Below are 48,640 nucleotides of genomic sequence, written 5' to 3' on the forward strand. Positions count from 1 at the left end.
GAAGACCTGATGGTGTACGTCGGGTGCGCCGGTGACAGAGACGGTTGTCTCGCCGAGCACCAGCTCGGGCAGGAAGCCCAGGGAGCGGGCCAACGAGCGGGCGAGCAGGCGCGCGCCGGCGAGGTCGTCGGCGTGCAGGGTCAAATGGACGACGAAACGTGGTCTTTCGTCGAGGCCGGTCACGGTCATGCCCGTACGCCCGGGGTGAACCGGGACTGCCAGTCGCGCAGCGCCCGCTTGATCCGGATGTTCTCGTCCCGGGTGCTCCTCAGCTCGGTCTGCAGCGCGGACAGGTCCGCTGCGACCCGATAGAGGAAGAGTTCCACCTCGGAGGCGTCGAGTCCCCGCCGGACCTGCGGGAACTGCTGCTGGCGTACCTGCTCGGGGGTCAACGGCCAGCGTGTCGCCGACCGGTGGTGCCCGCCCGCGTTGCCGGCGTACGACCGGTGGCGGTCCGCATCGCTGTCGGTGCCGGTGGGACGGCCTACGTTCGCACCGATCAGCGAGTCGGTGCGAGTAGTGGGGTGGCTCGGGGCGGGGCGGCCTCGCCAGTGACGGAAACGTCGGAACGGGTTACGCACGTCAACCACCTCTCCGGATCGGACGGGTCGGGGTGAGCCGTGCCCAGCCCACCCCGACCGGGGGGATCGGCCTACTCGTTGCCACGCGAGGAGGACCTGTCGTTCAACTTATACAAGGAAGGCAAGGTGCACAAGGAACACCTCAAACTTGTCGTACTTGTCTTTCTCGTGATCGAATCGGAGGTGCCACGCGAGGAGTGACATGCCAGCGACACCGGACTACATCCGGATCTCCGATGAGATCATTGATGACATCAGGTCGGGCCGATACAAAGCGGGGGACAAGCTGCCCTCGATAGCTCAGCTCTGCGAGCGGTACCGCGTAAGCCCGTCCACGATCCAGCTCGTCAACGTGCGACTGGAGGCGCTGGAGGTGATCAACCGCCACCAGGGCAAGGGCGTCTTCGTGACCGATCCGAAGACGTGGCTCCGTAAACCCTGAACCGCACCACCCGGCGCCGGACGCGGCACGCGGCCATCGACCACATGGTCTGGCTGCCGACTGGTCGGTGTCACCGACGTGGTCGGCCGCCCGTGGGACTCATGTCGCGAGACGATGACAAATCGAACGTAAATTTGAACATTGTGGACTGTTCGGCCCAGTGTGATCGTTCACCATATTCATCATCTGGTATTGATTTAGCCTCGGTCCGGGTTCTAGGATTTCGCCGACTTCGGTGTTCTCCCGTAGCTTCTGGTTGGCTGGTTGTTGGTCGCCGGCCAACCGGTGGCACAAGGAAGGGGGGCGACTATTGTTCGCCTATGCCGTTCGAGCCCCTTTCCACTATGGAGTCGGCCCTCTGGGGGCTGTTAGGTAGCTTCATTGTGGAAGCACTCGAACTCGGCGCTGCGTTGCGCCGCGCGAAAACTCTGCCCTGGAAACGACCCGACGAGCCGGGACTCCCCGCATACCTGGCCTCGGTCGTGCTCCGGCTTGCCGCTGGTGCGGGACTCGCCGCGCTCATCGGAGCCGACGGGCAACTAGCGAGCCCCTTCGCCGCCGGGCTCCTCGGCATCACCGCACCGCTATTGATCGAAAAAATTCTGCGCCAGGTTGATCTGACGCCGACCGAAGCCACCGCACCGCACCGCCACTCGACGTTACCCCTCCGTCGTTCCCTACCACCGCCGCTAGTAAAGGACCAGACGCTGGCCCCGGGAGATGCGGATTCCCCCGATGTCGACTGACTCCTTCCGCCGCCAACTCGTGCTCGCGCTCGGCCGTTCCACCCCCGCTTTTCACGCACCACGAGGAGCCCGACCTGGCCGTTTAAGAAACCTCATAGCAGCTCTGACCCGACGTACCCCAGCCTTCACCGGCCAACAACCCGGTAGCCTGCCCAGCGCCGATCTCCGCCAGGACGACCCGCGCATCGCCGATTTCGGCAAGAACGACCTGGCTGGCGCGGAGGTCAACAACAGGGATCTTCGCGAGGCCGATCTCGTCGGAGTCAACCTCGCCCGCGCCAACTTCGCCGGAGTCGATCTCACCGGTGCCAACCTCGCCGGTGTTGACCTCCGTGGCGCGGACCTCACCGACGTCGACCTCACTGGCGCGAACCTCGCCGGTGTTGACCTCCGTGGCGCGGACCTCACCGACGTCAACCTCACCGGCGCGCTCCTCATCGGTGCCAACCTCGCCGGTGCCAACCTCGCTGGCGTCGACCTGACCGCCGCCAACCTCCGTGGTGTTGACCTAGCCGGCGTCGACCTCGCTGGTGTCGAGCTGACCGCCGCCAACCTGACGGCAGCCGACCTCACGCGGGCCGATCTCACCGGCGCGTTTCTCATCGGTGCCGACCTCACTGGTGTTGACCTTGTCGGCGTCAATCTTGCCGGTGTTGACCTTCGCGGAGTCAATCTCACCGGCGTCAACCTCACCAGCGCCGATCTCCGTGAGGCCAACCTCGACCGCGCCAACCTCACCGGCGTGAACCTCTGCGAGGCCAACCTGTACGGTGCCGTTCTCACCAGCACCACACTTGCGGGGGCGCGGTGGGATTGGGCCACCATCTGGCCGCCCGAGCGGGCGGCGGAGATCTGGTTCCGGTCGGCGGAACGACCGGATCAACCGGGCGTCTACGTCGTGCTACCAGAAGCCGGCGGCCGAGACCGGCGAGCTGTTGTCGTGTGACCGGACGGGACCGGCTGTCAGTCCCCTGCCGCAGCCGGGGGGTTGTCGACGAACCCGGCGCCGAACTCGGCCAGTGCGATTCGGTTGGGGAGCCCAGTCTTGGTCATCAACCCATGCACGTGCCGCTCCACGGTTCGGGGAGACAGGTGCAGGCGCGTGGCGATCTCACGGTTCCCCAGGCGCTTCACCACCAGGCCCAGCACCTCGTACTCCCGCGCTGTCACGCCAGCGGACCGGAGCTCATTCGGAATGCCCGCGGTACCGTCCCGGCGTTGCCGCACCGTTGCCCCGGCCCTGCGGAGTAGGGCACGGCACGCCCCGGCCACGGCGTTCACGCCCGTACGGTGAAAGTGGTCCTCCGCACTCCGTAGCCAGGTCACCGGCTCGCCCCAGCCGTCGGCGAGCGCTGCCTCGCTGACCAGGCGGAGACCCAGGTATCGGCTCGTCGCATACGGTTCACCCGCCGCCAGCGCCTCGGTCACAGCCCGGCTGGCGCGGCCGCGGTTACCCGAACGGCCCTCCAGGACGGCGCGCGCGAAGAACGTGAACTGGCGGTCCCAGCGCAGCGTACTCGCCGGGTTGACGGTCACCGCCTCGAGATCGGGCCACTCCGCCTGGCCGGCGAGCGCCCGCAGCAACACGTGTAGCCCACGCCGGCCGGACAGGAAGTACACACTCGACCCGTTTTCCTCGGCCGCGACCGCTCGTGCCAGATCGCTCCGCGCCCTCGGCAGATCCTCCTCCAGGAGGGCGCAGAACGCCGCCGCCAGTCCGTGCGCCCGCGGCGCGTGTAACGTCAGGTCCCCACCCCACTGTGTGAACCGCGCCAGCTCCGTCTCCATCTGGTTGCGGTCGCCTCGGTGCCCGGCGAGCACCGCGCGGGTCAGCAGCACGTACTGGGTCGTCTCCAGTAATTTCAGCCGGCTGGTCGCCGCGAGGACCTGGTCGGTGAGCGACGCGGCCGCGGTGAAGTCGCCGTGCAGGACGGTGTGCAGCGCGATGCTCGCCTCCGCCTGGTATTGGGCGGTCACCGCACCCATCCGGGCCGCCTGCGCGCTGGCGCGCTGGAGCCGGGCGAGGTCGCCGACCAGCAACGCGTCGTCGTTGCCCAGCCGGATCAACGCGTGGATCTCACAGATGGGCAGGTCGTGGCGGACGGCCAGGGTGCGTGCCCGTTCCAGCACGGAGGTCGCCTCCTGCGGGTCCCGATGGCGGGCGAGGCCGCCAACGAGTTGCCAGGCCTGGCATGCCACCACCGGCAGCGGCACCGATTCGGCTACCGTCGCGGCCTGCCGGGCGAGGTTCTCGGCGGCGGCGAGTTGGTCCGGGCCGCCAGCGTCCAACAGCAGGTGCGCGGCGACCATGTCGATCGGTGCCAGATCCTCGGCCGAGCCCTCCGAGCCCAGCAGTGCCCGGGCGGTCTCCACCTGCGCCAGGCCGTCCCCGGTGCGCCCAGCGACCGTTGCGGCCCAGGCCAGCCGGGCGTGCAGGGCGGCCCGCCGGCTCGGGGTGAGCCAGCCGGCCTGGTCCAACTCGCTGACCGACTCGAGCGCCCGCTCGACCAGCCCTGCCTCGGCCAGCGCCTGCAGCAACAACTCCAACGTGCCGGTGCGGGTCGTCACGTCGTCGTGCGGGATGTATTCCAGTGCCCGGTCCAGCACCGCGACGGCCGAGTTGGCTGCGCCGAGTGCCAGCGCCCGCCGCCCCACCTCCGTGAAGAGTGTCCCGGCGGCGGTCGGGTCCCCGGCATCCGCCCGTAGTCGGGCGGCGACCTCGCACCACTCCCGCGGAAGTCCTGGGTGGATCGCCTCGACCGCCGTCGCCAACATGCCCGCGAGTCCCGCATGGGCGTCCTGGTCAAGCTGGGCGAGCACCGCCTCCCGGCTGAGCTGATGGTGGAAGGCGTACCAGTCGGCGGTCTGCTCGTCGGGGGCGACAAAGCGCCCAGCGACATCGTTCTGCAGCAGACCGAGCAGGTCCCGGTCGGCCAGCCCGGTGACGTGCTGAATGACCCGGAGCGGGAACTGCTGTCCGAACACCGCGGCGACCGACAGCAGCTCGCGGACGCGGGTCCCGAGCTGGGCGACGCGGCGGGCAAGCGGGCGGGCGAGACCTGCGTACACGGGTGCCTCGGGGCGACTGTTGATCTGCCAGCCCTGCGCATCGCCCACCAGGATGCCGTCATCCACCATTGTGCTGAGGAGTTCCTTGGCGACCAACGGGTTCCCGGAGCTTCCCGCCCACAGCAGGTCGACTGCCGAGCTGGGGACCAGGTTGGGCTCGACGTCCAGGCACGCTCCGGCCAACTGTGCGAGTTCCGCCCGGGACAGCCGGTCCAAGTCGATGAGTTGACAGGCGCCGCGTCGGGCGGCGGCGCGGACCAGCGACAGCACCGGTCCCTCATCGCGAAGGGCGCCCAGCAGCAGCATCGGCTGCAACTCGACATTGTCAATCAGGTACTCGAGTACGGCCAGGGTCTCCGGATCGGCTTCGTGCAGGTCGTCGAGGTTGAGCAGGCAGCCCCGGTCTCGCCCGACAAGCCCGATCAACCTCAGCACGGCTTCGGCCAGCACCACCAGTGACTCGCTGTCGTGGCTGTTCTCCGGGGCGCTCCACTCCGGCACCAGTCGGCCGAGGATCGGCCCGTACGGCCCGAGTTTTGCCGGGTCGACGGGCTCGATGCGAAGGTGCGACAGGATCGCCTCGGTGAGCGGTCGAAACGGCGGGGTGGGACCGACGGCGCTCGCCCGTCCGCGCATCAGGCTCATGCCCGAGGTGAAGGCGAGCTCGGTGACGGCCGCGGTCAGCCGGGACTTGCCGATGCCGCTCTCGCCGGTCACAAAAACCGCGTTACCGCGGCCGTTTCTGGCGGCGGTCAACCCGGCCGTCAGCGCGTGCAGCACCTTGTCCCGGCCTACCAAACTTGCCGAGATGTGCCGCACAACAATGACATTATCATCGGCTACCTGCGATGGAGTCGCAGGCTTTGGGAGGCAGCGGCCAGGTCCGGGTTTCTCCGACCGGGCCGCTGCCCACCACGCTTCGGGTGGCTGTCGAATTGCTTAATTCGGACGATCTGGGCAGCACGTGGTGTTCATCGCCGTCGCCTCACCCGCACTGGCTCCCAGGGCCGGCGCGGCGATGCTCGCGGCCAGCATGGCGACCGGCAGACCGACGCGCGCCAGCGCTGCCGCACGGTCGGCGAACGTCACCGCGGTTGGCAGCAGACGTAGGCGGCCGGCCGGAGCGGTAGCAGTTTCTTCAGCCGTATTCGGGATCATTTCCGACATGGCGTGCATCTCCTTTTCTCGTGGGGCAGGAACGTTAGTGAGTAGCCGAGGAATGTTGTAACAGCAGCACCGAGGGCACCTGCTGTGGTGCGGCGTGCCGAAGTAGGCCGTAACCGATACCGGCCAGCCCGGTGAGTAGCCCCGGGGAACGGACCCCGCCGGGCACCCCGCTCAGCGAGCCGTGCCGACGCAGCACATCGAGGACCAGCCCAGTTCGGCGGCGCAGGGCCCGGGTCGCGACGGTACGTCGATCGGAACCGGCGAGCTGGGTCAACACCTCGGTCACCCCGAGCTCACCGTGACACAGACTCAGGTCCCGCCGTACGGGTGCGTCGGCCAGGGTCTCGACGCAGCCGGTCAGGTAGCGGGGGTCAGCGTCGGTCGACAGCGACGCACGGGCCAGTAGGGTTCCGGCGGTGCCGCGACACCACCCGGCCGCCGCCGGCTCACTCCGGTCGCCGAGCAGGGTGGCCACCCGACGGCCCGCGGCCCGATGGTGCTCGTCGGGCCCAGCGGTGGTCAACGCCCATCCGATCCCGGCCAGCCCTTCGGCGAACCCGCCCGATGCTGGCCCGGAGCCACCGGTCCGGTCCGGTGACGTCGACGCCCGGTGCCCGGACGGGTTGTCGGACCCGATCAGCGGTGCGATGAGGAGGTCGGCGCACCGGCGGGCAACATCACCCGCTTCGGGGAGGTTCAGGTCGGTCTGCACCGTGGTCAGTGCCGCCAGGCAACCGGCGAGTCCGGCGGACCAGCCCGCCGGCGCCTCGGGGGTCGCCGCCACCGCGGCGAGCCGAATACTGCGGGCAGCGGCATCGGTGAGGGCGTGATCGTCGAGTAGGGTCCCGATGCGGGTGAGGCCGTAGGCGATGCCGCCCAACCCATCCAGCCCGCCGCAACCGATGACCGCGATGAGATCGGGTCGCTTGTCCAGCGCAGCGACGAGCTGTGGCAGGTCGGCGGTGGCGGCGCGGGCTTGGTCGGCGTAGCGGCAGATTCCGGTGACCGCCGCGAGCTGGGCGAAGAACAGCGCCACCCCGAGGTATCCACTACCGAGGCTGGCGCCAAGCGGCAGCACCAGCCACCGCTGGTCCTCGACGGCCTCCAGCCCCAACCAGTTGACCCGCCCGCCCTCGGCCTTCGCTTCGGCGACCAACTGGTCGGCGACCGCGCACGCCGCCGCCAGGAGTTCGTCGGGGTGCGCCACCACGCCCTCGGGTTGGGCCGCGATCGGGACCGCCTCGGGGTGAGGGGCGACCCGGGGCCGGGACGCCAGGGTCGCGGAAATGATCCACTCCTGGCCGCGTCGGTTCACCTCGTCGAGCGAGGCGAGGGTGTCCAACGCTGCGGCGAGCCCGGTCTGTGGCAGCGGTTCGGTCAACTCGGTACCGGAGACGGCGCGGATTCGGCCGGTTCCGACCGAGGCGGTGAACATCGGTATGTCCCCCGCCCACAGGGTCGCGATCTCCGACCGTAACAGCTGTGCGAGCAGCGGCTGCTCGGTCCTGCCGTGGTAGAGCACGGAGAGTGCCCGGTCCCGGTCGACAGCGTCGCGGAGGACATCAGGGTGGGTGGTTTCGTCGAGCAGCGTCTTGTACATCCAGGTCGCCCTGACGATGACGCGGACCTCGAGATCGGCGCAGTCCCGCACAAGCGCGGTGAGCTTGTCGCGGTGGGCGATGAACGTGTCGTACGCCTGACGGAACCCACCGACGATGGCGCGATCATGCTCGTGTGGCTCGACCGGTCGACCGTTGAGGATCGGCCGGTTGGCCGCGCCAGCGACCTCGGCGGCCCGGCGCGTCAGGCGCATCTGGTCCGTACCCGCGTCCAGCCAGTCGACGACGGTCAACGGGGACGTCGAGACGTCGCCGCCAACGCCGGACAGGTCAGCGACGCCCTGCTCGCCGACGAAGACCAGCGGCAACAGGGCGGTGCGGTGCACGGATTCGGCCAGCGCGTCGGCGGCGGGGTCACCCAGACCACCGGGGGTGAGCTCCGGATGGAACAGAGTCTCGATGTCGACGAGAACTGGCTGGTCGCCGTGGGCGATGAGGTTTTCGTGGTGCACGTCGGTGGCACGGACGAGGTGCAACAGGGCGAGCAGCGCACCTTGGCGGCGGTAGAAGAGGTCCGCATCCTCCCAATTGAGCAGCGGCAGCGCGGCGATGTGCTCGGTCCAGCCGTAACCGGTTCGGGCGAGAACTCGCGGGGTGCTGGGGAACAACCCGGCGGCGGCCGAGGAGAGGTGGTCCAGAATCGCGGTCAGCTTGATGTACGGAGTCAGGTCACGTGGCTTGTAGACGACTCGCCGTCCGTCCGCGAAATCCACGAAGGACACGGAGCGTCCGCCGGCGTGACGGTCTCCCTGCGCCGCGAGCACCGAGGTGACCGGGCCCGGGTCGATACCGCCGAGCAGGGTGGCGATCAGCGCGTCGCGGTCGTGGCCGAACCGGTTGAGTAGCTCCACGGTCGCGTTGGCGGTGGTGGCAGTGTCCTGAGCGAGTAAACGGGCCAGGACCGGATAGCGGGCGAGGACCTCACCGAGCCCCGCGGGCGCGGTGAGCTGGCGGACGAAGTCATGAAAGCGTGCCGGGCCGTCCCCACCGGCCAAGCGGCCCTCGGCACGCCACCGGTGTAGCTCGGTGACCAGCGCTCGGGCCGCGATGTCGACCAGGCGCGGCCCGAGCGTGCCGCTGACCGCGGCGGTGATCCGGTCCAGGTCCACGTGTCGACTACCGTGCCGGCGGATCTGGGCCAACGCGGCGTTGACGAAGGGCGCGAGAACCCGGGCGAACGCCGCTCGCCAGTCGGCAACCGGCTGCGCGTCGGAGGCCAGCGGCCGGGCGGTGGCCAGGACGTCCTCCACCAGGACGGCCCAGGCAGGCCGACGGAGTTGAGTGGTGAGCGCGCCGAAGTGCGGATCGTGCGGCATCCCGAGGTCGGCGAGTCGTGCGGCGAAGCCCGGCTCGGTCTCGGCCTCGCCACCCGCGACCGGCAGGTCCCGCTCGTGCAGGGCGAGGCCAGCGGCCCACCACGCCGGGTCCGGTAAGGGGTTGGCCGCAGCCAAACTCGCTGAACTCACACCCCGAACGTAACCAGGGCCGGGCGTCAGGTCATGGGTGCTCGACCCCCACATTCATCCGAGCTCACTGATCAGCAGGTCAGGTAGGCCCGGAACCGACCTGGTGGACCTCCGCGGTCGGGAGCCCCCGCACCGGTGCCGAGCCGGTGGAGAAATGTGAGTGGCCGGGCCCGATGTGCCGAGAGACCCACCGGTGGAGGTTGGTCGTGAGGGGCCGCCGACCGTGAGTCGCGATAGGCCGACGACCGTGAGGAGTGCAGGTGGGTGAGCCAGTTCGGGTCAGCGTCGCGGCGCTGGACCTCATGCTCGAGGTGGGCGCCACAACCTCGCTACGAAGTTCCCCAGACGTTGAGGTGGTGTCGGGACCCGAACAGGCGCAGGTGGCCGTGATTGTCGTCGACACGGTCGACGAGTACGTCCTGGGCATCGTCCGGGAAACCCGGGCGAGCGCTACCTGCCCCGACGTGGTCCTGGTGGCGACGGACCTGGAGTCCTCCGCCGCCCTGCAGGCGATCGTCGCCGGGGCACGGGGTGTGATGCGGCGGCGGGAGGCAGACCCGGCCCGCCTGGCCCGCGTCGTGGTGGCTGCGGCCGATGGGGACTGCACCCTTCCGCTGGACATTCTCGACCAGTTGCCGGAGCGAGGTGCCCGCCCGTTGGCGGCGACATCCTCCACCGACTCGCCGCTGAGTGAGCGGGAGCGAGCGGTGCTGCGACTGGTCGCTGACGGCCACGAGACCGGTGAGATCGCCCGACAGCTCTGCTACTCGACTCGGACCGTGACCAGCGTCGTGCACGACATCACCCGCCGATTCCGGCTCCGGAACCGGGCCCACGCCGTGGCCTACACGCTCCGCGCAGGTCTGCTGTGAAGGTGCAGGTCGAGGCCGCGGATTCCACGCTCCGCGCCACCGTGGCGACGAAGCTGCGTCTGGTCGGGATCAAGATCGTGGAGCGGCCGTTCCAGGTGCCGGTCGTGGTGGCGGCGGCGGAGACGGTCGGACGGGCGCTCCGGTCGTGCCCGCAGCCGTATCTCACCGGCGACTACCGCCTGCTGGTCCTGGCCGACGACTTCGACCCGGCGGAGGTCAGATCCGCCCTGCGGGCGGGGGTACGAGCGATGCTGTCGACCACCTCGGCCCCGGAGAAGCTGGCCTCGGCGGTGTGGTCCACCAATCAGGGGGAGAGCAGGATTCCCCGCGAGATCCTGCTGAAGTTGTTGCGGGACAGGGCAGGGGGAGGTCCGGATTCGGCCCCGAACCCGTCCCCCCTGACCCCCCGGCAAACAGCGGTACTGGCTCTCATGGCGGAGGGCTACCCGAATGTGGCGATCGCGAAGAATCTGTCCTGCTCGGAGCACACGGTGAAGAACGTTATCTACGAGATGATGACGAGACTTCAGGTCAACAATCGGGCCCATGCGGTCGCCAGAGCGATCCGGGCCGGACACATCTGATCGGAGTGCCCGCGCCCTGGCCCCCAACACATCACGGACTGACCCCAGCGTTCATCCGGGCAGCGGGGGCGGACCGACAGGGCCTACGTCGTCGGGACGGGTTAGCGGGTGGGATATGCCCCTCGTCGCGCCGGCCCGGACCCGGCAGCCGATCGACGATCGGCCTGCCGTTCCGGAGGCTCAGGCCATCTGTTCGCGCAGACTGCGGGGCCGCATGTCCGTCCACACCTGCTGAATGCGCTCCAGGCACTCCTGCTTCGAGCCAGCTGTTCCTTCGGCACGCCATCCCAACGGAAGATCCCGGTCCGCCCACCAGATCGAGTACTGCTCCTCATCGTTGAGCACCACGCGGTACACACCCTCGTCGGTCATTGTTCCTCCCGCTGTCGACACGACCATGGCGAAGTCGAGCGTGTCGCAGCCACTCCGCCTGGGGAAGGGACGAACACGCAGCAAAATCTGCACCTGTGCCCTGCGGGTCCTTCCCTGTTCTCCGCACCCGCGAGCCGCGCATGCTCAACACCTCGGCATGAACACAGCCAGCGGAGGTGTACCCGTGGACAGCGTCGGAGAGGTGTCGTTCGCGCAGGAGCGGCTCTGGTTCCTCGATCAGCTGCGGCCCGGAACGCCGGACTACCTGCTGCCGCTCGCGCTGCGTATCCGTGGACCGCTTGACGTCACCGCCCTCACCACGGCACTACAGGCGATCGTGGATCGCCACGACGTGTTGCGCACCCGCTACGTTGCGGTCGACGGCCGGCCGGTGGCCCACGTCGACCCGTACGTCACGGTCACCATCGCGCACACGACGGATCACCGGGTCCTGGAGCGAGAGCTCGCCCGCCCCATCGACATCGCCCGGGATCTGCCGTTCCGGCTCTCGCTGGCCCGTCTCGGCGACGACCACCTTCTGGTCTTCGTCGTTCACCACATCGCCTTCGACGGCTGGTCCTGGGGGGTGCTCGCCCGTGAGCTGGCCGCCGGCTACGCCGGTCGAACCACCGAGGTCAGCGGCCTGCCCGCACAGTACGCCGACTTTGCCCGCCGGCAACGCGAGCGGTTCACCGACGAGCGCAGCCGCCGTCAGCTCGACTACTGGCGGGCTCAACTCGCCGGTGTGCCCGCCATCGAACTGCCCACCGACCGGCGGCGGCCCCGGACCTGGGACGGCGCCGGCGACGTCGTCCGTGTCAACCTGCCCGCGACCCTGCTGCGAGAGGTCGACGCGGTGGCCCGTAGCCGTCGGGTCACCCGCTTCATGGTCCTGCTCGCTGCCTTCCAGATCGTGCTCGCGCGTGCCAGCGGTCAAACCGACTTCGCCATCGGCACGCCGGTCGCCGGGCGGACCCGCGTCGCGGACGAGGACCTGATCGGTCTCTTCGCCAACTCGGTCGTGCTGCGCGCCGACCTGGCCGGCGCACCCACTTTCGAGGAGCTGCTGACCCGCGTCCGGGACAACGCGCTCGGCGCGTTCTCCCATGCCGACACCCCGTTCGAGCGCATTGTCACGGAGCTTGCTCCGGAGCGGGATCTGTCCCGCAACCCGATCTTCCAGGTGTCGTTCAGCCTGCTCGACGTGCGGGCTCCGATGTCGCTTCCCGGGCTGGACGTCGAAGTGGTGGAGCCGCCACTGACGGGTTCCCCGTTCGACCTCTTCCTCGACGTCAACGTGCGGCCGGACGGTACGGCGACAGCACGGCTGCAATACGCGACCGCGTTGTTCGACCACGCCCGGGTGGAACGGCTCGCCGGGGGTTTCGCCGACCTGCTGCGGGCCGTCGTCGCCGAGCCGGCAACCAGCGTCAGTGAACTGGCCGCGCGCCTGGAATTGGGCCCGCGCGGGGAGCGCGACCGTCTGCTGTACGGCTGGAACCGCACCGCCGCGGACTTTCCCGACCAGACAGTTGATCGGTTGGTTTCTGCGCAGGTGCGGGCCACGCCGGATGCCGTGGCGGTGTGGACGACCACCGAGGAGATCACCTACGCCGAACTGGACATGAGGGTCAACCGGCTCGCGCACCACCTGCGCGCGCTGGGCGTCCGGCCCGGCTCGCTCGTCGCCGTCCTGCTCGACCGCGGTCCCGACCTGCTCATCGCACTCCTCGCCGTGCTCCGGGCCGGAGGCGCCTACGTACCGGTCGATCCCGAATACCCGGACGCCCGGATCGCCTTCATCGTGGCCGACTCCGCCGCGGCGGTCGTGATCACCCGGTCCGCTTTCGTCGACCGGGTTGGTGACACCGGTGGACAGCACGTACTGGTGGACCGGGACCGGGCCGTGGTGGCAGCCCGGCCCTCTGCTGCCGTACCTGCCACGGCCACCGGCGAGCAACTGGCCTACCTGATCTACACGTCCGGCTCCACCGGGACCCCCAAGGGGGTCATGGTCCACCATCGGGCGCTGACCAACTTCGTCACCTCGATCGTGCGGCGGCCCGGGCTCACGGCCGACCAGTCAGTCGTCGCGCTCACCACGATCTCGTTCGATCCGTCGCTACTGGAGTTGTACGTACCGCTGCTCGTCGGGGCGACGGTCGTCCTCGCCAATACCGAACAGGCCCGCGACCCGCAGCGGCTCACCGATCTGGTGGCGCTCACCCGCCCCGCAGTGCTGCAGGCGACCCCGGCGATGCTGCGGGCGCTGCTCGAGGTTGGGTGGGTTCCCCCGGCCACGATCACCGTGCTGTCCGGGGGCGAGAAGCTGCCGACGGAGCTGGCCCGGCGGCTCGCCGCTGAAGGGGCTCCGGTGTGGGACCTGTACGGCCCGACGGAGACCACCGTATGGGTGACCTCGGCTCGCCTCGACCCAACCGGCGCGGTGGTGGACTGGTCGCCGCAGGCCAACTGCACGGTCCACCTGCTCGACCGGTACGCCGAGCCGGTGCCCATTGGCACGGTCGGTGAGCTGTACGTCGGTGGTAGTTGCGTCGCGCTCGGCTACCGGGGTCAGCCCGCGCTGACCGCCGAGCGGTACGTGCCCGACCCCTACTCCACCACGCCCGGCGGGCGCCTGTACCGAACCGGCGACCTGGCCCGCCGTAGCCAGGACGGCTCGGTGGAGATCCTCGGACGTGCCGATCGGCAGGTCAAGATTCGTGGCCATCGCATGGAACCCAGCGAGATCGAGGCGGCACTGCTCGGCCACGACGACATTCGTGCGGTCGCCGTCCACCCCACCGCCACCCCCGCCGGGGAACAGCAGCTGACCGCCTACCTCGTCGCCAGGGCGAACACCGCACCGCCGGTTGAGGAGCTGCGGGCGTTCCTGCTGCGGACCTTGCCCGACTACATGCTCCCAGCGGCGTACGTGCCGATGGAGGCTCTTCCGTTGACGCCGAACAGCAAGGTCGACTACGCGGCACTGCCGGAACCGGCGACTCGGGTCGCGGTAGCGCGAGTGGCCCCGCGTACCGCCGAGGAACGCATCGTGGCCGACATCTGGCGGGAGGTTCTGGGGACCGGCGCCACCATCGACAGGGACGACAACTTCTTCGAGATCGGCGGGCACTCGTTGCTCGCCACCCGGGTCGCGGTGCGCCTCCGCGCCCAGTTGGGTGTCGACGTTCCGGTGCGGGGCCTGTTCGACCACAGTACGGTCGCCAGCCTCGCCGCTGCGCTCCCTGATTATCCGCGAATCTCCCAGCGCACCACGATGCCCACGCTGACCCCCCGGCGTCGTCATAAGACGCGTTGAAAGGACCTGTCATGACAATCACCGTAGATTCGACAACCGTGCTGGAGGCGACCACGCCGTTCGCCGCCTTCGAAAGTCTGGAGTCAGAGGTACGGTCGTACTGCCGAAAATTCCCTGCGGTGTTCCATCGTGCTCGCGGCGCGGAGCTCTACAGCGAGGACGGCAAACGGTTCATTGACTTCTTCGCCGGTGCCGGCACTCTCAACTACGGCCACAACAACCCCTTTATCAAACGTCGCCTGCTCGACTATCTGAACAGCGACGGTGTCGTCCACGGCTTGGATATGTACACCGTGGCGAAGCGGGAGTTCCTCACCGCGTTCAACGAGACCGTGCTGCAGCCCCGGGGCCTCGACTTCAAGGTGCAGTTCTGCGGCCCGACCGGCACCGATGCGGTGGAGGCCGCGCTCAAGCTCGCGCGCAAGGCGACCGGCCGGAGCGGGGTGATCGCGTTCAGCGGCGCGTACCACGGCATGTCTCGGGGATCGTTGGCGGTCACCGGCAGTCGCCGTGCCCGACGTGCCGGTGGAATCGGCGGCGGAGATGTCACCTTCGTGCCCTATGAGGATGGACCGCAGGGTCCGTTCGACTCGATAGCACTCATCGAGCGCATGCTCGACGATCCATCTTCCGGTATGGAGATACCCGCCGCGGTGATCGTCGAGCCGATGCAGATGGAAGGCGGGGTCTACCCGGCCTCCGCGGACTGGCTGCGGCGGCTGCGCACCCTCACCGAGCAACACGGGATTCTGCTGGTCGTCGACGAGATCCAGGCTGGCTGCGGGCGCACCGGCACCTTCTTCTGTTTTGAGCAGTCCGGCGTCGTGCCGGACGTGGTCACGGTGTCCAAGTCCATCGGTGGCTACGGCCTACCCCTGTCGATGTCGCTCTTCCGGCGCGAGCTGGACGTGTGGGAGCCCGGGGAACACACCGGCACCTTCCGCGGCAACCAGCTCGCCTTCGTCGCCGCCACCGCCGCCTGTGAGCTCTGGGGTGATCCGAAGTTTCGCACCGACATCGCGGTTGCCTCCCGGCGGTTGGAGCGCTTCCGGGCCGAGCTGACCAGCGTTGACGCCGGACTGGTCGTGCGGGGCCGAGGCATGGCCCTCGGCATCGACCTCGGACGGGTCGGCGGCCCAGATCGCGCCGAACGCCTCCAGCGCTACGCCTTTGACCATGGCGTAATCGTCGAGCGGTGCGGGCGCCACGACGAGGTCATCAAGGTGCTGCCGCCGATAGCGATCGACATCGTCCGTCTCGACCGAGGGCTCGAGGTGCTCCGGGACGGGCTGCTCGCGGTCTGACCAGCAGCCGGAAGTCAGCCCGACCCCACCGGCCCGGACACGGAAGAGAGCCCGTCATGGCGAACCGACGCCATCTGATCTCCATCGATGACCTCACCGACACCGACCTGCGCGAGATCGTCCGGCGCGGCACCGAGTTCGCCGCCGGTGCCGCCGAGGACGCCCGATCCCTGGCCGACCTGGTCGTGGGCGTGTTGTTCCGGAAGACCTCCACCCGTACCCGGACCGCCTTCTCCGCCGGCTCGCTGCGCCTGGGTGCCCGATTGATCACCTACGGTCCGGGGGATCTACAGGAAAACACCGGCGAGACGGCCGAGGACACCGCCGCGGTGCTGTCCCGGATGATCGATGTGCTGGTCGCCCGGACCGCGGGGCCCGAGGAGGAACTGCGCGCCTACGCGAAGCAACACCGGATGGCGGTGGTCAACGCGATGAGCGCGGCCGAGCATCCCACCCAGGCCCTCGCCGACCTCACCACCCTGGCCCGGCACTTCGGCCAGGTCGAGGGTCTGCGCGTGCTGTATCTGGGCGAGGGCAACAACACCGCCGCCGCGCTGGCGCTCGCGCTCGCCCGCTACGCCGACACCCAGTTGCACCTCCGTACCCCGCCCGGTTACGGGGTGCACCCGAGCGTGCTCGAACGGGCGCAGGTCACCGCCAAACGCAGCGGGGCACTGGTCGAACAACGGCACGACCCCACCGACCTGCCGTCGGTGGACGTCGTCTATACCACCCGCTGGCAGACCACCGGTACCACCAAGCCAACCCCGGACTGGCGGCGGGAATTCACCCCGTACCAGGTGGACGAGGCCCTGATGGCGGCCTGCCCGGGCGCGGTCTTCATGCACGACCTGCCGGCACACCGGGGCGAGGAGGTCACCGCCGCGGTACTCGACGGTCCCACGAGCATCACCTTCGCCCAGGCCGAGAACAAGTATCACAGTGCGCGCGCCGTCCTGGAGTGGTGCACCGGGAACACGCCGAACTGGCGGATCGCGGGAGGTTGAGATGTCCGAGCACGTCGAGTTACCCGTCGGGGGGTGGCGGCTGTGGAGCCAGTTCGCGCTACGGGGGCCGGGATTTCCCGCTGCCGGAGTGCTGGCGTTGGCCCCCGCCGGCCTGGCTGAGCACGCCGACACGTTCGACGCCGGCACCGTCCCCTCCGGGGCGGAATGGGCGGCGTTCGAACGGGACTTCGACGAGGCGATGGTAGCGACCGCGCAGGAGCTACAGCGGATCGCCGCGCTGCCGATGTTCCGGGCGGCCCTGGCCTGGCAGAACCGGCAGTTGCTGGACTCCGGCATCACCCCCTTCCTCGCCTGGACGCCGAGCGCCGCGGGCCGGACCAGCATGCCGCGGCAGCGCGAGGAACTCGTCGCCCACTACTGGCAGCGGTTCTGCGTCAAGAACGACACCATCGGCTTCTTCGGCCCGGTGGGCTGGGGACGGTGGGATCTCTCGACCCGTGGAATCGTGGTTGAACCCGGCACCGGGCTCGTCGACGCTGCACGGGTCTACTTCTCCAGTTGGGCGATCGACCACGTAGCCCGCGCGATCGAGACAGACTCCGCCGTACGGCCGTGGGTCCCACCCCGCAGGCTGTCGTTCGTACGCCGCGTCGGTCACACCGTCACCATGCCAGGCCGCCCCCCTCAGCAGATCCTCCGCTTCCACGGTGACGTTCTGGACCGGTGTGACGGGGTGCGCACTGCCGCCGAGATCGCGGAGCTGTTGACCGTGCCGGTGTCGGCCATCGAGGAGGCACTGACCGAGCTGCTCCGGCGCCGCTGGATCGTACGGCGGCTCGAGGTGCCGACCAGCGCCCACCCGGAGCGATGGCTGCGCTCGGCGGTGGAGCGGGTCACCGACGACCCGGTTCGTGCCCGCGCCCTCGCGAAGCTCGCCGTCGTCGAACGCGCCCGGGACCGGGTACACGCGGCCGGAATGGACGCCGACGCGCTGGCTGGTGCGCTCGCCGATCTGGAGACCGATTTCGCCACGGTGACCGAGCAGGCCGCCACCAGGGCGAAGGGCGCCCGCGTCGCACCGTGCCGATCACTGCTGTACGGGGATGCCCGTCGTTCGGCGACCGCGACGATCGGCGCCGCGATCCGGGACGAGCTGACCCCGCTCGGGCTCTTCCTCACCGCTGCCCGTTGGATGACCAACCGGTTCGCCGACCGGGTCGGTGCCCGAATCCGCGCAGCCTACGAGCGGCTGCGTGACGAACACGGCAGTGTTGATCTCGGTGCGCTCTGGTTCGCCTGCCTGCCGGTGCCGCACCCGGAGTCCGCGGCCGACGTCGCGGCGGTGCAGGCCGAACTCCGTGCACGGTGGGCCGAGCTCGTCGACGCGCCGGCCGGGACCCGACGGGTGCAGCTTCGTTCCGCCGACATCGCCGGTCGGGTGTACGAGCTGTTCGCCGAGCCCGGAAATGGCTGGAACATCGCCCGCTATGTCAGCCCGGACCTGCTGGTGTGCGCCGAGGACCCGGAGGCGGTCGACCGCGGCGAGTTCGAACTGGTGCTGGGCGAGCTCCACGTCGCGATGAACACTGTCGGCGCCTCCCTGTTCGTCATGCAGCACCCGGACGTCGACTCGCTGTTGGCCGAAACCAGCCGGGACTTTCCCGGTCCGCGCCTGATGCCGATGCTGCCCAAGGAACAACCGCCGCGCTGGTCGGCCCGGAGCCGGCCGGCCCTGGTGCGGCCCGAGGACTACGTCGTGGCACTGGTGGACCACACGGGCGACCCGAGCCGTCCCCGCAACGTCCTGGCTGCGGACATCCGAGTCGAGGAGCACGCCGGTCGCCTGGTTCTGGTACTGCCCGACGGTGCGGAGTTCGACGTTCTCGACGTTTTCGGCAACGCGCTGACCAACCGGGTGATGGACCGGTTCACACTGCGTGGCGACTCCCCGCACGCGCCGCGGATCACCATCGATCGGACCGTCGTCGCCCGCGAGTCCTGGCGCGTTCCGGCCGCTGACGTGCGGTTCGCCCACGAAAAGAGTGAGGCCCGTAGATTTGTCCACGCTCGGGGGTGGCGGGCGGAGCTGGGGCTGCCCCGGTTCGTGTTTGTGGTGATGCCGACCGAGCCACGGCCGTTCTACGTTGACTTCGACAGCCCCGTGTACGTGAACATCCTCGCCAAGGCCATCCGTCGGCTTGGCCGCAAGGATCCCGAGGCCCGGTTCACCGTCACCGAGATGCTACCCACCCCCGAGCAGGCCTGGCTCACCGACGACGCCGGCGACCGCTACACCGCTGAGCTCCGGTTCGTCGCCGTCGACCAGACGGTGTCGGCGACCGAAACGACGCCGGCGACCGAAACGGTGTCGGCCACGGATGCGGTGGCCGCCACGGTCGGGGGTAGCCGGTGACCACGTTCCTCGACCAGCTGGTGGCCCAGGGCCGACACCGCCCCGCCGCACCCGCGATCGTCACCCCGGACACGGTCGTCACCTACGGCGAACTCGTCGCTCGTGTCGACCGGCTCGCCCGGGTGCTGGTCGCCCGGGGGGTCGGCCCGGAACAGGTGTGCGCGATCGCGGTCGACCGTGGACCGGAGGCCGTCATCGCCATGGCTGCCGCCCTGCGAGCTGGTGCGGCCTTCCTCACCCTCGACGTCGAGCTGCCCGGCCCCCGGCTGGCGACCATGATCCGCAGTGGGCAGGCTCGGTGCCTGGTCACCACGTCGGCGTTGGCCGGGCAGCTCGACCTGGCGTTCGGCGGCCTCCGGGTGCACACCGACGAACCGGACCCCGGTGCGGCGGTCCGCCTGCCGCCCATAGCCACGCGGTCGCTGGCCTATGTCAGCCACACCTCCGGGTCCACCGGTACGCCCAACGCGGTGCTGGTGGAGCACCGTGGGTTGGACAACTATCTGAGGTGCGTCGTACGCGACTACGACCTCGGTACGGAGACGGTCGTCCTGCAGCTCGCCCCGCTCGGTTACGACGCCTCGATCCGCGACACGTTCGCTCCGCTCATGGCCGGCAGTCAACTGGTGCTGGTCGCCCGCTCGGCGCTCCTGCGTGTCGACGAGTTCATCGCGACCGTACGGGACTTCGGAGTGGACACCATCCTCAGCGCCACGCCCACCTTTCTCACCTTCGGCTTCGGCCACGACGTGCCGTCGCTACGGCTGACCGTGTCGAGTGGTGAATCCCTACGGCCGTTCCTGACCGCCGGGGGCCGGGAGCGGTTGCGTGGCCGGTTGGTCAACCAGTACGGCCCGACCGAGGCCACGATGACCTCAACCCGTTTTGTGGTGCCCCCTGACCCGGACACCACGATGGACCTTGTCGGCACGCCGATCGAGGGAGTGACCGTCTATGTGCTCGACGATGATCTGAACCCGGTGCCGGCTGGTGCCGTTGGTCAGATGTGGGTTGGTGGGATCGGTGTCACCCGGGGCTACGGTGGCCGCCCGGATCTCACCGCCGAGAGGTTCGTGCCCGACCCGTTCAACGGTCCCGGCAACCGCATGTACCGCACCGGAGACCTGGCCCGTCTCCGTGGCGGCGTCCTCGAATATCTGGGCCGGGTGGACCGGCAGATCAAAATTCGCGGCTACCGGGTGGATCCGGCCGAGATCGAGGGTGCGCTGCTCAACCACCCCGCGGTCGATGGTGCGGCGGTAACGGCGGCCACCGATGACCGTGGCCGGGTGTTCCTGGTCGCCCACGTCGTCGGTGAACTGGCCGAGGTGACCGACGCGGCGCTCCGTGCGGGTCTGGCGGCGACGCTGCCGCCGTACATGCTGCCCCGCAGGTTCACCCGGATCGCACGCCTGCCGACCACGGCCAGTGGCAAGGTCGATCACCGCGCACTGACAGCGGGACCGTGATGACCACCATCGGGAGCGCCACGCGGTCCGGGTTGGGGATTGCCGACGTACGGGTGGCGGCGGAGCGGATTTCCGGGCTGGTGCGGCATACCCCGTTGCTGGCACTCGGTTCGAACCTGCTGGTCAAGGGCGAGCATCGCCAGCACGGTGGGTCGTTCAAGCTGCGTGGTGCGGCGAATGCGATGGTGGTGTTGCGGCCGGCCGCGGTGGTCACCGGATCGTCGGGCAATCACGGTATCGCCGTCGCCACGATCGGCGCTGCGTGCGATGTCCCGGTGACCGTGGTCATGGCCGCCGGCACCAGCGAGGCCAAGGCGCGGGCGATCCGTGCTCGAGGTGCCCGGGTGGTGCACATCGAGGGCGGCGTGGCGGAGCGGGAGCGGCGGGCGCGGTCGATCGCGGACCGGACCGGCGCGGTGTACCTGCCCTCATCTGATCATGAGCTTGTGGTGGCCGGAGCCGGCACCGTCGGCCTTGAGGTGGCCGAGGACGCCCCCGACGTCACCACGATCTTCGTCCCGACCGGCGGAGGTGGACTCCTGGCCGGGGTGTGTCTGGCCGTTGACGCGTTCGACCACCCGGTGCGGGTGGTCGGCGTGGAGCCGGTACACACCCGCCGCTACGCGATCTCCATCGCCGCGGGTGGACCGGTCGAGCTGCCGCCGTCGTCCACGATCGCCGATGGATTACGTGGCCAGCGGCCGGGGGCCGTGCCACTGCCGATCATTCGCCGTCGAGTAGACGAGTTGATTGGCGTGACCGACGACGCCATCGTCCATGCGCTGGGCGCGTTGCGGGCGGCCGGAGTCGCCGCTGAGCCGAGTGGGGCGGTCGCGCTGGCCGGAGCGATGCAGGCTGGGTGTGGTGGTCACGCGGTGGCGGTGGTGTCGGGCGGCAACACATCCGAGGTGCTGTCCGCGGCGCCGCGGACATTCGATGAGAGGAAGCACAATGACGATGACCATCGACGCGGCTGAACTTATCGTATCGATTTACCGGGAGACGCTGCATGACGAGACGCTTGACGCGAACAGTGACTTCTTCGAGGCCGGTGGTGATTCGTTGACCGCCTTCCAGATCACCGCGCGACTCCAGGCGACGCTGGACATCGAGGTTCCCGTCGCGCTCGTGTTCGCCTACCCGTCGCCGGCCGACCTCGCCGAGGTCGTCGCCGCTGACTTCTAGGAGCGACGACTGTGGACGACACATCGGTACCCCTCGGCGGGAACTGGCGGCTCTGGTCCCAGTTCGCGCTCCGTGGTCCGGGCTTCCCGGCCTCCGGCGTGTTACGCCTCGCACCGGCCGGGTTGGGGGAGGCCGCCGACACGTTCAGTGCGGACGAGGCGTTGTCCGGCGCGGCCTGGACGGCCTTCGAGGAGCTCTACGCGGACGCGGCGGTGGCCACCGCGTCCGAGCTGCAGCGAGTCGCGGCGCTGCCGGCGTTCCAAACCGCGGTGGCCTGGCAGAATCGGCCCCTGCTCCGCTCGGGCATCGCACCGTTCCTGGCCTGGACGCCGAGCGCGGCGGGCCGGACCAGCATGCCGCGGCAGCGCGAGGAACTCGTCGCCCACTACTGGCAGCGGTTCTGCGTCAAGAACGACACCATCGGCTTCTTCGGCCCGGTGGGCTGGGGACACTGGGACAAATCCACCTCGGGGATCGCCGTGACCTCGGGCGTGGGACTCGTCGAGTCGTCCGAGGTGTACTTCGCCAGCTGGGCGGTTGACGCGGTGGCCCGACTGGTCAACGCGGACCCCGAGCTGCGGCCGTGGATCGCCCCCCGGCTGGTGCCGTTCGTACGGGTCAACCACAACTCGGTGCTCGTGCCCGGGCGTCCGCCGCAGGTGCTGCCGCCGGAGCTGATCGAACTGCTGTCCCGCTGCGACGGGGTTCGACCGGCCCGTGAGGTCGGCCCGGCCGAGCAACTGGAGGAACTGGTACGCCGTCGCATCGTTCTGTGGCGACTGGACGTCCCGGCGGACGCGCGTCCCGAGAAGTGGATGCGGCACTGGCTGGAGTCGGTCGGCGCACCCGGTGGTCGGGCGGCGGAGCTGTTGGAGGTACTCGTACACGGGCGTTCCCGGGTAGCGGCCGCGGCCGGACCCGAGGAGCTGAAGGCGGCCCTGACCGACCTGGAGTCCCAGTTCGTGACGTTGACCGACGAGACCGCCGTCCGGGAGAAGAACGCCAAAACCGCGCCGTGCCGGACGCTGGTCTACTCCGACGCCCGGCGATCCGCGCGGGTGCGGCTCGGCGCTGACCTGCTCGACGCGTTGGCGCCGCTCAATCTCCTACTGACCGCGGGTCGGTGGCTCACGTCGACCGTCGCCGAGCGGGTGATGGCGCGGGTGCGGGAGGTGTTCGACGGCCCGACGGATCTGGCGACATTCTGGTTCGCGTGTATGCCGGTACTGCATGGTGAGGCCGCGGGAATCGCCGTCCAGGTCCAGGAGGAGTTCCGGCGTCGGTGGCGGTCGGTGCTGCCGCCGCTGACCGGTTCCCGGGTCCAGGTCGACGCCGCGGAGATCGCGGGAGCGGTACGAGAGGCCTTCGCCGCGGCGGACGGAGGCTGGACGGCTGCCCGGTATCTCAGCCCCGACGTGTTGGTGTCTCCCGGGGGAGAACTAGTCCTGGGCGAGCTACACGTGGCGACCAACACGCTGGGCGCCTCGCTGTTTGTCAACCAGCATCCGGAGCCGGAGTCGCTGCTGGCGCAGACCGCGCGGGACCACCCGGAACCGAGGCTGCTGCCGTTGTTGCCCAAGGAACACCGAGCGAGGTTGTCGGCGCGGATTCGACACACGCTGGTGCGGCCGGAGGACTACTACGTGGCGTTGGTCGACCAGACCGCGGATCCGGCGCGGCCCCGGACGGTACGGAGCGCGGACGTCACGGTGCGTGCGCAGGGCAACCGCCTGGTGGCGGTCCTGCCCGACGGCGCCGAGTTCGGCATTGTGGACGTCTTCTCCCACGTGCTGACGACGCTGGTGATGGATATGTTCCGCCTGATACCAGAGGCCGACCACACTCCCCGGGTGACGATGGACCGGATGGTGGTGGCACGGGAGTCCTGGCGCTTCCCGACGGCGGCGCTGCCGTTCATCGAGGAGAAGAGCGAGGCGAGACGGTTCGTACGGGCCCGACGGTGGCGCGAGCAGGCCGAGCTTCCCCGCTTCGTCTTCGTCGTGTCGCCGACGGAACCGCGGCCGTTCTTCGTCGACTTCGACTCTCCCGTGTACGTGAACATCCTGGCCAAGTCAGCACGACGGCTGCACCGCCAGGGCGACCCGGAGGCACGGCTGGTGATCACGGAGATGCTGCCGACACCAGAGCAAACCTGGTTGCTGGACGACCAGGGCGAGCGCTACACGGCCGAGCTGAGGTTCGTGGCGGTGGACAACTCCTGAGCCCACCGCCGCGTCCGCGGAGTTTTCCACCCGCACGGCTGAGTCTTCCGTCCGTGAAACAGGTCAGCGGTGGACCGGCCGACGGTCAGAGCGGGCCGCCACCCGCGACGACCAGCGTCGGTCCACGCCGGGGGTCGAGGTCCCGCCCGATGTCGTGGGTGACGGTGCCGAAGGTCTTCGCCAGCGCCCCGGCCGCGGCCTCCGCCCGGTGCTCCGGGCACATGACGCTGATGTCGGTCGACTCGACGGAGACGGCGGCCAGCGTTACGCCAGCCGCGACCACCGCTTGGCAGAACGTCGCCGCGACCGCGGAATCCGCGCGCAGACCGATGCCCCGAACGCCGACCCGCGCCACCGCGTTCGACAGCTGAACCGGAGTGCCCGCGGCGGCCAGGGAGGCGGCTACGGCCTGCCCCCGGGGCCGGGGGACCACCAACGTCACCCCGGCCCCGGAACCGGCGACCGTCGTCGGTTCGACACCCAGTCTCGCCACTGCCGCGAACACCCGCGCCAGTGCAGCGGAACAGGTCGACAGCCCGCCGACCGTCACCGTCGATTCCGTGTGGGAGGTGTACACCTCCCACACCACCGCCCGCTCCATCAGGCTCACCTCCGGTCGGTCAGGCGGCCGAGCAGCGCGCCCAGATCCGCGACGTGCGGCGGTTTCATCACGCCGAAGTGGTCGCCCGGTACCCGGTGCACGGTCACGCCCCCCTCCGTCAACTCGCGCCACCGTGCCACGTACCCGTCGAACGCCTGACCGGCCGCCACCTCGTGCTCGCCCCGCTCGAGTTCGTCGCTCACGATCAGGTGCAGCTGTCCCGAGTACGGGGTGTGACGGTAGGCGAGGTCGAGCTCCATCACCTCGCGCCAGATCCGGACCGACCTCGGCCAGACGTCGCCGACGCCCCGGGCCGGCAGGGTGATCCCGACCGCCGGATCCACGTCGTCGACCAGATGCTCAAGGAGGGCGAGGATCTCGGTGCGACGCTCGGCGGTGTCGGCCCGGGGGTCGGCCACGATCTGCTCGACCAGCGTCTCCAGCCGCCGAATGTAGTTCAGCTCCTGCCAGCCCTCGGCCCGAGTGTGGGCGTCGAGGCCGGGGTCGAGCAGCATAAACGTGACCGTCTCACCGGCCTCGGTCAAGCGCCGCGCCATCTCGGTGGCAATGCTGCTGCCGCCACACCAGCTGAACAACCGGTACGGACCCCGCGGCTGGGCGGCCCGCAGCTCGGCCAGGTAGCGCTCGGCCATCTGCTCCGCGGTCGGAACCTCGTTGTGCGTCGCCGGCCACTCGAAAGCCGCGACCGGGATGTCGGGCGTCAGGTGGGGTACCAGCCGTAGGTACCAGTGCGCGCTGCCGCCGCCGGGGTGCACGCAGAACAGCGGGGTGGCCGAGCCGCTCCGGCGCAGCCACATCATCGCCTTGCCAGCCGGCTCGTCCGTGACCGTCGTGGCGAGAGCGGCGATCGTACGGTGCGTGATGAACGACCGGAACGTCAGCTCGATGCCGTCGCGGGCCCGTAGCGTCGCGATCACCCGCATCATCGCCAGCGAATGGCCGCCCAGTTCGAAGAAGTCGTCGTGCACTCCGACCCGGTCCACCCCCAACGCCTCGCGCCACGCCGCGGCCAGCGCCCGCTCGGTCTCGTCCGACGGCGCGACGTACGCCGAGTCCAGCTCGGGCCGGGAGCCGTCCGGTCCGGGCAGTACTGCCCGATCCACCTTGCCGGCAGGGGTCAGGGCGAAGTCCTCGACCGCGATCCAGTGCGTGGGCAGGAGGTGACCGGGCAGGCAGGCACGCAGGTACTCCCGGAGCTCCGCCGGGGTCGGCGGTACGTCAACGGCACGGGTGTAGGCGACCAGGGCGGCGTCGGTGGTGCCGGAGCGGTGTACGGCGGCGACCGCCGACGCGACCGCCGGGTGCCCGCTCAATGCCGCTTCGATCTCGCCCAGCTCGATCCGGTGGCCGCGTACCTTCACCTGGTGGTCGGTTCGGCCGTGGTACTGGATCGTGCCGTCATGGTTACGGGACACCACGTCCCCGGTCCGGTACATGCGTGCGCCGACGGGTCCGTACGGGTTCGGCACGAACCGTTCGGCGGTCAGCCCGGGACGCCCCAGGTAGCCCCGGGCAAGTCCGGCTCCGCCGACGTACAGCTCGCCGCGGACGCCCACCGCCAGTGGACGCAGATCGGGGTCGAGCACGTAGGCGGAGACGCCACCGATCGTGCTGCCGATCGACGGCGGGGCGGTCACCGTCGGCGCCACCTCGGTCAGCGTCGCGCACACCGACGTTTCGGTCGGCCCGTAGGCGTTGATGAACCGGGTCCGCCCACTCCACCGTGCGGCCTGGTCGACGGGGCACGCCTCACCGGCTGACACCAGTACCCGGAGGTGGGGAAAGTCCTCCGGCGAGAGCCGTTCCAGCAGCGACGGCGGCAACGTCATGTGTGTCACCAGCCCTGCCTGCTGGCGTAGGTCACCAGGGTCGGTACCACGGGGTGGCAGCACCAGTTCGGCGCCGTTGGTCAGCGACATCAACAGCTCCCACACCGACGCGTCAAAGCTCGGTGAGGCGAACTGCAGCACCCGGTCACCGGGGCGAACGTCGAGGTGCTCCCGTTGGGCGTGCCGGAGGTTCAGCGCACCTCGGTGCGGCACCCCCACCCCCTTGGGACGGCCGGTCGATCCGGAGGTGTAGATAACGTACGCCAGATCTTCCAGGCTGGGCGCCACCGCCGGCCGGGCGGAGGGCAGGTCCGGATGGTCAGCGACGATCTCGACGGCGGCCGTGACCCCGGTCGGAAGCGGTAGGTCCGGCTCGGTGAGCAGCAGCCCGACCTCGGCGTCAGTGATCAGGTAGCGGAGTCGGTCGGCGGGGTAGGCGGGGTCCAGCGGTAGGAACGCCGCTCCCGCCCGGAGCGTGGCGAGCATGCCGACGACCAGATCCGGGCCGCGCGTGAGGAACAGGCCCACGAGCGTGCCGGGGCCGGCACCGAGTGCCCGCAGGCGGTGTGCGAGCCGGTTGGCGGTGGCGTCCAGCTCGGCGTAGGTGAGCGTGTGGTCGGCCTGGCGCACCGCGACCGCGTCGGGAGTGGCGGTTGCCTGGTGCTCGACGAGCTGGTGCACCAACTCCCCGGTGGGGTAGTCGCGGGTGCTGTCCCCGCCGAGGTGCAGGGCGTGGTCGTGGTCGACGGGGGCGAGCGTGACGTCGGTGCTGGCATCGGGATCGAGGGACATCGCCTCGAGCACCCGCCGGTAGGTTCTGCCGAGTAGTTCCAGGTTCTCGCGACCGATCCGGCTCGGCCGCCCGCCCAGGCGCAGCAGGCCGGGAAAGGTCCACACCTCCAGCGGCAGCTCGCTCGGGCTGAAGTCATCGATCATGCCGACCGTGTCGGCCTCCCAGTCCAGGACGTGGAAATCGAGGTATCCGAAGGCGACGTCGATCAGCGGACTGCCGGGACTCCACTCCCGGCGCATGGCGGGCATCGGGTAGCGGCGGTGCGGCCACAGTTCCGCCTCGCCGGCGAACACGTCGGCGACAAGGTCGCGCCAGGTCGCGGCGGTCACGTCGGCGGCGAAGGGCACCGTGTTCAGGTACATGCCGAAAACCTCGTCGCCGCGCAGCACCTCCGGACGACCGTTGCAGACCAGGCCCCCGAAGAACTGACGCCTGCCGGTGACGATGCTGATCGCTTTCAGGTGGGCGGCATGCAGCACGCTTTTCATCGACGCCCCGGCGGACGCGGCGAGTCGACGCAGGCCGGGCGCGAGGTCGGCCCACGGCACGTCGATGATCGTGGCTTTGTCGTCCCGTCGTTCGCTGGCCCAACCGTCCGGCAGTTCCAGCTTGTCGTAGCGGCCGATCGCCGTGGCCCAGAACCCGTGGTCGGCGCTGGTCGCCAGAGCACGTTTCTCGGCGGCGACGAAGTCGGCGAAGCGGACCTCCGGTGGAGGCGCGAGGTCGGGCTGGTGGCCGGTACGGAGCCTCCGGTAGATCGAGACGAGTTCGTTGACCACGGACGTGTGGCTCCATCCGTCGAGGATGGCGTGGCACTCGGTGTGGGTGAGCCACCACTCGTCCGCACTGATCTCGTGTACGTGGTAGCGCAGCAACGGCGGCTGGGCGATGTCGAACGGACGCCCCCGTTCGGCCACGAGCCACTCGTCGACCGCGGCGCGCTGAGCGTGCGAGGCGAGACCGGTGAGGTTGGTGTGGGCCACGGGCAACTCGGCCGTGGCGTGCACCAGTTGCATCGTCTCGGAGTAGGTGGAGAGGTCGAATGAGGTGCGCAGAATCTCGTGCCGGCCCACCAGGATCTCGGTCGCGGCGCGCAGGGTGTTCAGGTCGAACGGCAGTTCGTCGTGTACCCGGTAGCAGGAGACGTTGAGGTAGACGGTGCGGTCGGGGGCGGCCAACATCTCGTAGACCATGCCGGCCTGGGTCTCGGCGAGCGGATAGGCGTCAACCAGGCCGTCCGGCAGTAGCTGTCGGTCGGCCTCGGACAGTTGGGCGAACCGTTCGACGAGGGTGTCCTCCGGACTTGCCGCTCCGGCGAGTCCGGCGAGTCCGGCGACGGTCTGGTGGGTGAACAGGTCATGCACGGCCAGCTCGACGCCGGCCGCACGGAGGGCTCCGACCACCCGGATCGCCCGCATGGAGTCCCCGCCGATGGCGAAGAACCGGTCCTCGATACCGACGCTGTCGATGTTCAGCGCATCGGCGATCGCGCCGGCGATCATGTGTTCGAGCGGGGTACGTGGCGCGACGTACCCGCCAGTCGTGGTCCGGCTGCGGTCGGGAGCCGACAGGGCGTTGCGGTCGACTTTTCCGCTGGTGGTCAGCGGTAGCGCCGGGTACGTGAGCCAGTGTGTGGGGATCATGGCCTCGGGTAGTTGCGCCCGGAGGAAGTCGGGCAGCGTCGCCAGGTCGGCGTCGCTGACCAGGTGGGCGACGAGTTGCCCGTCGTCGACGGTGACGGCGGCGGCGCGGACGGCCGGGTTCTCGGTCAGGGCGTGCTCCACCTCCCCCAACTCCACCCGAATTCCGTTGATCTTCACTTGGTGGTCGAGTCGGCCCAGGTAGTCGATCTGGCCGTCGGGCCGGTGCCGGGCGAGGTCACCCGTGCGGTACAGCCTTCCTCCCGGGGTGAAGGGGTCCGGCACGAACCGGTCGGCGGTCAGGGCAGGCCGGTGCAGGTAGCCGCGGGCGAGCTGAACACCGGCCAGCATCAACTCGCCCGGGACGCCGACCGGAACGGGCTGCAGATCCTGGTCCAGGATGTAGGCGCGGGTGTTCGCGATGGGGGTGCCGATCGTGACCGGCTCACCAGGACGACACCGCGTTGCGGTGACGTCTACGGAGGCCTCGGTGGGCCCGTAGAGGTTGTGTAGCTCGCAGCCGATCCGGTCGTGCACGGCGGCGACGAGGTCGGAGGTGAGTGCCTCACCGCTGCAGATCACGCGGCGTAGCGACGGCAGCCCGGCGAAGGGTTCGGTAAGGAACGCGCGCAGCATCGAGGGAACGAAATGCAGGGTGGTGATGCGCTCGCTGTCGATCAAACGGGCCAGGTAGGCGGGGTCGCGGTGCCCGTCCGGCCGGGCGACGACCAGGGTGGCGCCCGTGATCAGCGGCCAGAAGAGCTCCCAGACGGAGACGTCGAAGCTGGCCGGAGTCTTCTGCAACACGCGGTCGGTCGCGGCAAGCCCGTAGGCGTGCTGCATCCAGCGCAGCCGGTTGACGATGCCCCGGTGTTCCACCACGACTCCCTTGGGGCGTCCGGTGGATCCGGAGGTGTAGATCACGTACGCCGGGTGTTCGGGGCGGACCGCTACCCCCGGGTCCACCGTCGGACAGCCGGCGAGAGCGGCGAACGTGTCGGTATCGATCATCGCGGTGGCGCCGGAGTCCTCCCGCAGATAGCGCAGGCGCTCCGCCGGGTGATCGGGGTCGAGCGGCAGGTAGGCCCCGCCGGCCTTCTGCACGGCCAGCAGCGCGACGACCAACTCCAGACTCCGGGGCAGGCAGACGCCGACGACCGACTCCGGACCGACGCCGAGTGAGCGCAGGTGGTGGGCGAGTTGGTTCGACCGGGCAGCCAACTCGGCGTACGTCAGCGAACTGCCGTCGAACCGGACGGCCTCGCGCTGCGGGGTGCGCCGCACCTGGTCCGCGATGAGCCCCGGCAGGGTGGCGCCGGGCTGGTCGACGGCGGTGTCGTTCCAGCTGGTGACCACCTGCTTCCGCTCCGCCGCCGACAGCAACGCCAGCCGGCGGACCGGTGTGTCCGGGCCCGACACGATCGACTCGAGCAGGTGGGCGTAGTGCCCCGCCAACCGGCTCATGGTCTCCGGCTCAAAGAGCGCGGTCGCGTAGTTCACCCCCACCCCGAGCGTGCCGTTGGCGCGCTCGATCACCGACAACGTCAGGTCAAACTTCGCCGCGACCTCGCCGACCGGCAGGGCCGTCACCGCCAGGTCCCCGAAGGAGTGCGCCTCGGTGACCCGATCGGTCATCAAGAACATCGTCGAGAAGAGCGGGCTGCGTGACGGGTCCCGGACCGGGGCAAGCTCATCAACGATCTGTTCAAAGGGCAGCTCCTGGTGCGACTGCCCGTCCAGGACGGTTTCCCGAACCCGATCCAGAACGTCGCGAAAGGACGGCGAACCGGACAGGTCGGTCCGCAGCGCCAGGGTGTTGAGGAACAGGCCCACCAGGTCCTGGGTCTCCGGCCGTGCCCGGCCGGCCACCGGGGTGCCCACAGTGATGTCGGTCTGACCGGTGTAGCGGGTGAGAAGCACCTTGAACGCCGCCAGGAACGCCGTGAAGGGGGTGACCCCGTGGTCGCGGGCGAGCCGCCCGAACCGGGTGGCGATCGGGGCCGACACGTCGACCTGCACCAGCGCGCCCGCCCCGTCCCGTACCGGTGGGCGGGGCCGGTCGGTCGGCAGCTCCAGGGGGTTCAGCCCGGCGAGCCGCTCCCGCCAGTACGCCAGATCACCGGCCAGCGCCTGCCCGGAGGAGCGGTCCCGCTGCCACCCGGCGAAGTCCACGTACTGGACGGGCAGTTCGGCGAGCTCCGGTTCCCGGCCGGCAGACGCGGCCACGTACCGCTCTCCCAGCTCGCGCACCATCACCTCTTCCGACCAGGCGTCACCGGCGATGTGGTGCAGGGTCAGCACCAGCGCGTGGTCGTCCTCGCCGAGGCACACCAACGTTGGCCGGAAGACCGGACCGGCGGCGAGGTCGATGGTGGGCAGTTCGGTGGACAGCACCGCGTCGAGTGCGTCGAGGCCGTCTCTGCGGTGCAGCGTGACCGGGGTCGGATCGTCGATCACCTGCGCCGGTTCGCCGTTGACGTCGACGTAACGGGTCCGCAGCACCTCGTGGCGGGCAACCAAGCCGTCCAACGCCGTCTGCAGCGCGGGTCGGCACAGCTGGCCGCGGAGGCGCAGAGCGGTGGTCATCAGGTACTCGGCGCTGCCCGGTCGTAGCCGGTCGAGGATCCAGAGTCGCCGCTGAGCAGAGGAGAGTGGCAGGTGACCGTCGCGGGACACCCGGGTGAGGGCGCCTTCGGGGGAGGCGCCGGCCTGTCCGCTCAGGCGCTTGCGCAGCAGCGCGGTCCGCAGCGCCGCCCGGTCGATTGTCCTGGTCATCGTGCACCTTCTTCTTCGGCGAGCAGGGCTTCGATCTCGGTGTCGGTGAGCAGGGCGACGTCGGCCTCCACCGCCACGCCAACCTCGATCGCGAGTTCGGCGACGGTCATGGCCTCGAACAGCCGTCGCAGCGGCAGGTCGACGGCGAACGCCGTACGAATCCGGGCCAGCACCCGGGTGGCCAGCAGCGAGTGCCCGCCGAGTTCGAAGAAGTTGTCATGGACCCCGACCTGTTCCACGTCGAGCACCTCTGCCCAGATCCCGGCGAGCGCTGCCTCCGTCTCGTCACGCGGCGGGGTCAACGTGCGCTCCCCGTCGGGGGCCGACGGTGCGGGTAGCGCCTTGCGGTCGACCTTCTTGCTCGGCGTCAGCGGCAGCGCGTCGAGCGTGACCCAGCGGGCCGGCACCATGTACTCCGGTACCCGGTCGCGCAGGTGGGCCCGGAGTTCCGCGATGTCCGGCCGGGAGCGGTCACGGGGGACCACATATCCCACGAGCTGTTTCTCACCCGGCCCGATCTCGCGGACGGTGACGACACTCGCGTGCACTGCCGGGTGCTCGGCCAGGGCTGCCTCGATCTCACCCAGTTCGATGCGGAACCCCCGAACCTTGACCTGTTGGTCGATCCTGCCGATGAACTCGATCGTGCCGTCCGGCCGCCAGCGCACCAGGTCGCCGGTGCGGTACAGCCGCGCGCCGGGATCATCGGAGTGCGGATCGGGGACGAAGCGGTCAGCGGTCAGCTCCGGCCGGTTGAGGTAGCCGCGCGCCAGGCGTATCCCGCCCAGGCACAACTCACCGGGGACCCCCACGGGTGCCGGCATCAGCCCGGCGTCCAGCACGTAGCCGCGGGTGCCGGCCACCGGCCGCCCGATCGGCATCGCTGCCTCGTCCCGTTCGTCGGCGTCCAGCCCGGTGACCGGGTGTAGGACGCAGGTGACGGTCGCCTCCGTCGGACCGTAGTTGCACAGGAACCGGGCGGGTAGTCCGGTCGCGGCCCAGCGGCGGGCGTCGGCGACCGTCACCACGTCACTGCCGACGTTCATCAGCCGCAGCGCCGTCAACCTGTCGACATCGGCCTCAAGTAGCTCCCGGTAGTAGGCGGGGGTGATCTCCATGATTGTTACGCCGTGCTCGGCGAGCCGGGCCGGCAGTTCGCTCGGCGTCCAGAACACCGGATCACTGACCACCACGGTCGCGCCGGCGAGCAGAGTCGCCGCGATCTGGTCCATTGCCACGTCGAACGTCAGCGCGGACAGCAGCACCACCCGATCGTCCGGCCCGATGCCGTACGCGTCGCTGATCACTCGGCAGTGGTGGACGTAGGAACGATGCTCGATCATCACGCCCTTGGGGCGGCCCGTGGACCCCGACGTGTAGATGACATAGGCCAGGTTGTGTGGCCTCGGTGGGCTCTCCAGGTCGGTCGCCGGGGCGGTCGCGAGCTGGTCGTCGTCAACGGTCACGACCCGATGGCCCGCGAGCCGCTGGGCACCGGCCCGGGTGGTCACCACCAGGTGCGCCGCCGCGTCGGTGAGCATGAAGTCCAGTCGCTCGGTGGGATGGTCCGGGTCGAACGGGACGTACACCCCACCCGACTTGAGGGCGGCCAGCAGTACGACCACCGCGTCGGGGCCGCGTTCCAGGCACGATGCGACGACGACCTCTGGACCGACACCCAGCGACCGCAGGTGGTGGGCGAGCTGGTTGGCGCGCTCGTTGAGCTCGCGGTAGGTCACCTCCTGCTCGCCGAAGACCATGGCCACGGCATCCGGCGTCCGCTCGACCTGTCGCTCGAACAGCTCGGGCACCGTCCGGTGGCGCTCGTCCACCGGGTCGAGCAGCGGCAGCCGGGTGGACGCCGGGTCAGGCCACTCCCGCACCAGCACGTCGCGCTCGCCGTCGGACAGGACGGGGAGCGCGTTCAGCCGGGCCGTGGGGGAACCGACGATCGCGGTCAGCAGGTTCAGGTAGTGGCCGGCGAGCCGCTCGACCGTCGACCGGTCGAACAGGCCGGTCGCGTATTCGAACGTGCAGCGCAGCCGCCCCCTGGAACGCTGCTTGACCGTCAGGGTGAGGTCGAACTTGGCAACCGGCACCCCCGCGTGCACCGGCTCGATAGCGGCCTCACCGAGGGTGGTCGGGAACTGGTCCAGGTGGGCCAGCTCAAACATGATCTGGAACAGCGGGTTGCGCGACAGGTCCCGGTTGGCGGCGAGCGCGTCCACGAGGTGTTCGAACGGCACGTCCTGGTTGGCGAACCCGTCCAGGGAACTGCGGCGTACCTGGTCGAGCAGTTCGACGAAGGTGGGGTTGCCACTCAGGTCATGCCGCAGGACGAGCGTGTTCACGAAGAAACCGAGAAGTTCTTCGGTCTCCGGCCGGGTCCGGCCCGCGACCGGCGTTCCGACGGCCAGGTCGGTTCGCCCGGTGTAGCGGGCCAGCAGGACCTGGAATCCGGCAAGCAGCGTCATGAAAAGGGTGGCCCCGTGCCGACCGGCCAGCTCGTGCAGGCCTGCCGCCAGCTCATCGGGCACATCGACGGAGACGGTGCCGCCACGGGGGTCGCGCACCGCCGGCCGAGGCCGGTCAGTGGTCAGCTCCACCGGATCGAGGCCGGTGAGCCGCTCCCGCCAGTAGTCGAGCTGGTCACCCAGCTCCGCCTCGCGGCTCCGTTGCCAGGCGGCGAAGTCGGCGTACTGCACCGTCGGGGGTGCCAGTGGTGAGTCAGCGCCACCACGGACAGCCGCGTAGGCGGTCCGTAGATCCCGCATGAACAGGTCCATCGACCAGGCGTCGAAGGCCACGTGGTGCAGGCTGACAGCGACCAGGTGGTCCTCGGCCCCCCGGCGCACCACGGTGACCCGGAGCGGACGCTCCTGGGAGAGGTCGAACGGCTGGGAGCAGGAACGGTCAACGAGCGCCTGCACCGCCGCGTCGGATGCACCGGTCAGGTCAACCACCTCGAACCGTACCGGGCCGGGCGGATCGATCACCTGTACCGGACTGTCACCCGCACTGACGTAACGAGTGCGCAGCATCTCGTGCCGGGCGGCGACGGCGTCCATGGCACGGCGGAGCGCCTCGGTGTCCAGCGGCCCCCGCAGCCGCAGCGCCAGCGGGACGAGGTACTCGACGCTGCCGGGTTCGAGCTGGTCGAGGAACCACATGCGCTGCTGCGCGAAGGACAGGGGGAGTACCCCGTCCCGGGGCACCGGTGGGATCACCGGACCGTCGGCGGCGGCGACGTCGATGCGTGCGGCGACCGCGGCGACGGTGCGTGCGGCGAACAGATCGCCAACGGTCAGTTCGATGTCGAAGGTGCGGCGTAGCCTGAGCACGAACCGAATCGCGAGCAACGAGTGCCCGTAGGTGAAGAAGTCGTCCTCCGCCCCGACCCGCTCGATGCCGAGTACTTCCTCCATCAACGCCGCGACCGCCCGTTCGGTGGGCGTCCTGGGGCTGACGTGTTCGTCCGTCGGGGACGCGGGTAGCGTCCCGGGCTCCGGTAGCGCCGCGCGGTCGACCTTGCCGTTCGAGGTCAACGGCAACACGTCGAGGCCGACGTGGTTCGAGGGAATCATCGGAGCCGGCAACACCTCGGCGAGGTGCGCGGCCAGCGCCTCCAGGGAAACCGGGGTGCCGTTCGCCGGCACGGTGTAGGCGACCAGTTCGAGGTCGCCCAACTCGCCACGGCGCGCGGTCACCACGGCCTCGCCCACGTCGGGGTGGGTGCGCACGGCCGCCTCCACCTCGGCTGGTTCGACCCGTACCCCCCGAATCTTGACCTGCTCGTCCACCCGCCCGACGAACTCCAGGACCCCGTCGTCGCGCCAACGGACCAGGTCGCCGGTGCGATACCAGCGGTCCCCGGGCACCCGCGAGTACGGATTGGGACGGAACCGTTCCGCGGTCAGGTCGCCACGCCCCACGTAGCCGCGGGCCAGCCCGACGCCCGACACACACAGCTCACCCGGAACCCCGAGTGGCACGAGCTCGTCCGCGGCATCCACGACGTACGCGCGCATGTTCTGCAGCGGGGTGCCGATCGGTACGGTCTCACCCTGCTCGCCGCGGCGGAACCAGGCCGCGGTCGAGTCGATCGCGCACTCGGTCGGGCCGTACGTGTTCATTATCTCGACGTCGAGGGTGTCGAGTAGCCGTTCGCACAGGGCGATGGGTAGGGGTTCGCCTGCCGAGCAGAGCAGCCGCAGCGAGGAACAGTCTGCCAGGTGGGGCACCTCCACCAGGAGACGCAGCACCGACGGCACGAGCTGCAACACTGTCACACCGTGGGTGGTGACCGCCTCGACCATCGCGGCGGGATCCCGGTGTACGCCGGCTGGTGGCGTCACCACGGCCCCACCGGATACCAGCGGTGACAGGAACTCCCACACGGAGGCGTCGAAGCCGATCGTGGTCTTCTGCAGTACCCGGTCTTCCGGGGTCATCCCGTACCGGTGAACCGACCACAGCACCCGGTTGCGGATGCCGCCGTGGGTGATGGTGACCCCCTTGGGCCGCCCGGTGGACCCGGAGGTGTACATCACGTACGCGGCGTTGCCGGGGTGGATGACCGGCGGTACGGCGGTCGGTGCCGAGGCGATCAGGGCCTGGTCGGAATCGAGGGCGATGAGCTGCACCGTGGGCAACTGGTCCCGTAGCGCGGAGTTGGTGACGATGAGTTCCACGCCGGCGTCGGCGACCATCATCGCCAGTCGCTCGGCGGGGTGCTCGGGTGGCAGCGGCACGTACACGCCGCCGGCGGCGAGCACGGCCAGTAGGGTCGTCACCAGGTCGGCGCCGGGATGCAGCGAAACTCCGACGGGTCTTTCTGTGGTCACCCCGCGGGACAACAGATAGCTGGTCAGCGCGGTGACCCGGGCGGCTAGTTCGGCGTAGGTCAGGTCCCCGTCCGCGCCGGTTACGGCGACGGCCTCCGGAGTACGCCGGGCCTGCGCCAGGAATAGCTCGGGCAGGAGCAGCCGCGACGTGGGTACGTTCGTGTGGTTCCACTCGTGGAGGTGGTGTAGCTCTGGCTCCGCCACCAGGCTGAGGCGGGTCACCGGGCGGGTGGGCTCCGCGAGTGCGTGGGACAGCAGCCGCAGATAGTTGGCGGCCATCCGTTCGATCCGCGCCCGGTCGAACAGGGCGGTGACGTACATCAGGCGCGCGTGTACGGTCCCGTCCGGCCGCTCGGAGAGGTGGAGTGACAGGTCGAATGCGGAGTTGGTCCAGGCGGCCGGCAGCTTCGTCACCTCCAGGCCGGGCAGGCTGAGCCGGATTCGTTCGGCGTTGTGCATCGCGAAGCCCACCTGGAACACCGGGTTGCGCGACGGGTCCCGGTCGGGGGCAAGATCGTGTACCACCCGGTCGAAGGGGACGTCCTGGTGGCCGTACGCATCCAGCGTGGTTTCCCGGACGCGGGCCAGCAATTCCGCGAATGACGGTGCTCCGGCGAGATTCGTCCGTAGGACGATGGTGTTGACGAACGCGCCGATGAGCGGCTCCAACTGGACGTCGTTGCGCCCTGCCAGCGACACCCCGACGGCGACGTCGCGCTGACCGGCGTAGCGTCCGAGGAGCAGCTGAAACGCCGACAGATACACCATGAACGGGGTGGCACCGGCCGTCCGCGCGAGCAGGGTGACCTCGTTGGCGACGGCAACCGGAACAGTGAAGTCGAAGTTGTCCCCGGCGGAGTTCCAGTGCGAGGGGCGGGGACGATCGGTCGGCAGGTCCAGCGGTGCCAGCCCGGCGAGCGTGTTCCGCCAGTAGCCGAGCTGTTTACTTCGCACCTCCTCGGCGGAGGCCCACCACTCGCGCTGCCAGTCGGCGTAGTCGCCGTACTGAACGGGCAGCTCGGCCAGTCCCGCGGCGGTACCGCCGGTGAGCTCCCCGTACAGCTCGCCGAGCTCGCGGGCCAGCACGCCCCAGGACCAGCCGTCGAAGGCGATGTGGTGCACCGTGATCAGCAGCACCGAGTCGGACCGGTCGAGCCGGACCAGCGTCACCCGCCACGGCGGCTGGGTGCGGAGGTCGATCGGAGTCCGCTGGTCCAGCCGGATCCGCTGTAGCTCGGTGTCGGCGTCAGCCACTCCGGTCAGGTCGATGACCTCCACCGGCACGGCGGCCGGATCGTCAACCACCTGAAGCGCGGTGTCGTCCACGGTCTCGTACCGGGTGCGCAGCACCTCGTGGCGTTCGGACACCCGGGTGAACGCGGTCGCGAGCGCGTCGACGTCCACGGGGCCCCGTACCTGAAACGCCTCGTGCAGTAGGTACTCCGTGGCAGCTCCGGATCGCAGCTGGTCGAGGAACCACAGCTGCTCCTGTGTGAACGACAGCGAGATGCCGCCATCACCGGTTGCCATCGATCTGCCTCCCTGTGCTGGGCTCTGGTCTATGCGGTGCGGAACGGTTCGGCCATCGCGACTGCGATCTTGCGTGGTCCGGTGAACGGCTCGCGGCCGTGTGCGGCGAGCATGTTGTCGACGAGCAGGACGTCGTCGCGCTGCCAGTCGAAGCGGCGCTGGGCTGCGCGGTAGCAGTCCCGCAGGTGCGCGACCACCTCGTCGGGCACGCGCTCGCCATCGCCGTAGTAGGTGTTCGTCGGTAGGTCCACCTCGTCGAACATCTCCCGAAGGCCGGCGCACATCTCCTCGGCCAGGGTCGTCACGTGAAAGAAGGTGAGGTGGTTGAACCACACCTCCGCGCCGGTGACCGGATGCCGGTGAACGGCCTGACGTCGCCCGGTGGTGCGAAGGCCGTTGCGGCCGACCCACTCCACCTCGACGCCGTTGCCGGCGCAGTAGGCCTCGACCTCGGCGGGTTTGTCGGTATTGAACGCCTGCTGCCACGGCACGCCCAGACCGTCGGAGAAGTTGCGCACCACGGTCCAGCCACGGCGGGCGAACTCGTCGCGTACAGCCGGGTCGATCGACCGGAGGACCTGCCGGGTGTCGGCCAGCGGGGTGGCCCCGAGGGTCTCTGGTGGGGTGATGCAGTAGAAGAAGAGTGTCATGGGCCAGGTCGCCTGGTAGGAGTTCTCGTTGTGCAGGAAGATCTCCTCGCCCGGGGGATAGTCGGTTGAGGTGTAGACCCGGCCCTTGATCGTGCTACGGGGCGAGGATCGTTCGGCGTAGCTGAGTGGGGTGCCGGACACCGAGCGCACGATCTGGTCGAAGCCGTCGACACCGTCGACATCGAAGCCACGCAGCAGCACCGCGCCGTGCTCACGCAACCGTTGGCGTACCTGGTCGCGGGACGTCGCGAGAAACGACGTGGCCGTTGTCTCCGGGTCCGGTGCCGTCACGACAAACGGGAGCGCCGGCTCAGCGTCCGAGGGAGTCCGCGGAGGCTGAGGAAGAGGGCTCGTCTTCATGCTATTCAGGGTTCCTGGTGGGGCAGTCCGGCTGCAGAGAACAACTGGCAGCTCCGTTCGCATGCCTGCTGCCGGCATCTGTGCGCGTTCTTCTCTGCATCGGGCACGGGAAGGCGCGGCACGCTCTCGATGGGTCCCCGGCGTGACGTTGCCACTGGCCGGGTGTCGGCCCGACCTGTGGGCCCAGACGATCGCATCGATGGAGCGGACCGATGACCACGACCGTGCAACCCCGGCCTGGTGCGCCGGTTCCCAAGTTGCGTCACAACCGTGGCTTTTTGTTGCTCTGGAGTGGGACCGCAGTATCCCTGGTCGGCCTAACCGTATCTACGGTCGCCTATCCATTGTTGATTCTGGCGGCTACCGGATCGAAAGCCGCAGCTGGTGTCGTTGGCTTCTTTTCGCTACTTCCGGCACTGCTGTTCCAACTACCGGCCGGGGCGTTGATCGACCGGTGGGACCGACGTCGGCTGATGATCTGGTGTGACGTGGTTCGAGCGGTCGGGGCCGCGAGCGTGGTCCTCGCGTTGGCTCTCGACGAGTTGACGGTGGCGCACGTGGTGGTGGTGGGCTTCGTCGAGGGCACGATGTCGGTGTTCTTCAACCTGGCGGCACACGCCGCCGTGCCCAACATCGTGCATCCGGACCATCTGTCGGCCGCGCTGTCCCGAAACGAGGCGCGTTCCCGGGCGGCGACCATGCTCGGCACCACCCTCGGCGGTATCCTGTTCGGGCTGAGCCGCGTCATGCCGTTTCTGCTGCACGCCGTCACTCACGTGATCTCGCTGGTCACGTTGCTGTTCATCCGTGCGGACTTCCAGAGTCGACAACCAGCGCGTGCCCGGACCACCGGGCTGCTCGCCGAGGTCGGCGAAGGAATGCGCTGGTTGTGGTGCCAGCCATTCCTGCGTACGGCCGCACTACTCGTCGCCGGCAGCAACCTCCTGTTCCGTGCGCTGTTTCTTGTTGTCGTAGTGATGGCAACCGATGTCGGGGCGTCGCCGGCGGCAGTCGGGGTGTTGCTCGGGGTCGCCGGGGCCGGCGGGGTGCTCGGCTCCCTCGTTGCCGGCTGGTGTCAACGGTGGGTGCCACTGCCGGCCCTGGTGGTTGGTGCGAACTGGATCTGGGCCCTGCTGATGGGCGCGATTGTTGTCGCCGACAACCTGTACCTGCTCACCGCCGCGTATGCCGGAATGTGGTTCGTCGGCCCGCTGTGGAACGTCGCCGTCGCCACCCACCAACTTCGAATCACCCCGGATCGACTGCGGGGCCGGGTCCTTGGCGCGATGGGCCTGCTCGCCAGCGGCGCGTTGCCGATCGGCGCCCTGATCGGCGGCCTGCTGCTGGAGTGGTTCGACGCCCGCGCCGCCGCACTGGTGCTCGCCGGCTGGATGGTCCTGCTGGCCCTTGTCGCGACGTTCGTCCCCGCGCTCCGCAGGCCGGTCGTACCTGTCGAGACCACCACCGTCCCCGACGCCGAACCCGCCGTTCGTTGATCGGTCCCGTCGACCAAGGAGGAAGCTCCGTGTCCGGAGTGCTATCGACGATCGGTGCGACACCGATCGTCGAGTTGACCAAACTAGACCCCAACAGTTCGGTCCGGATCTTCGCGAAACTCGAGTCACACAACCCCGGTGGCAGCATAAAGGATCGCTCCGCCCTGGAGATGCTCCAGGAACGGATCCGGGAGGGCCAACTTGTGCCCGGAAAATCTACTGTCATCGAATCCAGCTCCGGCAACCTCGGCATTGGTCTTGCCCAGATCTGCGCCTATCACGGAATTCGTTTCATCTGTGTGGTGGACCCCAGGACCAACCGCCAGAACATAGCAATCATGCGCGCGTACGGCGCTGAGGTTGAAGTAGTGACCGACGTCGACCCAGTTTCTGGTGAGTACCTCCCAGTGCGGATTCGTCGGGTTCGTGAGCTGGTCGAGAGCATCAGGCATGCCTACTGCCCCAACCAGTACGCCAACCCACTCAACCCGCGGGCACACCACAGCACCGTGCGGGAGATCCTGGACGCACTCCCGACGCTGGACTTTGTGTTCTGTGCCACCAGCTCCTGCGGCACCCTGCGGGGCTGCGCGGAGTACCTGCGCCGTCATCAACTGCCGGCTCAGGTCGTCGCGGTCGACGCACTGGGTAGCGCGATCTTCGGGGCTCCCGTCGGGGGTCGGCTGATTCCAGGTCATGGCGCGTCGGTCCGCCCGAGCCTGTACGCCGACGGCCTCGCCGACATGGTGATCCGCGTTCACGACCTCGACGCCATCGTCGGGTGTCGCCGCCTGGCCGCCCGGGAGGCGATCCTGGCCGGTGGTTCGTCCGGGGCGGTGGTGTCGGCCCTGGACGTCATGCGCGATCGGATTCCGCCGGGCTCGACGTGCGCGCTGGTCTTTCCCGATCGGGGTGAGCGGTATCTCGACACCATTTATGACGACGATTGGGTCGCCATGCATTTCGGTGATGTAGCCCACCTGTGGAAGGAACCCGAGATGGAGGCGATGTCATGCTGATGTTGGGTAAAAGTGAGGTGAACCTGGTTCTGGACGGCGCGGAATCGGACGTGCTGGCAGCGGTTCGGGAGGCGTACGAGCTGCACGCTCTGGGGCGTACGGCGGTGCCGCACTCGGTGTTCCTACGTTTCCCGGCCGATCTGCAGAACCGCATTATCGCGCTCCCGGCCTACCTGGGAACCCGGACCCCGGTGGCCGGCGTCAAATGGGTCGCGTCCTTTCCGGGTAACCTCGGGCTGGGTCAGGACCGAGCTTCGGCATCCATGATCCTGAACTGCACGCGGACCGGGTTTCCCGAGGTGTTCATGGAGGCCGCCGCCATTTCCGCACAGCGCACCGCCGCGAGCGCCGCGCTCGCGGCGGTCACCCTGGGCTCCTCGGATCCCGAGTCGGGTGTGTCGCAGATCGGGTGCGGCCCGATCGGCTTCGAGGTGCTGCGGTACCTGCAGCTCGTGAAGCCGGAACTGGACCAGATCACCCTGTACGATCTCGACCGATCGCGGGCGGAGTCCTTCGCCGCCCGGGTGAACGCGAGGTGGCCGAGACTCAAGGTGGAGGTCGCCGCGCGGGTCGAGGAGGCTCTCGCCGCGCACCCGCTCGTCACATTGGCGACCACCGCGAGCGTGCCACACCTCGCTGGGGAACACTTGCGCCCCGGCGCGTTGGTCCTGCACCTGTCGCTGCGTGACCTCAGCGCCGAGACGATCCAGACCAGTGTCAACATCGTGGACGACGCGGACCACGTGTGCCGCGCCGCCACCTCGCTGCACCTCGCCGAGCAGCAGTCCGGCGGGCGTGACTTCATCGCTGCCTCACTCGGCGAGCTCCTCGTGGCCGGCGATCGCTACCTCCGCGACGACAGCTCGCTGACGGTCTTCTCTCCGTTCGGCCTGGGCTGCCTGGATCTGGCCGTGGCGGCGATGGTCCGGCGGAAAGCCGAGGAGCGTGGCCTGGGCACGACCCTGCCGGGCTTCATGTCCGTGGGGGAGGACTGACGCACGGACGCCATCCCCTACTGCCATTGACCGCTCCCAGGCGACGACCGTCGGGTCGCCCGGCCACTGCTCTCCTCGGCCGGTGGGAACGGTGGTGGCCGGCGACCCACTCGGGTCGCCGGCCACCGACTTACTCAGATGCCGCTTGCTTTCGTGCAGTCCGACGACGGTTCCAGGCTGAAGTCGAGGGTTGCGACGAACCCTGCCTCAACCTTGGTGCGGTCGAACTCCGGAACCCAACCGTCCTTGGCGACGATCACGTCGTAGCGGCCCTTGGGCAGCCAGACCGTGTACGTGCCGGAGTTGTCCGCCATCAGGGTGTAGCCGGCGCCGCTGCCGGTCGCGTTCACCCGGACGGTGGCCGGTACGCCGACCGTCTCCCCGCCGCAGGTAACCCCGGTGACCGTGCCCTGGAGCTTGCCCCAGCTCTTCGGCGGAGACACGTTCATCTCCACCTTCACCGGCGCGGTCGGGTACGGCACGTCGGCCGCGAAGGCCAGCTCGCCGCTGTAGCGACCGGGCTGCTCAACCCCGGCCTCAGCGGTGGCCGTGAGGGTCAGCTGCACCTTGCGGGACTCGCCCGGCTCCAGGGTGAAGCTGGCCGGTGCGGTGCTCAGCCACGGCAGCTCCGTCTCCTGGACGCACAACTCCAGCCCGCTGAGCTGTTCGACCTCCGCCGTTCCGATGAACGGGTCAAATGAGCCGCCGATCCGGTAGGCCCCACACGCGCCGGCCCCCCGGTACCGGGCGAACTCGGCGTTCGGCAGGTCCTGCCAGGTTCCGGCCGCCGGGTCGTAGGCGATCGTCTGGTTCGTCACCGTGGAGGAGCCGTCGGTGACCCCGCCGGCCAGCACGAGCATCCCGCCGGCCGCGGCGGACGACGAACCCCACAGGTCCAGCGGCATGTCCGCGATCGGAGTCCAGGTGTCCGTCCCCGGGTCGTACTTGTGGGCGGCGGTGTCGGCGCCCGAGCCACCGGCGCAGTACATCTGGGTGCCGAGGCCACCGCAGCTCATCCAGGAGACCTGCTGCGGGTAGGGGGCAACGGTGGCGAAGGTCGCGGCCCTCGGGTCGAACACCACCGTGTCGTCGGTCGCGGTGCAGCTCGAGTTGGCGCAGCCACCCACCAGGTAGATCTTGCCGTCGACGACGGCGGTTCCGGGGGCAGCGGTCGGCGCGGGGTTGGTGACCCCGTCCAGAGTGCTCCAGGTTTCACTGGCCGGATCGAAGACATTAACCGTGGCGTCCGGGTCGATGTTGTTGCCCCACCCGCCGGTCACGTAGATCTTGCCGCCGACCGCCGCGACGCCCGGCTTCGACCGGGAGGTGGGTAGCGGCGGCAGCTCCGACCAGGAATCGGTGCCCGGGTCGTAGACCCAGGTCGCGCGTTCGTTGCCGGTGGCGCTACCGCCGCCGATCGAATACACCTTGCCGTCCAGGATGGCGGCGGAGTTGTCGAAGGCATTCGATGGGAGGTCCGTGACCCGGGTCCAGCTGTTGTCCGTCGACTCTTCGGCCTCGGCCGGTGCTCCACCGAACGTGGTCCCGGTCCGGGCCGTGCTGATGCCCTTCACCGTGACCTCGCGCAGCGGGGCCCCCGGTGCCTCCAACAGATCAAACGCGCCGGACCGTTCCAACACCTCGACGTCGGCCGGGGCGGTGCCGGTGTTCTTCACCGTCACCTGGGTGCTCCGGGTGCTGCCGTACGGCTGGTGTGACTCCACCTCGGTCGGGGTGACCGTGAGCTTTCCGGCGGCGAGCGCGAAGTCGGCCCGTCGCACCTCGTCGGCGACGACCGTCACGTCCTGGGTGGCCACCGGGTACGGTGCCCGCTCCGCGGTGAACGGGTGCGTTCCGGTGAGGCTGGAGAAGAGCCAGTAGAAACCGCCCGACTCCGCCGGGTCGTCCGTGCCGGCCGAGACAGCGTTATCTTCGGGCTGATCCACGCTGGTCACCGTGACGCCGTTGAGGGCCGTGTCGGTGTTCTGGTCGCTGGTCGTGCCGACCACCAGGCCACCGGGCACCGGGGTGCAGTTCCGGTTGGCCAGCATGACATCGTCGACCTGCCACCACCAGTCGAAGGAACCGGCGAAGCGGAACCGCACCTGGGCCTCCGATGCGCCGGCTGCCGGCGTCAACGGCACCTCCTCGACCCGCGGCCCGCGCAGGCTGCTGGTCTGGTGCCAGACGTTGGTCCAGGTCTCGCCGCCGTCGGTGGTGACGTCGATGTCGGCGCTGTCGGTGACGCCGATTGCCCGCCAGTCGGTGTTGAACCGCAGCACCGGCGCGGGGGTCCCGGAGAGATCCACCGTCGGGCTCACCAGGTCGGTGTCCTGACTGTTGCCGAGGCCGAGCTCGTCGCTGTCGACGATTGCGAAGCCGCCGCTGCCGCCGGTCAGGTTGCCCCGTTCGCCGAGGTCTTCGAAGGTCCAACCGCCCTCGTCGGTGCGGTTGACCACCGACCAGCCTTCCGGCGTGCTGCTGTCGGCGAAGTCCTCGGTCAGGAGCGGGTCGTCGTAGCTGGCGTTGTAGCCGGCCGCCGTGCAGGATTCCGCGACCCGAACGGCCATGTCGACGGTGGTGGCATCGCTACCGACCGGTACCTCCCGGGTCACCGTCCGGTAGTCCGGGTACTGCGGGGTGGCGGTGATCGAGTAGGTGTTGTCGCCGGCCACGGTGGCCGACCACTCTCCCGTTACCGGGTCGGTGAAGACCGGGTCACCCGGCTTGCCGGCGATGTCGATCTTCGCGTAGAGCGGCCAGCCGTGTCCGGAGCCGTCGGTAACCTGACCGCCCACCGTGACCATGGGGCTCTCGACGAGCGCGAAGTCCCGGGTCACCGCCCCGCCCTCGTCCACGGTGAAGGTGTCCGACTGCGACTCGTAGCCGTACAGGGTGGCCGTCACCGTGGTCTCACCGGCCGGAACGGTCAGCGAGTACCGGCCGTCGGTGCCGGTGGTGGTGTCGCGGGTGCCGTCGTCGATGGTCACCCCGGCGAGCGGCTCGCCGTCCTCGGCTGCGGTCACGGTGCCGGTGACCCGCCCGACCGGGCCGCGGGGGGCCTCGTTGACCGACGCGTACGCGTCGAGCCGGCCTTCGCCGAAGACGTTGTTGTCGGCCGCGGTCCCGCCGCAGGTGGTGTCATCGACATCGCGGGCGGTACGGTCCAGCAGCGCCTCGGTCGCCGGCAGGTCCCCGCGGAGGCTGGGGGCGACCGACCAGATCAGAGCGGCCGTGGCGGCGACGTGCGGGGCTGCCATCGAGGTGCCGCTGAACGCGGCGTATCCGCCGCCGGCGACGCTGGAGCGCACGGCCACCCCCGGCGCGGCGATGTTCGGTTTGATCAGCTCGGTGCCGGAGCCACGGCTGGAGAAGCCGGCGATGGCGCCGTTCGAGCCGTACGCGCCGACGGCGTACGAGCTCTCGTAGTCCCCGGGGGAACCGGCGGTGCCGCAGCTCGGGCCGCTGTTGCCGTTGGAGAAGACCGGGAGGATCCCGGCGGCCCGCCACGCGTCGACGGTCTGCTGGTACCAGGGGTTGTTGCCGCCGCCGCCCCACGAGTTGTTGACGATGTCGGGGCGCAGCTCCGGGCGGGGGTTCTCGCCGTTGGCGTCGGTCGGGGCCAGGATCCACTGGCCGGAGGCGAGGAGCGCGGCGTCCGAGCAGGTCCTGGCTTCGCAGCCCTTCGCCGCTATCCACCGGGCACCCGGTGCGACACCGATCTGGTTGTCGGCCCCGTCGTCACCGACCATCGTGCCCATCGTGTGCGTGCCGTGGTCGTTGTTGTCGCAGGGTTCCGAGTCGGAGCAGACGCCCGTCGGGTCGAACCAGTTGTAGGCGTGGTCGAAGCTGCCGCCGCCGAGGTTGCCCCGGTAGGAGTTGACGAGGGCGGGGTGGTCGTACTGCACGCCGGTGTCGATGTTGGCGATCACGATGCCTTCGCCGCGGTCGCCGAACTCGTCCCACACCTGGGGGGCGCCGATTTCGGCGACGCCCCACTCGACGGCGTCGGTACGGGCCTCGGCCTCGGCGGGCGTCGGCTCGACCAGCTGGCGGCTGCCGACCGGCTCGATCCGTTCGACCTCGGGCCGGTTCGCGATCTCGTCGATCAGGGCCCGGTCACCGTGGACCTGGATGGCGTTGGCGATCCAGTATGAGGTGTGCTCCGCCTTCCGTGCCTCGAGCAGCCGCAGCAGGTCGGCTTGGGTGCGTTCGGCGGTGTTGGTCAGGAGTTGGTGGACCGCGAGGGCCCGGTCGTCGGGCTCTTGCAGGGTCGCGGTGCTGGCGAGCGGTGCGGTCTCCCGTAGGAAGACCAGGAAACTGGTGCTGTCGCTGGTCTCCAGCAGCTCGGACGCGACGGTTGCCCGCTCTGCTGCGCCGGGCGGCGACGCGGCGAGCGCCGGCTGGGCGCTCAACCCCAACACCAGCGCCCCGAACGCGACGGCCAGACGCCCCAGGCGTGACCGCGCGGATGGTCGTACGAACACGTGTCCTCCCCACGTCCGCGGGCCCGGGCTGTTCCGAGCCCGCGCCAGCCATGCTCGTGAAAACACCGACGCTGATCAATAAATTGTCTCGGTCAGTATTCGATCAGTGACTGGGCGCGCTTCTGGCCGTACGCTGACTCGGTGTTCAGCCGGACATCATCTCGACGGGGTGATGCCCGTCGGGTCAACGCGGGTGCCTGGGGAGGCGGCGTGTCTGAGCGGAAGGGTCCGATCGTGGTCTGTGTGAGTCCCGACATGGCAGTGCGCGAGCGCGTGCTGCGTCGCCTCGACGGGGTGGGGCCGGTGTTGAGCTGTGCTGATCTCGCGGAGCTGCGGGCGATGCTCTTTCCTGAACCACCCGTCACCGAAGAGCGGGGCACCGGTCCACCAGAGACCCCGGTCCGCTACGGCGAGCTGGTGGTGGACCCGCCGGGGCACCTGGTCACCTGGCGGGGACGCCCACTGGCGCTGACCCGTACCGAACGGCGGTTGTTGACCCGGTTGGTGACCCCGCCGGTCCGGCTCTGGAGCTACGAGCGACTCTTCGCCGCGGTCTGGGGCGGCGCCTACCTCGGCGACACCGCGATCCTGCACTCGGCGGTCAAGCGGCTCCGGTGCAAGCTGCGTCTGCTCTCCGGCGGCCCACGGGTGCTGACCGTGCGCGGGGTCGGCTACCGGCTCGTCCTGGGCCCCGACGACTCGGGCGGATAGTGCGGCCGTCCCGGCGGCGGCTGACCCCGGTCCGGGACATGACACGATGGCGCGGTGAGCGCCGTCCATCCGGGGTACGCCCCGCCCTCCGGGCCTGATCGCCCGCCGCCGGGATGGTGGGTCCGGCGCTGGCTACTCGTGGGCACGGCGGCCTGGGCGGTGCTGCTGGCCGGGCTGGCCTGGTGGTCGGCCCGCACCGACGAGCCGACAGTGCGGGAGCAGCGCACGATCGAGCAGGCGGCGCCGGTGGTCAACGCGGCGGTCGGCCAGCTCGTCGCGGCGCTCGACGGCACGGCGTGGGCGATGACCCCGTCCCGCGTGGAGCGGGGCTGCCGGGTCACCCCGGTCAGCACGGGCGCCGAACTGACCCGCGGGATCGGCGTCCTGGTCGCCGAGGGAGGCGAGCGCGAGCTGCTCCGCCAGGTCGCCGACGCGCTGCCGGCGCGATGGCGGGCCGGGGTGCGGGACGCCGCCGAGGGTCCGCTGCTGCGCGCCGACGCCGGTGAGTTCGTCCTGGTCGAGGGGGAGTCGACGAGTCCGGGTCGGGTTCGGTTCGCGGTGCTGACCGGCTGTCGCCCGACCGATGCCGCGTCCGGCGATCTGCTGCTGGGGAACCCGCCCGAACCAGCGCTCCGTGCCGCGCTGCAGGCGCTGGGCCGTCCGGTGCCGGAGCAGGTGGATCAGATTTGGACATCGTGTCCCGGCGGCGCGAAGGCCCGGACCGAGCGGGTGGCGGCCGGCCCCGAGCCGGCATCACTGAGCGCCCTGGCCCCGTTGGCCGCCGCCGGCACCGTTGTGGTCGACACCCCCGAGGTGTACGCGTACCGGAGCGGCACCGACCTGGTCATCGCCGACGCGACCGGCGACCAGCTGCACCTGATGCTCTCCACCGGCTGCGCGGACTGAACCCTCCCGGCCGGTCCGCCGGCGCAGACCAGCCCGTCCTGATAACCGAGTGACCAGCCCGTCCTAGACGATCTATTCCGAGGGATCAGTGGTCGTAAGCGATGAGGGAGCGCATGACGGGTTGGCCGGTGGTCCAGTTGTGCCAGATCGCGGCGGTCATCGCGAGGATGCGTTGTGCGACG

Annotated in this window: 29 protein-coding genes (1 of these 29 only partly in view); 18 read left to right on the top strand and 11 right to left on the bottom strand. The window is 69.6% G+C overall.

The window, feature by feature from the left end:
• Together H0524_RS14040 and H0524_RS24815 are read right to left on the bottom strand one after the other, a co-directional pair.
• Positions 1 to 189: the 5' portion of a hypothetical protein gene (locus tag H0524_RS14040; RefSeq protein WP_180199028.1), read on the bottom strand. It extends 138 nt beyond the left edge of the window; the window shows 189 of its 327 coding nt (coding positions 1-189); its start codon is at positions 187 to 189; its stop codon lies beyond the left edge, outside the window.
• Positions 186 to 590 (bottom strand): DivIVA domain-containing protein, encoded by a 405-nt coding sequence (locus H0524_RS24815; protein ID WP_180199029.1) that lies wholly within the window; start codon positions 588 to 590, stop codon positions 186 to 188. The genes H0524_RS14040 and H0524_RS24815 overlap by 4 nt, the downstream gene beginning before the upstream one ends.
• A 193-nt stretch (positions 591 to 783) precedes the next feature.
• On the opposite strand from H0524_RS24815, the gene H0524_RS14050 reads away from it, so the two are divergent.
• From H0524_RS14050 to H0524_RS14060, 3 genes are all read left to right on the top strand, one after another.
• Positions 784 to 1,023, top strand: a complete 240-nt coding sequence (locus H0524_RS14050) for a winged helix-turn-helix domain-containing protein (RefSeq protein ID WP_180199030.1) — start codon at positions 784 to 786, stop codon at positions 1,021 to 1,023.
• 320 nt (positions 1,024 to 1,343) lie between these two features.
• Positions 1,344 to 1,769: a hypothetical protein gene (locus H0524_RS14055; RefSeq protein WP_180199031.1), complete on the top strand. Its 426-nt coding sequence runs from the start codon at positions 1,344 to 1,346 to the stop codon at positions 1,767 to 1,769.
• Positions 1,759 to 2,715 (top strand): pentapeptide repeat-containing protein, encoded by a 957-nt coding sequence (locus H0524_RS14060; protein WP_255435951.1) that lies wholly within the window; start codon positions 1,759 to 1,761, stop codon positions 2,713 to 2,715. The genes H0524_RS14055 and H0524_RS14060 overlap by 11 nt, the downstream gene beginning before the upstream one ends.
• A 17-nt stretch (positions 2,716 to 2,732) precedes the next feature.
• Here H0524_RS14060 and H0524_RS14065 read toward each other — a convergent pair whose 3' ends face one another.
• The 3 genes from H0524_RS14065 to H0524_RS14075 form a co-directional block, all read right to left on the bottom strand.
• Positions 2,733 to 5,657: a LuxR family transcriptional regulator gene (locus tag H0524_RS14065; protein ID WP_180199033.1), complete on the bottom strand. Its 2,925-nt coding sequence runs from the start codon at positions 5,655 to 5,657 to the stop codon at positions 2,733 to 2,735.
• A gap of 120 nt (positions 5,658 to 5,777) precedes the next feature.
• Entirely contained in the window at positions 5,778 to 6,005 is a 228-nt protein-coding gene (locus H0524_RS14070) for a hypothetical protein (RefSeq protein WP_026322573.1), read from the bottom strand.
• A gap of 34 nt (positions 6,006 to 6,039) precedes the next feature.
• A complete protein-coding gene (locus tag H0524_RS14075; protein ID WP_180199060.1) occupies positions 6,040 to 9,006 on the bottom strand; it encodes a type 2 lanthipeptide synthetase LanM family protein in 2,967 nt (988 codons plus the stop codon).
• A 344-nt stretch (positions 9,007 to 9,350) separates the two neighbouring features.
• On the opposite strand from H0524_RS14075, the gene H0524_RS14080 reads away from it, so the two are divergent.
• Together H0524_RS14080 and H0524_RS14085 are read left to right on the top strand one after the other, a co-directional pair.
• Positions 9,351 to 9,962, top strand: coding sequence for a response regulator transcription factor (locus H0524_RS14080; RefSeq protein ID WP_026322575.1), 612 nt, complete (start codon positions 9,351 to 9,353; stop codon positions 9,960 to 9,962).
• Entirely contained in the window at positions 9,959 to 10,546 is a 588-nt protein-coding gene (locus H0524_RS14085) for a response regulator transcription factor (RefSeq protein WP_180199034.1), read from the top strand. The genes H0524_RS14080 and H0524_RS14085 overlap by 4 nt, the downstream gene beginning before the upstream one ends.
• Positions 10,547 to 10,726: 180 nt before the next feature.
• Here H0524_RS14085 and H0524_RS14090 read toward each other — a convergent pair whose 3' ends face one another.
• Entirely contained in the window at positions 10,727 to 10,918 is a 192-nt protein-coding gene (locus H0524_RS14090; protein WP_018726420.1) for an MbtH family NRPS accessory protein, read from the bottom strand.
• Between the two features lie 184 nt (positions 10,919 to 11,102).
• Here H0524_RS14090 and H0524_RS14095 point away from each other — a divergent pair, with 184 nt between their 5' ends.
• Genes H0524_RS14095 through H0524_RS14130 form a run of 8 tightly spaced genes read left to right on the top strand, consistent with a single transcriptional unit; the run spans position 11,103 to position 23,801 of the window.
• The gene (locus H0524_RS14095) at positions 11,103 to 14,240 is read left to right on the top strand and encodes a non-ribosomal peptide synthetase (protein ID WP_180199035.1); all 3,138 of its coding nucleotides are present in this window, start codon (positions 11,103 to 11,105) and stop codon (positions 14,238 to 14,240) included.
• An 11-nt stretch (positions 14,241 to 14,251) separates the two neighbouring features.
• A complete protein-coding gene (ectB, locus tag H0524_RS14100; RefSeq protein WP_180199036.1) occupies positions 14,252 to 15,544 on the top strand; it encodes a diaminobutyrate--2-oxoglutarate transaminase in 1,293 nt (430 codons plus the stop codon).
• A gap of 56 nt (positions 15,545 to 15,600) precedes the next feature.
• Positions 15,601 to 16,551 (top strand): ornithine carbamoyltransferase, encoded by a 951-nt coding sequence (locus H0524_RS14105; RefSeq protein WP_180199037.1) that lies wholly within the window; start codon positions 15,601 to 15,603, stop codon positions 16,549 to 16,551.
• A gap of 1 nt (position 16,552) precedes the next feature.
• The gene (locus H0524_RS14110) at positions 16,553 to 18,925 is read left to right on the top strand and encodes a lantibiotic dehydratase (RefSeq protein WP_180199038.1); all 2,373 of its coding nucleotides are present in this window, start codon (positions 16,553 to 16,555) and stop codon (positions 18,923 to 18,925) included.
• A complete protein-coding gene (locus H0524_RS14115) occupies positions 18,922 to 20,394 on the top strand; it encodes an amino acid adenylation domain-containing protein (protein WP_180199039.1) in 1,473 nt (490 codons plus the stop codon). Before H0524_RS14110 ends, H0524_RS14115 begins: the two co-directional genes overlap by 4 nt.
• Complete coding sequence (locus H0524_RS14120; protein ID WP_180199040.1) at positions 20,394 to 21,371, top strand: threonine/serine dehydratase; 978 nt, start codon at positions 20,394 to 20,396, stop codon at positions 21,369 to 21,371. Before H0524_RS14115 ends, H0524_RS14120 begins: the two co-directional genes overlap by 1 nt.
• Entirely contained in the window at positions 21,352 to 21,579 is a 228-nt protein-coding gene (locus H0524_RS14125) for a phosphopantetheine-binding protein (RefSeq protein ID WP_018726427.1), read from the top strand. Before H0524_RS14120 ends, H0524_RS14125 begins: the two co-directional genes overlap by 20 nt.
• Positions 21,580 to 21,590: 11 nt before the next feature.
• Positions 21,591 to 23,801, top strand: a complete 2,211-nt coding sequence (locus H0524_RS14130) for a lantibiotic dehydratase (protein ID WP_180199041.1) — start codon at positions 21,591 to 21,593, stop codon at positions 23,799 to 23,801.
• Between the two features lie 85 nt (positions 23,802 to 23,886).
• Here the strand turns inward: H0524_RS14130 and H0524_RS14135 are convergent, their stop codons facing one another.
• From H0524_RS14135 to H0524_RS14150, 4 genes are read right to left on the bottom strand one after another with little or no spacing between them, the layout of a single operon-like run.
• A complete protein-coding gene (locus H0524_RS14135; protein WP_180199042.1) occupies positions 23,887 to 24,402 on the bottom strand; it encodes a hypothetical protein in 516 nt (171 codons plus the stop codon).
• A 5-nt stretch (positions 24,403 to 24,407) separates the two neighbouring features.
• The gene (locus H0524_RS14140; RefSeq protein WP_180199043.1) at positions 24,408 to 31,460 is read right to left on the bottom strand and encodes a non-ribosomal peptide synthetase; all 7,053 of its coding nucleotides are present in this window, start codon (positions 31,458 to 31,460) and stop codon (positions 24,408 to 24,410) included.
• Positions 31,457 to 37,834, bottom strand: a complete 6,378-nt coding sequence (locus H0524_RS14145) for a non-ribosomal peptide synthetase (RefSeq protein WP_180199044.1) — start codon at positions 37,832 to 37,834, stop codon at positions 31,457 to 31,459. The genes H0524_RS14140 and H0524_RS14145 overlap by 4 nt, the downstream gene beginning before the upstream one ends.
• A gap of 29 nt (positions 37,835 to 37,863) precedes the next feature.
• Entirely contained in the window at positions 37,864 to 38,844 is a 981-nt protein-coding gene (locus H0524_RS14150; protein ID WP_180199045.1) for a TauD/TfdA family dioxygenase, read from the bottom strand.
• A 212-nt stretch (positions 38,845 to 39,056) separates the two neighbouring features.
• On the opposite strand from H0524_RS14150, the gene H0524_RS14155 reads away from it, so the two are divergent.
• From H0524_RS14155 to sbnB, 3 genes are read left to right on the top strand one after another with little or no spacing between them, the layout of a single operon-like run.
• Positions 39,057 to 40,340, top strand: coding sequence for an MFS transporter (locus tag H0524_RS14155; RefSeq protein WP_180199046.1), 1,284 nt, complete (start codon positions 39,057 to 39,059; stop codon positions 40,338 to 40,340).
• Positions 40,337 to 41,359: a 2,3-diaminopropionate biosynthesis protein SbnA gene (gene sbnA, locus H0524_RS14160; protein ID WP_180199047.1), complete on the top strand. Its 1,023-nt coding sequence runs from the start codon at positions 40,337 to 40,339 to the stop codon at positions 41,357 to 41,359. The genes H0524_RS14155 and sbnA overlap by 4 nt, the downstream gene beginning before the upstream one ends.
• Complete coding sequence (sbnB, locus tag H0524_RS14165) at positions 41,353 to 42,354, top strand: 2,3-diaminopropionate biosynthesis protein SbnB (RefSeq protein WP_180199048.1); 1,002 nt, start codon at positions 41,353 to 41,355, stop codon at positions 42,352 to 42,354. Before sbnA ends, sbnB begins: the two co-directional genes overlap by 7 nt.
• Positions 42,355 to 42,488: 134 nt before the next feature.
• On the opposite strand, the gene H0524_RS14170 is transcribed toward sbnB, so the two are convergent.
• Positions 42,489 to 46,841, bottom strand: coding sequence for a S8 family serine peptidase (locus H0524_RS14170; RefSeq protein WP_180199049.1), 4,353 nt, complete (start codon positions 46,839 to 46,841; stop codon positions 42,489 to 42,491).
• A 255-nt stretch (positions 46,842 to 47,096) separates the two neighbouring features.
• Between H0524_RS14170 and H0524_RS14175 the strand changes: the two genes are divergently transcribed.
• Both H0524_RS14175 and H0524_RS14180 read left to right on the top strand, forming a co-directional pair.
• Entirely contained in the window at positions 47,097 to 47,552 is a 456-nt protein-coding gene (locus tag H0524_RS14175; RefSeq protein WP_018726437.1) for a winged helix-turn-helix domain-containing protein, read from the top strand.
• A gap of 54 nt (positions 47,553 to 47,606) precedes the next feature.
• Positions 47,607 to 48,458, top strand: coding sequence for a hypothetical protein (locus tag H0524_RS14180; protein ID WP_180199050.1), 852 nt, complete (start codon positions 47,607 to 47,609; stop codon positions 48,456 to 48,458).
• The last annotated feature ends 182 nt before the right edge of the window (positions 48,459 to 48,640 follow it).

Source organism: Salinispora sp. H7-4 (assembly GCF_013416675.1).
Classification (GTDB): Bacteria; Actinomycetota; Actinomycetes; order Mycobacteriales; family Micromonosporaceae; genus Micromonospora; species Micromonospora vitiensis.

What these genes read in the sequence shown, in the direction of transcription:
- H0524_RS14155 (WP_180199046.1), top strand. Translation starts at nt 39,057, where the DNA reads ATGACCACGACCGTGCAACCCCGGCCTGGTGCGCCGGTTCCCAAGTTG.
- H0524_RS14105 (WP_180199037.1), top strand. Translation starts at nt 15,601, where the DNA reads ATGGCGAACCGACGCCATCTGATCTCCATCGATGACCTCACCGACACC.
- sbnB (WP_180199048.1), top strand. Translation starts at nt 41,353, where the DNA reads ATGCTGATGTTGGGTAAAAGTGAGGTGAACCTGGTTCTGGACGGCGCG.
- H0524_RS14150 (WP_180199045.1), bottom strand. Translation starts at nt 38,844, where the DNA reads ATGAAGACGAGCCCTCTTCCTCAGCCTCCGCGGACTCCCTCGGACGCT.
- H0524_RS14050 (WP_180199030.1), top strand. Translation starts at nt 784, where the DNA reads ATGCCAGCGACACCGGACTACATCCGGATCTCCGATGAGATCATTGAT.
- H0524_RS14055 (WP_180199031.1), top strand. Translation starts at nt 1,344, where the DNA reads ATGCCGTTCGAGCCCCTTTCCACTATGGAGTCGGCCCTCTGGGGGCTG.
- H0524_RS14090 (WP_018726420.1), bottom strand. Translation starts at nt 10,918, where the DNA reads ATGACCGACGAGGGTGTGTACCGCGTGGTGCTCAACGATGAGGAGCAG.
- H0524_RS14140 (WP_180199043.1), bottom strand. Translation starts at nt 31,460, where the DNA reads ATGACCAGGACAATCGACCGGGCGGCGCTGCGGACCGCGCTGCTGCGC.
- H0524_RS14110 (WP_180199038.1), top strand. Translation starts at nt 16,553, where the DNA reads ATGTCCGAGCACGTCGAGTTACCCGTCGGGGGGTGGCGGCTGTGGAGC.
- ectB (WP_180199036.1), top strand. Translation starts at nt 14,252, where the DNA reads ATGACAATCACCGTAGATTCGACAACCGTGCTGGAGGCGACCACGCCG.
- H0524_RS14070 (WP_026322573.1), bottom strand. Translation starts at nt 6,005, where the DNA reads ATGTCGGAAATGATCCCGAATACGGCTGAAGAAACTGCTACCGCTCCG.
- H0524_RS14060 (WP_255435951.1), top strand. Translation starts at nt 1,759, where the DNA reads ATGTCGACTGACTCCTTCCGCCGCCAACTCGTGCTCGCGCTCGGCCGT.
- H0524_RS14135 (WP_180199042.1), bottom strand. Translation starts at nt 24,402, where the DNA reads ATGGAGCGGGCGGTGGTGTGGGAGGTGTACACCTCCCACACGGAATCG.
- H0524_RS14120 (WP_180199040.1), top strand. Translation starts at nt 20,394, where the DNA reads ATGACCACCATCGGGAGCGCCACGCGGTCCGGGTTGGGGATTGCCGAC.
- H0524_RS14175 (WP_018726437.1), top strand. Translation starts at nt 47,097, where the DNA reads ATGGCAGTGCGCGAGCGCGTGCTGCGTCGCCTCGACGGGGTGGGGCCG.
- H0524_RS14125 (WP_018726427.1), top strand. Translation starts at nt 21,352, where the DNA reads ATGACCATCGACGCGGCTGAACTTATCGTATCGATTTACCGGGAGACG.
- H0524_RS14145 (WP_180199044.1), bottom strand. Translation starts at nt 37,834, where the DNA reads ATGGCAACCGGTGATGGCGGCATCTCGCTGTCGTTCACACAGGAGCAG.